Source organism: Gemmatimonas sp. UBA7669 (assembly GCF_002483225.1).
Taxonomy (GTDB): domain Bacteria; phylum Gemmatimonadota; class Gemmatimonadetes; order Gemmatimonadales; family Gemmatimonadaceae; genus Gemmatimonas.
The window spans coordinates 1-57178 of sequence record NZ_DLHL01000044.1; the positions used below are offsets into that span (position 1 = coordinate 1).

Below are 57178 nucleotides of genomic sequence, written 5' to 3' on the forward strand. Positions count from 1 at the left end.
GTGGCCGTGGTCCGGGCGGCCCGGGTGCCGGCCGTGGCCGTGGCCCCGGTGGCGAGGGCGGGCAGGGCGGCGGCCGTGATGGCCGTGGCCGTGGTCCCGACCGCAACGCGCCGCAGGAACGCGAGCAGAGCGATCTGGTAGAAAACGTCATCGCCATCAATCGCGTGGCGAAGGTTGTGAAGGGTGGTCGTCGCTTCTCGTTCNNAACGACGCCCCGACGCCGGATCCCAACGGGCTCCGCGAGTCGCGCGTCATCCACATCAACCGCGTGGCCAAGGTGGTCAAGGGTGGTCGTCGCTTCTCGTTCAACGCCCTCGTGGCGGTGGGCGATGGGCAGGGCAAGGTGGGCTTCGCCACCGGCAAGGCGAACGAAGTGTCGGAAGCGGTCCGCAAGGCCGTGGACGCGGCGCGTCGCTCGATGGTGCAGGTGCCGCTCACCGGTTCGACGATCCCGCACGAGGTGGTGGGCAAGCATGGCGCCGGCAAGGTGCTCATGAAGCCTGCGGCGCCCGGTGCCGGTGTGATTGCCGGTGGTGCCGTGCGCGCGGTGCTCGAGTGCGCCGGCATCCACGACATCCTCACCAAGTCGCTGGGTTCGACGAACCCGCACAACATGGTGCGGGCCGCGGTGAATGGGCTCCTCGAGCTCATCACGGTGGAGCAGGCGGCCAAGGAGCGCGGTCTGGACGTTTCGCAGATCGGCTACAAGTCGCGTGCGAAGTCGAAGACCGAGTCGGTGGACACACGTAAGGCGGCCGTGGTGGCCGCGGAGGTGGCATAATGCCGCGTACATTCGTGTGGCACCCGTCGAAGGGCCCGGCCACGTCGCCGAAGCTCGAGAAGCCGGGTACCGGCAAGCTCAAGATCACGCAGGTGCGCAGCGCCATCGGCCATTCGTGGCGGATGCGGGCGACGCTTGCGGCGCTCGGCCTGCGTAATCATCAGGCCAGCGTGGTGCAGCAGGATTCCGCCTCGCTGCGCGGCCAGCTCAAGAAGGTGCGTCACCTGGTTCAGGTGACGCCGGTGGAGGAGTAAGCAGATGGCCAACAACGAGTCGGTCGAGAAGATCGGCCTGCACAACCTGTCGCCGGCCCCGGGTTCGCACCGGTCGCGTCGTCGTCTGGGTCGCGGTCCGGGTTCCGGCCTGGGCAAGACGTCCGGCAAGGGTCACAAGGGTTCCATGGCGCGGTCGGGCCATGGCGGCCCCGGTGGCGGCAAGCCGCACTTCGAAGGCGGCCAGATGCCCATCACGCGCCGCATCCCGAAGCGTGGTTTCACCAATCCGTTCCGTGAGGAGGCGCAGGTGGTGCGCCTCAACGATCTGGTCAAGGTGCAGGGCGATGAAGTGTCGGTGGAATCGCTGCTCGCCGCGGGGCTCATCCGCGTCGGTCAGGGTGCCCCCAAGCTGCTCGCCAACGGCGAAGTCTCGCGCGCCCTGACGGTGAAGGGTGGTGTGCGAGTCAGCGCCGGTGCCAAGGCGAAGATCGAAGCGGCCGGCGGCCGCATCGACGCCTGATAACGGAGCTTCCAGCGCATGGCAGAACAAAACAACGCGGCGGCGCAAGCCGTCGCCAACATTTACCGGACGCCTGAGTTGTGGGCGAAGATCACCTTCACGTTCCTGTGTCTGGTGATCTATCGCGTCGGCTCGCACATCACGGCGCCCGGCATCGATGTCCAGGCGCTGACCGACTACTTCACCCGCCAGCAGGGTGGAGGCCTTCTGGGCCTCTACGACATGTTCGTGGGTGGCGGTCTGTCGCGCGCCACGGTGTTTGCGCTCGGCATCATGCCCTACATCTCGGCGAGCATTTTCGTCCAGATCGCCGGCGCGGTGATGCCGAACGTGGACAAGATGCAGAAGGATGAAGAGGGTCGGAAGAAGCTCACCCAGTACACGCGCTACCTCACGGTGGTGCTGGCGCTGGTGCAGGCCTATGGCTTTGCGCTCTTCACCACGTCGCTGCCGGCCGCGGTGTCGCGTCCGGGTCCGTGGTTCACGGTCCAGATGATGCTCTTCCTCACCACGGGTGCGATTTTCGTGATGTGGTTGGGTGAGCAGATCACCGAGCGCGGCCTGGGCAACGGCGCCTCGCTGATCATCTTCTTCTCGATCGTCGAGGCCATGTGGCCGTCCATCTTCCAGACCTTCAACTTCGTGACGACGGGCGCCATCGCGCCGCTGTCACTCGTGGTGCTGGCACTGGCGATGGTGGCCGTGGTGGCGGGTACGGTGGCCATCACGGTGGCCGCACGGCGGGTGCTCATCCAGATCCCGCAGCGCACGATGGCGCGTGGCCGGCAGCGTGAAGCCGCGCGCAACTTCATCCCGCTCCGCATCAACACCGCGGGCGTGATGCCGATCATCTTCGCGCAGTCGGTCATCGTGATTCCTGGAGCGCTGGCACAGTTCAGCGGCAATCCCAAGCTCCAGGAAATCGCCGAGTACTTCAATCCGACCGGCCCGAACCCCTGGCTGTACATCGTGCTGCTGGCGGTACTCATCCTGCTGTTCACGTACTTCTATACGTCGATCATCTTCAATCCGGTCGACCTGGCCGAGAACCTGAAGAAGCAGGGTGGGTTTGTGCCGGGCATCAAGCCGGGCGCGAAGACAGCGGAATACATCGAGCAGGTGGTGGAACGCATCACCCTGCCCGGCGCGTTGTTCCTCACGGCCATCGCGCTCATGCCGGTCATCATCGCCCGACTGGTGAACGTGCCCTTTGCCTTCGGTGGCACCTCGCTGCTGATCGTGGTGGGTGTGGCGCTCGATACGATGGCGCAGATGCAGCAGCACCTGCTGCTTCGCAAGTACGACGGCTTCATGAAGAAGGGTCGCGTGAAGTTCCGCGGCCGTCAGGCCACCCAGGGCGGCTTCTAACACATCCTGATGAATATCGTGCTCCTTGGACCGCCGGGCGCGGGCAAGGGGACTCAAGGCGAGCGGCTTGCCGCTCGCCTTGGCGTTCCCAAGATCGCGACCGGCGATGTGCTACGCGCCGCCGTCAAGAACGGAACGCCCCTTGGCCTCGAGGCCAAGGCGGCCATGGATCGTGGGGACCTTGTTCCCGACGCGGTCATCATGGGCATCATGAAGGAAGCGCTGGCCGCACCCGATGCGGCCAAGGGCGCCATCCTTGACGGTGTCGTGCGCACCACGCCGCAGGCCGACGGCCTGGCGGATACGCTGGCCCAGATCGGCAAGAAGGTCGACGCCGTCCTGCTCTTCGAGATTGACGAAGAAGAGCTGGTGCGTCGACTGAGCGGTCGCACCACCTGCGACGCCTGTCAGCGCCCGTACTTCGGTCGTCAGCCCGGTGAGACGTGCACGGAAGGTGGCGTGACGGGCACGCTCGTGCGTCGCAAGGACGATGAGCCGGAAGCCATTCGCAAGCGCATGCAGGTGTACCGCGACCAGACCTCGCCGGTGATTGACTGGTATGTGCAGCACGGGGCCAACCTCGTGCGCATCAATGCCATCGGATCGCTCGACGACGTCGAAGCTCGCATGAACGCCGCGCTCGGCATCTCGTGATGGTGTTGGGCGGCACGGCACCAAGCACGCTGCTCAAGTCCCCGCGCGAGATCGAGATCATGGCGCGGGGCGGCGCCATTCTGCACGCCACGCTCATGCACGCCAAGTCGCACGTGCGTCCTGGTGTGAGCACGATGGAGCTGGATCAGCTCGTCGAGGCCTTCATTCGCTCGCACGCGGGCGCCGAACCGGCCTTCAAGGGACTCTACGGCTTCCCGGGCAGTGCCTGCATCTCCATCAACGAGGAGATCGTGCATGGCATTCCGTCACGCAAGCGCATTCTGGCCGACGGCGACATCGTGACCGTGGATGTGGGTGTCAAGCTGGACGGCATGTTCACCGACTCGGCCATCACCATTCCGGTGGGGACAATCGACGCCGAGACGCAGAAGCTGCTCGACGTGACGCAGCGTTCGCTCGATGCCGGCATCGCAGCCGCGGTCGCCGACAACCACGTGGGCGACATTGGGGCGGCGGTACAGGCCGTGGTCGAAGCCGAAGGGTTCTCGGTGGTGCGCGAGCTCGTGGGCCATGGCGTGGGCTTTTCGCCGCACGAAGAGCTGCAGATCCCGAACTACGGCAAGCCAAAGCGCGGCAAGAAGCTGAGCGTGGGCCTGACCATTGCCATCGAGCCCATGGTCAACGTGGGCACGGCCAAGACTCGTACGTTGAGCGACAAGTGGACCGTCGTGACGGCCGACGGCAAGCGCTCGGCGCACTTCGAGCACACGGTGGCCATCACGGAAAACGGCCCGCGGATTCTCACGCTGGGTTGAGTCACGCGACGTCCACAGGATGTGCAAAGGGCGCCTGGTCCAATCGACCAGGCGCCCTTTTGCGTGTACCGCCGTGCTCAAGGAACCTTGAGGATCTCCTTCACGGAATCATCGAGGTCGCTGGTGTTGATGTAGCCGATCGCGCCCGGCGACTTCTTCACCAGATCCTTCACCGCAGCTGCGTCAGCGCCCTTCTTGGGCGCCGCGCCCTGGCCCGACAGAGCCAACTTGGTCCACTGCGAGCGGACGAGCGCCGTGGGCTTCTTGACCACCTTGGCGAAGAACTTTTGCGTGAGAATGGCGTCGCCATTCTCGACGATCTGCACCTTGGTGCCGTCGGGCCAGGTCGTGCTGGCGCCGGCGAAAATTTCGGCGATCTGCGCTTCGGTGAGCGACTTGGACTGGGACGCCGAGACGATGACGGAGATCTGAGCCGATGCGCTGGACGAAAGCATCGGGAGCATCAGGAGCGCAGCCGCAGCCACACCCGTACGGAACAGAGTACGCAGGGTCATGTGTGCTCCTGATCAGAGCCCGAAGGCGTACGAGAGATCGATGCGCAGCTCGGGATAGCTGACCGAACGGCCGAGGAAGCGGTAGCGATGCACGCTGGCGTCCACCTTGAAGGCCACCTGCGGCACGGGCCGATACACGAGACCCACCGTGCCCTTGGTGAACTTGCCATCGTCTGCCACACCGGCTTCGTCGTCACCACCAAAGCGCTTGCTGGCGATGGTCTCCGGATTGGAGTAGGCATCCCACTGCAGGTAGGGGCCGAGCTCGCCCTTGCTGGTTTCCTTGGAATAGCCCGCGCGCAGATACCAGGTCTGAATGGTGTGGTCTCCGGAGCGACGCACATTGGCGGCAGTCACCGGACCATTCGGATCGATCAGGAATCGCGCGCGCTGCGCGCCATTGATGCCGGCGCCATTCACGACCTGCACCACGGCGGCCGCATCACGCTGCGCCTTGTGGTCGGCCTGCGCCCACTCGGCCTGCAGGGTGAGCGAGTTCACACGGGCCTCGGCGTAGGCGTTCACCACCGTGAACGAGTCGCGCGCCATCCAGGGCAGCACACCGCTCTTGGGCGAACCACCACCCACCGTACGATCGCCGTTGGTGGCACCACCCGACGTGTATCCCGACACGCCGACGGTGTAGTTGCCGCGCCCGAAGTTGTAGTTCACGTCAGCGCCAAGCGGCAACGTGTTCTCCACGTCGCGTCCTTCGCCGTTGTCGGTGGACAGGCTGTAGCTCAGCTTGCCCGCACCAGCACGCACGAAGCCGTAGGCCATGGCCGTGGTCGTGCGCGAAATGAGGAGATGGTCACCGTCGAACGCTTCCGGCGCTTCGATGCCGTAGTACGTGGGCACGGCGTCGAGGATTTCATTGTAGAGCCCGAACTTGCGGTAGATCTTGCCAACCCGGAGGTTGAACGCGTTCGACGGCGTCCATTCGCCCCACAAGTTGCGCACGTCCACGTTGCCAGCGCCCGCACCGTTCAAGTTCACGAAGGCCTTGAAGCGCGGATCGAACTGATGCTGCATCATGACATTGAAGAACGGCTGCGTGAACTCACGCGGACCGGATTCCTTCACGACGTTTCCGCCTTCGGCCGTTGGGACCTGGAAGGACTTCTCGAGTCGCGTGGAGAAATAGCCGTACACTGACAGGGCGTCCTGCGCCGAGACAGTGAGGGGAAACAGCATGGCGAGAGCCAGCACGAGTCGGGTTCGACGCGCAGGCATGGAGGATCTCCTCGGAGGGAGGGTTCGTTGCACCTGGCCAGCGTCGACCTGTGGGGGAGGTATCGGGACAACCCGATCAAAGCTTGAGCTGAAGGCCCGTTCATGTCGTGATTGTAGGCCGATTCCTGGCAGGGGCAGACCGTGCGGTTCAAGTCTTGAGCCGGATGGTCGACACTCCGGCATTGGTATCGGGAATCAGGCGACGTCGCCCCCACCTCCCCGGTCGACGTTCACGGATCCCACGACATGCGTTTGCTCACCAATGTGCGTACGGCCACGAAGCTCCTGGTTTCGTCAGCCATCACGACTCTGCTCCTGGTGGCCGTCGGCTATGTCGGCGTGCGCAACAGCGCCCAGCAAGCCGAGGCGATTGCCAACCTGCAGCAGCGCGAGCTGCGCGGCATTGCCGCAGTGAAGCAGTCGAGCATTCTGCTCTCCTACATCAATGCCGAAGTGGGCCGCGCCTTGCTGGCAGTGGACACGGCAGAAGCGTCCTACCATGCGCAGAACGTGGCGGCCTTCGGTACCGAGTTCCGCAGCACGCTCTCGCGCGCTGATTCCACGGTGGTGGATTCGGCGTCGCAGTCGCGCATGGCGGAAGTGCGGAAGGGCTATCCGGAGTTCATGAGCACTACGCAGCGTGCACTTGATGAGCGACTGGCTGGCAACCTCGAATCGGCGCGTGCCACGGCCACCGAAGCATCGGCGGTGGGTCAGGCCCTCGTGGACATGATGGCCGAGGTGGCCACGGCCAAGGAGGTGCTGGGCGAGCAGGCCTTCACCACCAGCAGCGCCGCGGCAGACAGTGCACGCAAGCTGCTGCTGGCGCTCGTGGCCATCGGTGCGTTGCTGACTGTGGGCCTTGGGGTGTTTGTGTCGCGTCTCATCACGGTGCCGCTTGGCCAAACGGTGTCGGTGTTGGAGAGCGTGGCCGCGGGCGACCTGCAGCGTGAAGTGGCGGTGGTGGGGCAGGACGAAATGGCCCGCATGGGTCGTGCACTCAATGTGGCCATTGCCGCGCAGCGCGATGCGCTGCAGCGCGCGGAGGACGCGGGTGCTGTGGCGCGTGAGCGTGCGGCACAGGAAGCGGCCGCTGCCGCAGAGCTGCGCACGCGTGTGGACAGCATTCTCGAGGTCGTCGCCGCGGCAGCGGCCGGTGATCTCACGCGTCGTGTGCAGGTGTCGGGGACCGATGCCATTGGTCGCATGGGCGCAGCGCTCGATGAGTTCCTGACCGACCTGCGTGACAGCATCGCCACGATTGCCGAACAGTCGCATGGTCTGGCGCGTTCGTCCGAGTCCCTTGCTGCGGTGAGTGAAGAGATGAGTGCCACGGCCGAGGAAACGGCCGCGCAGGCGCGCACGGTGTCGGACACCTCGGATAACGTGGCGCACCGCGTACGGGAAATCGACGCCGGCGCGGCCAGCATCACCGCGCGTGTGCGCGATATCGCCAGCAGCGCGGGCGAGGCGGCGACGGTGGCGGAGCGGGCGGTGAATGCGGCGCGCAGTGCCAGCACCACAATTACCGCCCTCGATCAGTCGAGCGTGAAGATCGGCAAGGTCATCGATGTCATTCGCGCCATTGCGCAACAGACCAACATGCTGGCGCTCAACGCGGCCATTGAGGCGGCGCGTGCCGGTTCTGCCGGCGACGGCTTTGCCGTGGTGGCCAACGAGGTCAAGTCGCTGGCGGAGCGTACGGCCGGTGCCACACAGGAAGTGGCCAACGTGATCGCCGAAATTCAGCAGGATTCAGGTCGGGCCGTGCACGCCATTGCCGAGATCGGTCAGGTGGTGGATCGCATTCAGGGACTGCAGCAGGCCATCGCGCAGGCTGTCACCGAGCATACGGCCGTGGTGTCCGACATGACGGTGAGCATCGGTGGGGCCCGTGCGGCCACCGAGCAGATCGTGCAGGGGATTGCCGGTGTCGCGGAGGCGGCGCGCGGCACCAGCGATGGAGCGGAGACCACGCAGAACTCGGCCCAGGATCTCGCGTCGTATGCGTCGGCACTTGGCGAGCTGGTAGCGCGGTTCCGCTATGAAGCCGATACGCAGGATGAGTCCGGCGAGCGCCAGCACTCGAGCCTGTCGCGGCCAACTGATGCGGCCGTTGACGACAGCGAGGATGCGGACATCCTGGTCTTCGGGTAGCTTTTCCGGCATCCCCCACCCGGAGATGCCGATGCCCCGCCGTGTTCCCCGTACGCTGTTGCTGGTTGCTGCCCTCATGTTCGCGGTTCCCGTTGCGCAGCCGGTTGCGGCGCAACAGGCACCGCTCATGACAGACCTCATGCAGGATCTGGCGGGCGTGGAGAAGAAGTTCGTTGAACTGGCCAAGGCCACGCCCGAAGAGAAGCTCGCCTGGCGTCCCGCCGCGGGCGTGCGTTCCATGGGTGAGGTGCTGCTCCATGTGGCCAGCGACAACTACTTCATTCCGTCCGCATTCGGTCACGCCATCCCGTCAGCCACCGGCATCAAGTCCGATGACTACAAGACGCTCATGGCGTACGAGAAGCGCACGTTGAGCAAGGCGCAGGTGGTGGCCGAGCTGGAGCAGAGCTTTGCCTACATGAAGAACATCATGGGCAAGACGACCGCCGCGTCACTCTCGCAGCCAGTCAGTCTCTTCGGCATGAAGAGCACGGGGCAGGGCATGTGGATTCTGGCCATGACCCATGTGCATGAGCATTTGGGGCAGTCCATCGCCTACGCGCGCATGAACGGCATTGTCCCGCCGTGGAGCAAGTGAGGCGTGTGTGACGCGCACGCAGGGTGCGCGTGAACCGAATCAGCGCCCGCTGAGGCGGATATCCAGCGGCTGGTCCTTGCCGCAGATCACGCGCACGTTCTGCACCACCGTGCGATAACCGCTCACGTCGGCACGCAACCTGTAGTTGCCTTCGCGGAGTTCGAGGGTGGAGCCAGTGGCCACGTCCATGCGGACGGTGGACTCGTAGGCTTCACCCTCGATGCGTACCACGGCCTCACCACGCACGGCTCCCCGGAACGTGAGCAACACGCGACCAGTGAGCGTGGCGTTGCGATCACGCGAGTCGCAGTTGTTGGTGACCGTCGGCGCGGCACCGGCGGCTTGCGTGGGCTCCCAGCGGCGCCCGGGAGCCTGACAGGCGGCCAGCAGCAGGAGGCTGGCTGCAGCGATGTGTGGAATCGGGAATCTCATGGGCTACCGGACAAGCTACGCAGGGCCGCCGCTTCGGCCAATCGGGCGTGTAGTGCGGCGGCGTCCACGCAGTCCCGGGCCTCGCTGGCCAGCGCCGCGCCGGCCTCCGCGCCCTCGTCGTCCAGCCCTGCCACATTGAGCCGCACATTGAGCGCGAGCCCCCGGCAGGCTGCCTCGGCCACCAGCGCGGCCACTGCGGCGTCGCCGGCCGCGTTGGGGTTGCCCTGTTCGGCGAGGGTGGCGGCCAGTTGGGCCACGTCCACGGCGAGACGCGCGGTGTGGAGCGGCACCGTGGCGGCGTGCAGCCACGCGGCCCGAAGGGCATCAGCACGCCGTTTCAACGCCTCCGCCGTGTCCTTGGGCAGGCGGCGCGCGGCACGGACCCCGTCAAAGGCAGAAGCATCCGTTTCGACCAGAGTTTCGAGCTGCGCGCGGAGGGTCGCGGCCTGCGTCCGGTACTGTGCCATGGCGTCGGCCACGGCAGCAAAACGCGGGTTCTCCTGCGTGAGTCCCGCCACCATCTGCGCGAGCGCTGCGGCGAGGGCCGTGGCATGGGCGGCTGCCGAGCCGCCGCCCGGTGTGGGCGTGGCGGCGGCGATGCGATCGAGCAGTGGGTCCGATATCACCACTGTTGGACGTTCCAGTCGCGATTCGAGCGTCAGCTGTTCGGCGTTGCCACGCAACTTCACATGCTGCGCACCGGCTGCCAGCAGTACGCGGGCGGGCACCAATCCCACGATCTCACTCCAGGTCACGTCCACACCATGCTGCGCGGCTTCACGCGCGACGGTGTCAAACACCAGGTGCATGGGGGCGCGCTCGATGTCCACGAGGTTCATGGACACCTGCGCCTGGCCATCCACCTCGAGCCCAAGGGCCTTTACACCGGGCAGGCCGCCACTGCTTTCGCGCACGGCGCGCGCGACGGCCTTGGCCACGGGCAGATTGCTCGCGGGGCCCAGGTAGATGTTGTAGGCCACGAGAAAAGGGCGGGCGCCGATTGCGGTGGCGCCGGCGGTGGGATGCACGGTCGCGGCGCCAAAGTCGGGATGGCGCTCCGGATTGGTGACGATATCCTCGCGCAGTGCTTCGAAGCCGCGTCCGCGTACGTCGGCGAGGTTGCGGCGTGATGGCCGGCGCGCCGCCTGCTCGTAGAGGTACACGGGAATTCCCAGCTCGGTTGCCGCCCGTTCACCAAGCTGCTCGGCCAGTCGCACGCAGTCGGCCATGGTGGTGCCGTCGAGCGGCACAAAGGGCACGACGTCGGTGGCACCAATGCGCGGATGCACACCGCGATGCGCGTTGAGATCAATGCGATCACGCGCCACACGCATGGCAGCCAATGCCGCGGGCACTGCCGCGTCGAGCGAGGCCACAAAGGTGATGACCGTGCGATGGTGCGAGGCATCGCTCGACACGTCCAGCACCTGCGCGCCGGCCGTACCGGCGATGGCGTCACGCAGTGCAGCAATGACGTGCGCGTCGCGGCCTTCGGAGAAGTTGGGAACACATTCGACGAGGGGCATGATGCAATGTACCCGCCGTTTGTCTCGGCGTGCATGTCATATGCCGCTGACTAGGCGTTGTCAGCGTTCAGCCGCTCCAGGAACCACTCGTGCAGCACGCCGTTGGACGCCACGATGGTCCCGCCGCCCAGTGACACGTCACGACCCTCGAGATCGCTCACGCGCCCGCCGGCCTCCTGCACGAGCAACAAGCCGGCCGCATAGTCCCAGGGGTTGAGCCAGAGCTCCCAGAACGCGTCGAACCGCCCGCGTGCCACGTCGCAGAGATCGAGCGCGGCCGAACCGGCGCGCCGCATGCCCGACACCTCCGGCATGAGCCGCCGCATCATGCGCAGATATTCGTCGGCGCGTGTCACGTCCTTGAACGGAAAGCCCGTGCCGATCAGTGCGCGCGCTGGCGAGGACAACTCGGACACCCTGAGCGGTGTGTCGTCGACGTAGGCTCCACCATCACGCTGCGCGTGATACACGCCGCCGCGGGCCACGTCATGCACCACGGCCGCCTGCGGCACGCCATCGAGGGCCACGCAGATGGACACGCCGTAGGCCGGAAAACCGTGAAGGAAGTTGGTGGTGCCGTCGAGCGGATCGACGATGGCCACGAGGCCGTCGTGGGTACTCCCGCCGCCCAATTCCTCGCCGACAATGCGCACGTCGGGCGCCTGCGCGGCAAAGTGCGCCCGAATGCGCTCCTCGGCACCCAGGTCCACCCGACTCACGAAGTCGGTGGCGCTCTTTTCCTCCCACACCAGCTGTGCACGGTCGTGGCTGGCGGAGGCGATGAACTCCGCGGCAATGGCGGCAGCGGCGCGGGTCACCTGCAACCAATGCGCGCGATCAGTGGACGACATGGGAGCGTGTTGAAGACGAAGGACGGGGGCCGGCGCGTTGCTGCGCTCCCGGGCCCGGACTAGCTTTGCAAGATGGCACGCATCTTCAGTGGCATCCAGCCGTCAGGCGAACTGCACATCGGCAACTACCTCGGCGCCGTCAAGAACTGGACTCAACTCCAGGAGACGCACCCGGGCGCGATCTATTGCGTGGTGGACTACCACGCCATCACCGGCGCGTACGATCCGGCGGTATTGCGCGCGCGCCGCTGGGGTATGGCCAAGTCGCTGCTGGCCGCCGGCATCGACCCGGCCAAGTCGTCACTGTTCATGCAGAGCGACGTGCCCGAGCACACGGAGCTGTCGTGGATCTTCACGACCATTACCCCGTTGGGTGACCTTGAGCGGCAGACGCAGTTCAAGGACAAGTCGTCGAAGTTGGAGAGCATCCCGGCGGGCCTGCTCATGTATCCGGTGCTGCAGAGTGCGGACATTCTGCTGTACCGCGCCGACAGCGTGCCTGTTGGTGAGGATCAGGTGCAGCACCTTGAGCTGGCGCGCGATACGTCGCGCAAGTTCAACGCCAAGTTCGGTGTGGAGTACTTCCCCGAACCCAAGCCGTTGCTCACGCCCACACGGCGCATCATGGGCCTCGACGGCAACGCCAAGATGTCCAAGTCGCTGGGCAACACGGTGGGCCTGCTGGAGAGTGACGACGAGATCTGGCAGAAGCTGCGGCCGGCCATGACCGATCCGCAGCGCGTGCGCAAGAGTGACCCGGGTCGTCCTGAAGTTTGTAACATCTTCCAGCTGCACAAGGCGTTCAGCGCCGAGCCCACGGTGGAACACGTGCGCCAGCAGTGTGAGACGGCGGGCTGGGGTTGCATGGACTGCAAGAAGGTGCTGCACGAGGGCATGGTGCAGGAACTCACGCCCATTCGCCGGCGTGCCGAGCAACTGGACGCCGAGCCGCAGCGGGTGCTGGATGCACTGGCGTCGGGCGCCGCCGCGGCGCGCGGGTTGGCGCAGGAGACCATGCGTCAGGTGCGGGAGATTGTGGGGCTCGACGGGCTGGCCCTGCCAGCCTGAGGTTGCGGGGCACCGAGGCCGGTCGTCCTGACTCGGAGTGTTTCGGCTCCGTTTCACCCCTCTCGGTGCGTGTGACCGTGGCGATTGAAAAAATCATCAAGGCAGCCGTCGAACGCGGCGCCTCCGACGTGCACATCAAGGCCGGCGACGTGGTGCGCGCGCGCATCGACGGCCGTCTGATGGCGCTCACGAAGCAGTCCCTGTCGCCGGAGATGACGCGCGCCATTGCGCTGCATCTCATGGCCACCGATGCCGATCGCGCCACGATCGACACGCTCAAGGACCACGACTGTTCCTGGGCCACGCCGGGTGTGGGCCGTTTCCGTGTGAACATCATGCGACAGCGGCAGGCGCACTCCATTGTCATGCGTGTGATTCCCGAGCAGGTGCCCACCGTGCAGTCCCTGCGATTGCCGCCTGTGCTCACGCGCATTGCGCACACCGAGCGCGGCATGATTCTCGTCACGGGTGTGACGGGCTCCGGCAAGTCGAGCACCATGGCGGCGCTCGTGCACGAGATCAATTCGAGCTACGAGAAGCACATCCTCACGCTCGAAAATCCCATCGAGTATCTGCACAGTGACCTGCGCAGCTCGGTGACGCAGCGTGAGGTGGGGATCGATACCGACAGCTTCCGCATGGGGCTCAGGGCCGCGCTGCGTCAGGATCCCGACGTCATCCTCATTGGCGAAATGCGCGATGCGGAAACCATCGACACCGCCATGAAGGCGGCGGAAACGGGTCACCTGCTCATCTCCACACTGCACACCCCCGACGCGCAGAGCACCATCATGCGTATCGTGGCCATGTTCCCGCCCGAGGAGCAGACCGTGGTGCGCATTCGTCTGGCGGAGTCGCTGCACGCCGTGGTGTCGCAGCGTCTGCTGCCGCACAAGAGTGGGCAGGGCCGGGTAGTGGCGGCAGAGATCATGATCAACTCGTCCACCATCCGTGACCTCATTGCCGACGGCAACATTGCCGAGATCCGCGACTACATGGCCGACGGATCGCAGTACGGCATGCAGACCTTTGACCAGCATCTCACGGAACTGGTCAACACGGACGAGATCTCATTCGAGACGGCGCGTTCGGCCGCCACCAATCCAGCGGACTTCGAACTCGGCTTCCGCATGGGGCGCACGAGCGCCTCGGCGGCCACGCTGGGCAAGCAGCCGGCCGCACCAGCGCGGCCCACGGGCACCGGCCATCAGGCGCAGGCTGCGCCCGGCGGCGCCACGGGGACAGCAGCGGCCGGGCTGGCGCCGCTTGGCGCCAATCCGCTGGGTACGGGCAATGCCATGCCGCCGTTGGCCACCAGTCCCACCGGTCACGGCACCGTGACCAGTCCGAGCCCGCTCGAGGGCGAAGTGTTCGGCACCGGGTTCGAGACACTCTTCGGCGGCTGACCGATCCGCGGCTGACCGATCCGCGGCTGACCGTCCCGCTGCGCCATGCTAGCTTGCAGGCATGGCCAATCTCAGCGCAGCACAGCTCGGCGGGCTCATGGTGCCCGCCGTGTCCACGTTCACTCCGAGCGGAGATCTCGACGCTTCGGCATTCCGTCGCAATCTCGACGCGCATATCGCGCTGGGCATGGACGGCGTTCTGGTGGGAGGCAGCAGCGGCGAATCGGCCCTGCTGGATGACGCGGACCGTCAGCAGCTGCTGGGCTGGGCCCGCGACGCCGTACCGGCCGGCAAATGGCTCATTGCGGGAGTGGGCAGCGAAAGCACGCGGCTAACCATTGCCCGTGCCCGTGATGCCAAGGCGGCCGGAGCCGACGCGGTGCTGGTGATTGCGCCGCACTACTTCCTCAAGCGCATGACGGAGCCGGCGCTTCTGGCCCATTTCACGGCGGTGGCCGAAGCGAGCCCCATTCCCGTGCTGCTGTACAACATGCCGGCCTATGCGCATCTCGTGCTCAGTCCGGCTTTGGTGCACGAGATGGCCCGTCACCCCAACGTGATCGGCATGAAGGACAGTGCCGGCAACCTCCCGGTGCTGGCGCAGTATCTCGAAGCGCAGGGCGACGGCTTCAAGGTGCTCACGGGCAGTGGTGGGTCGGTGGTCCCGGCGCTGGAGCTTGGGGTGTCCGGTGCGATTCTGGCCATCGCGCTGTATGCCGGCCGTGCGGTGCGGACGATGGTGGACACCTGGCGCGCCGGTGACCGCGAGGCGGCGGCGGCCATGCAGCAGACCCTCACCCCGCTCGCGACTGATATTGCCGGGGCCATGGGGCCTGCTGGCATCAAGGCGGCCATGACCCTCGTGGGCCTCGATGGCGGGCCGCCACGTTCGCCGCTCCAGCCGGTGCACGGCGACGAGCTGGCCACCGTGCGCGCGCGGCTGCAGGCCGCTGGCCTGATCTGACCCTGGCCGGGCCGGGAAACCCGCGCGTCCCGCCACCGTAGGGTCGTCCATGCTTGCCCTGCTGCTGCTGACCTTGGGTCTCCTCGTGGGACTGGTGCTGGTGCCCCTCGGACTGCCGGGTCTCTGGATCATGCTTGGCAGCGTCCTCGCGTACTGGATGGCGGTGCCCGACGGCAGTGTGGGTCTGATCACGCTGCTGGTTGCTTCGGCCCTGGTGGTGGTGGCCGAGGTGCTGGAGTTCACCATTGCCGGTCGCTACGCCCGCAAGTACGGCGGCTCGCGCCGGGCGGGCTGGGGCGCCATGCTGGGCGGCGTGCTGGGCGCCTTTGTGGGGGTGCCCGTGCCGGTCATTGGCAGCCTCGTAGGCGCCTTTGCCGGGGCGTTTGCGGGCGCCTTTGTGGCCGAGCTTACGGTGGCGAGGGCGGCGCGTGGCGAACCGGTGCAGGTGGCCACGGGGGCGTTGATTGGCCGGGTCGTGGCGGCAGCCACCAAGGTGGCGTTTGGCGTGGCCATCGTGGCGTTGGTGCTGTTCGCTGCCCTTGTTGGGCGGCTGAACGGCATGGGCTGATCATTGGGCAGGCGAGGACCGAAATGGCCGGGCGCATTGCTTCGCGCCACGTCCGGGCTAGATTTCAACAACGCCCCGCGGACCGTCCGCGGGGCGTTTTTTTGTGTGCGGCCCTTGGGGGTCGCCGGAGACACCTCGCATGTTCGATTCGACGACGCGCACCGTGGTGGTGGTGGGGGCGCAGTGGGGCGACGAGGGCAAGGGCAAGCTGGTCGATGTCCTCGCCGAGAAAGCTGATTGGGTGGTGCGCTATCAGGGGGGCGCCAACGCCGGGCACACCGTGCACATCGGCGACAAGTCCTTCGTGCTGCACCAGATCCCGAGCGGCATCCTGCACCCCGGCGTGCGCTGCGCGATCGGCAATGGCGTGGTGATGGACCCGGAGACGCTGTTCACCGAGGTGGACGAACTCATCGCGGACGGCGTGGACGTCGAAGGGCGTCTCTATGTGAGCGAGCGCGCACACCTCGTCATGCCCTACCACAAGCTGGTGGACAAGGCGAGCGCGGCCAGCAAGGCCATTGGCACCACGGGCCGCGGTATTGGTCCGGCCTACGAAGACAAGGTGGCGCGCCGCGGCGTGCGTGTGCTCGACCTGCGCAATGCGGAACGATTGCGCGAGCTGGTGACGCTGGGCGTGGAGCGTGCCAATGCGCAGCTCGAGCGATCGGGCAGTGACCTGCGTGCCTCGGTCGACGAAACCCTTGCGACACTGAACGCGTTGGCTCCGCGCCTGCTTGGCCTGTCGGAAGACGTGGGCCTCTGTGTGCACCGCGCCATCAAGAGCGGTGCGGCGGTGCTGCTCGAAGGTGCGCAGGGCTCGCTGCTCGACGTGGACCACGGCACGTATCCGTTCGTGACCTCGAGCAACACCACTGTTGGTGGTGCCGCCATTGGCGTGGGCATTTCCCCCATGTCACTCAACGCAGCGCTTGGGGTGGTGAAGGCCTATACGACACGCGTGGGCAATGGCCCGCTGCCGACGGAGCTCGAAGAGCCGTTGCACAGTCATGTGCGAACTTTGGGGCACGAGTTTGGTGCCACCACGGGACGCCCGCGTCGCTGCGGCTGGTTTGATGGGGTCGTCGTGCGGTACGCGGCGCGTGTGAACGGACTCACCGGGCTTGCCATCACCAAGCTGGACGTGCTGGACACGCTCGAGAAGCTGGCTGTGTGCACGGGCTACCGCGTGGGCGACGAGGTGTACACGGAGTTCCCGGCGGACCTCGCGCTGCTCGAGAAGGCAGAGCCGGTGTACGAGTGGTTCCCGGGCTGGCAGCAGTCCACGCAGGACGCGCGCAAGCTCGAAGACCTGCCGGCCAACGCGCGCGCCTATCTCGACCGCCTGGAAGCGTTGTGCGAAACGCCCATTGCCTTCGTGAGCGTGGGCACGCGGCGCGATCAGATCATTTCGCTCAAGGCCTGATCGGCACGTGACGCAGGAACAGTCGCCCGGGCCGGTGTCCGCTGAGCACGCCGCGCTGGTGGATGTGGCGGTGGTGGGTGCCGGTCCCTGCGGCCTCGCCGCCGCCATTGCCGCGCGGCGTGTCGGCATGTCCGCGGTGTTGTTCGATCGCGGCTGTCTGGTGAGTGGCATTGCCGGGTACCCTACGTACATGACGTTCTTCTCCACCGCCGAGCGACTGGAGATTGGCGGCGTGCCCTTTGTCGTGGCGAGTGACAAGCCCACGCGGCGTGACGCGCTGGCGTACTACCGGGCGGTGGCCACGCTGTACGACCTGGATGTGCGGCAGTACGAAACCGTAGAATCCCTGCGTCCCGTGCGAGTCGATCCGCGTCCCGGTCAGGCAGAGCCGGCGCGCGCGGCGCGCTGGCTGATTGCCTCGCGTTCGCGTCATGGCGTTGTGCGCGAGACGGCGGCGCACGCGGTGGTCATGGCGACCGGCTACTTCGGTCGCCCGAATCGGCTCGGTGTGCCCGGCGAAGATCTGCCACATGTGCGGCATGGCTACACCGAGGGGCACGGCGCCTGGCGTCAGGATGTCGTGGTGATTGGTGGCGCCAACAGTGCAGTGGACGCGGCCCTCGAGCTGCAGCATGCCGGCGCGCGCGTCACGATCGTGCACTTCGCCGAGTCGGTGGACAGCAACGTGAAGCCCTGGGTGCGTCCGCTCATCGAGGGGCGACTGCGCGACGGCAGCATTGCTGCGCGATTCGGATCCCGTGTGCAGCGCATTGGTCCGGGTGTGGTGGAGCTGACCACGCCGGACGGGTCAGAGACGCTGTCGGCCGATCAGGTGTACGTCATGACCGGCTACCTGCCGGAGACCGGGCTGTTGGCTTCGGTCGGTGTGCCGGTGGATCCGGAGAGCGGCATTCCGGCGCACGATCCGCTCACGATGGCGACACCCGTTCCGGGTGTCTACCTTGCAGGAGTGATTGCCTCGGGCAACCAGGCGAATCGCATTTTCATCGAGAATGGCCGCGATCATGGTGACGCGATTGTCGCGCACCTGACCCGCTGACCCGCTGTTCTCTTTCCGCAGTCCGTACCCCGTTCCCGACTCCCCATGTCCGGCTTCCCCGATGTGATGGACAAGCTTGTGTCGCTGTGCAAGCGACGTGGCTTCATCTTCCAGTCGTCCGAGATTTACGGCGGCACGGGTTCGGTCTGGGACTACGGGCCGTTGGGCGTGGAACTCAAGAAGAACATCAAGGATCGCTGGTGGAACGCGATGGTGCGTTCGCGTGATGACATCGAGGGGCTCGACGCGGCCATCCTCATGCATCCGCGCACCTGGGAAGCGAGCGGGCACGTGGCCGGCTTCGTGGACCCGCTGGTGGACTGCAAGACCTGCAAGGGGCGTTTCCGCGCCGACAAGCTGGAAGACGCGCGCTGCCCGCAGAAGCCGAGCAAGCAGCCGGGCCAGCACGAGGCCTGCGCCCTGACGGAAGCGCGCCAGTTCAACCTGATGTTCAAGACGCACATGGGCGCGCTCGAGGAGAGCGCGAGCATCGTCTATCTGCGCCCGGAAACGGCGCAGGGCATCTTCGTGAACTTCCTCAACGTGCAGCAGTCGATGCGCCAGAAGGTGCCGTTCGGCATCGCGCAGATCGGCAAGGCGTTCCGCAACGAGATCACGCCCGGCAACTTCATTTTCCGCACGCGTGAGTTCGAGCAGATGGAGATGCAGTTCTTCGTCGAACCCGGCACCGACATGGAGTGGTTCGAGACCTGGAAGGCGCTGCGTATGCAGTGGCATCTCGATCTCGGGCTCTCGGCGGACCGTCTGCGCTTCCATCAGCATGGCGCGAACGAACTGGCGCACTACGCCCGCGCGGCGTTCGACGTGACCTTCGATTTCGGGGGCACGCTGGGATACCAGGAAATCGAGGGCGTGCACAACCGCAGCGATTTCGACCTCACGCAGCACCAGCAGTACTCGAACAAGAAGCTCGAGTACTTCGACCAGGTGAACAACAAGCGCTATGTGCCCTACGTCATCGAGACGTCGGTGGGCGCGGATCGTGTCACGCTGGCCGCACTGGTGAACGCGTACCGCGAAGAGGCGGTGGAGGGAGAGGCCGAGGGCCGTGTGGTGCTGGGTCTGCACCCGAGCATCGCGCCCATCAAGGCGGCGGTGTTCCCGCTCACCAAGAAGGACGGCCAGCCCGAGATGGCGCGCAAGATCGTGGACGACCTGCGTGGGGCGTTCCCGGTGGACTACGACGAGACGGGCTCGATCGGCAAGCGGTATCGTCGTCAGGACGAGGTGGGCACGCCGTTCTGCATCACCGTGGATGGGCAGAGCACGGGCGATCAGACGGTCACGGTGCGTGACCGCGACTCCCTGGCGCAGGACCGGGTGGACGTGTCGCAGCTCAAGGGGTATTTGGCGGGCAAGCTGGTCGGCTGACGGATTTCCGGCTCGGTTGGTTTGGGCCGGCCTGGGTTTTTGAACAGCTCACGCAGAGGAATGGAGGGCGCAGAGTTCGCAGANNTCTGCGAACTCTGCGCCCTCCATTTCTCTGCGTGAGCTGTTTGTCATTCATTCTTCCGGCTGATAATTGTTCACGATTCGGGTCACGCCATCCACCAGCCGATATTGCCCGAAGTTGATCAGCAGCCCGATCGGGCGGTTCATGAGACGCAGGTAGGTAAGCAGTTGTTTTTCGTAGACGGCAGAGAGACGATCGGTGCACTTGAGCTCCACTGGTAGTGCGTCCTCCACCAACAGGTCGAGTCGAAACGCTCGCTCGATCTGCAGGCCCTTGTAGTTGAGTGCAATGGGAACCTGCCGTTTGAACTCCAGCCCCCTTACTCGGAGTTCGAGGCACAGCAACTCCTCATATACCGACTCCAGTAGCCCCGGCCCGAGTGCCCGGTGAATGTCGATGGCGGCGCCAATGACCTGGCCGCTGAGGGTGTCGAGCGATTCCATGCCCGATCATGCGCCAGGTCGTCACTGGACTGTCAGCGTCACCCGGCGCTGGCGTACGGCCTGCCGTGAGCCGCGTGAATGTGATGACGAACGGACGGCGAGTTGCCGAGCAGGGCGCGGGTCTGCATCGTAGACGGGATCAGTTCCGTCCCTCCCTTTCCCTGCCTCTGATGTCCATGCGTTCTCTCACCTGGCTGGCGCTGCCGGCGTTGACGCTGCTGCAGCCACCCGCGACACGTCCTGCCGCGAGACCGGCCTCCACGGCCGCTGCGCCGCGCGCCGCGCTCGCGCCCGTCACGCTCGACAGCGCATTTCTGTCGGCATTTCGCTGGCGCAACATTGGTCCTGATCGCGGTGGACGATCCATCGCTGCGAGCGGCGTGAAGGGCCGCAAGCAGGAGGCCTACTTCGGCGCCACGGGTGGTGGGCTCTGGAAGACCACCAACGGCGGCGAGACCTGGATGCCCGTCACCGACGGTCAGATCACGAGTGCGTCGGTGGGCGCGGTGGCCGTGAGCGAGTCGAATCCGGACATCGTGTACATCGGCATGGGTGAAAGTGCCATTCGTGGCAACATCATGCCCGGTGATGGCATCTACAAGAGCAGCGACGCCGGCAAGACATGGAAGCATGTTGGCTTCCGCACGGTGGACGCGATCTCCAAGATCCGCATTCATCCCACCAATCCGGACATCGTCTACGCCGCGGTGTTCGGCAAATACAGCACCACCAGCGAAGAGCGTGGCGTGTACAAGAGCACCGACGGCGGTGCCACGTGGAAGCGCGTGCTGTTCCGTGATGCCAGGAGTGGCGCGGTAGACATCGCCCTCGATCGGACCAATCCGCAGGTGCTGTATGCGGCCTTGTGGGAAGCATACCGCAAGGAGTATCAGATGTCCTCGGGTGGTCCGGGCTCCGGTCTCTACAAGAGCACCGATGGCGGCGAGACCTGGACGGAAATCACGCGCGCCAAGGGTCTCCCTTCGGGATTGGTCGGCAAGATCGGTGTGGCGCTCACGGCAGCCAATCCGAACCGCGTGTACGCGCTGATCGAGAACGAAAACGGCGGCCTGTTCAAGAGCGACGACGCGGGTGCGTCATGGACCCTCGTCAATAGTGACCGCAACATCCGGCAGCGCGCGTTCTACTACACGCACCTGTTCGCCGATCACAAGAACGCCGATCGTGTGTACATCCAGAACGTGTCGTTCTTCCGCTCGGATGACGCCGGCAAGACACTCACGAGCATTGGTCAGGGCAGTCATGGTGACTGGCACGACCTCTGGGTGAATCCCGACGATCCGGATCATCTGGTGGCAGGCAACGACGGGGGCGGCGCCGTGACCTTCAACGGTGGCCGTGCCTACTCGGCGCAGGACTTCCCCACCGAGCAGTGGTACCACGTCATCACCACCAAGCACGTGCCGTTTCATGTGTGCGGCTCGCAGCAGGACAACAGCACGCTGTGCACGCCCATGAACTGGAACCTCGGGCGGCAGAACGCCGCGCCAGGACAGGAAGCACAGGGTGGCATGGCCGTGTCGTATCAGGTGGGCGGTGGCGAGCCCGGGTACATCGCACCCGATCCGCTGGATCTTGATGTGTTCTACGCCGGCACCAACAACGGCGGTTACGTGGACAAATTCAACAAGCGCACCGGGCTCTCGCGCGAGGTGAATCCGTATCCGTGGTTCTATTCCGGTGAGCCGTCCAAGGAAATCAAGGAGCGCTGGCAGTGGACCTTCCCCATCCTGTTCTCACAGGTGGACCCGAAGCTGCTGTTCGTCTCCTCGCAGCGCCTCTGGGCCACACGCGACGGCGGCCGCACGTGGATGAACCTGAGTGGTGACCTCACACGTCACGCACCGGAAACGCAGGAGAAGTCGGGCGGTCCCATCACGGGTGACATGAACGGTCCCGAGGTGTACGGCACGATCTTCTCGGTGGGCCCGAGCAAGAAGGACGTGAACACGATCTTCACGGGCTCCGACGACGGGTTGGTGTTCGTGACGCGCAACTTCGGCAAGACCTGGACGAACATCACGCCCAAGGACATGCCGGAGTTTGGCCGGGTATCGCAGCTTGATGCCTCGTCGCATGACGCGGGCACGGTGTACATGTCGGTGCGCCGTCCGCTGCTCGACGATCGCAAGCCGTACATCTTCAAGACCACCGACTACGGCCGCACCTGGACCAAGATCGTCAATGGCCTGGGCGCGGAGGACTATGTGCACGCGGTGCGTGAAGACCCGACGCGCCGCGGGCTGCTGTACGCGGCCACGCAGCACGGGGTGTACATCTCCTATGACGACGGCGCCAACTGGCAGAGCCTCAAGCTCAACCTGCCCGACGTCCCGGTGGCCGACCTGATTGTCGAGCGCGATGAACTGGTCATCGGCACGCACGGCCGCGGTTTCTGGGTGATGGACAACATCGCGCCGCTGCGGCAGGCCACGCCGGCGGTGCAGGCGGCGTCACGCCATCTCTTCGCGCCGGCGGTGGGTTTGCGTTCTTCGCCGGGTGTCACGCTGTCGTGGCGCTTTGCCACGCGTCCGGTGCGCGGTACGCTGGCCATTCTCGATTCGGCGGGCAGTGTGGTGCGCGAATTCACGGGCGACACGGCCATGCAGGCCACGGCGGGAGGTGGCGGACGGCGCCGTGGCACGTCCAGCACGTTCCCGCTCGCGGCCGGTCTCACCCGCTTCACGTTTGATTTGCGGTCGACGGGTATCGAGAGCTTCCCGGGCATGATTCTCTGGGGCGCCGGAACGGCGGGACCCGCGCTGCCGCCGGGGCGCTATACCGTGCGTCTCACGGCCGATGGTGAAGAGCTCAAGGCGCCGCTGCGCATTCAGCGTAGCCCGCTCATTCCCGATGTGACCGACGCCGACTTGCGGCGCCAGTATGCCTTCGGCAAGCAGGTGCGTGACAAGACCAACGAGGCGCAGCGTGCCGTCATCGAGATTCGTCGGGTGAAGGCGCAGCTTGATGATCGCTACAAGCGCGCCAACGACGAGGCTGCGCTCAAGGCAAAGGGCGAATCGCTGCGCAAGAACGCCTCGGCCGTTGAAGAAAACGTGTACCAGGTGCGGAACCAGAGTGGTCAGGACCCACTCAACTTCCCCATCAAGGTCAACAACCGCCTGGCCAACCTGCTCGCCATGTCCGAGCGTGGTGACGGGCCGCCAGGCACCTACATGCCAGAAATCCTTGGCATTCTGAGCAAGGAGCTGGCGGGGTATCAGGCCACACTGGATCGCGTCTGGAAGACCGACCTGCCGGCAGTAAACGCCGAGCTGGCGCGTCTCAAGCTGCCTCCGGTCGACCCCAAGTGCACGGTGGTGACGGGCTGCAGCGCCACGCCCTGATGCCCCTGCTGCCACGGTCGCGTTCGCGGTTGCGGTTGCGGTTGCGGTGAAAGACCCTGCGTCGGGTTGGTCGGGCCCCCTTAGATTTGGGGCATGACCAACCCGACTCGTCTTGTTGCCCTGGTGACCGGGGCCTCTCGTGGCATCGGCCAGGCCATCGCTCGGCGTCTGGCGCCCACCCACGACCTGATTCTGGCTGCGCGCGACGCGGCCCGGCTGGAAGAGGTGGCCGCAGCCTGTCGTGCGGCCGGGGCCTCGGTTGATACCGTGTCTGTCGATCTCACCAAACCGGCCTCCATTGCCAAGGCCTTTGATGGCCGCACGGTGGACGTTTTGGTGAACAACGCCGGCGTGGCACACCTCAAACCCTTCCTCGAGCTGTCGGCGGAGGAATGGCATCATCAGGTGGACGTCAACGTGAACGCGTTGTTCCACGTCACGCGGGCCGTGTTGCCGGGCATGGTGCAGCGCGGCCGCGGACATGTGTGCATCATCGGCAGTACCGCCGGTCGCAACACGTTTGTGGGTGGCACCTGCTATGTGGGTACGAAACACTTCGTGATGGGCTTTGCCGAATCGCTCATGCTCGAAGTGCGTGATGCCGGCGTCGGCGTGTCCGTCATCACGCCCGGTTCGGTGGCCACCGAGCTCTTTCCGCCGGGTACCAATACCACGTGGATGCTCGAACCCGGTGATGTGGCGGAGGCCGTGCATTTCGCGGTCACCACGCCGCCGGCGGTCCTGGTGCATCGCCTTGAGGTGCGGCCCCTCACGCCCAAGCGTCCCCGTCGTGCACCGTAACGCGGGGCGTGGTGCACATGCGTGATGCGCGTGAGCTGCTGGCGGTGCGTGAGGTGGCGCATGCGTTCCTGCTGGCCGAGCAGCCAGGTGATGTGCAGCAGTTTGCGCTGGATCGCGTCACCCCGTTGCTGGGTGCGCAGTTCTCGCTCGTCATGCAACTGAGCAGCGATGGTGACCTGTTGCGACCTGTCGCGCAGCACGAATGGCCCGCGCCATACCGGGCGTGGATCGGTGCGCTGCGTGTGCGGGTGGGTGACGGTCCCAGTGGTATTGCGGTGGCCGAGCGACGGCTGGTGGAAGTGGAGGACCTCTTCGCGCAGCCGGAGCTCGAGACCTGGCATGAGGTGGCGCGGGAGCTCGGCTTTCGATCCATTCTTGCCGCGCCACTGGAAACGGCGGACGGGCCGATTGGTGCGGTGGCGTTCTACTTTGCCGACGCCACGCAGCTGAGTGAGGAACAGCGTACGCTGGTGCGGCTCGTTTCCGATCAACTGGCGGCGGTCACCGACAAGGTGCGTCGCGTCGATGCTCTCAGACGGGCCAATGCGGCGCTGGCCGATGCCAACGCACAGTTGGAGGGGCAGGCGCACGAATGGAGTCAGCGAGCCTGGCAGCGTGCACGGCAGGAGCAGGCCATGGTGCAGGCCCTGCAGCGGCTCACCGACCCGACCGATACGCGAGACGCCGCGGACCGCCTGAGAGCGGTGCGCACGCTGACAGATCATGCGGCGCGCCTGCTGGCCCTGCCGGGGCCGTCGACGCCGGTTCGCACGGATGAGGTGGACCCGCGCACACCCATGCGTGATGCGCTGGACCGTTGGCGCGCGCGTGCGCCCATGCTCTCCATGCACCTTGTTGAACCCACGGTGCTGTTGCCCACCATGGTGACCGACGCCGCGCTACTGACGGACGCGCTCGAGCTCACCCTGGGGCTTGCCGCCTGCGGCGCCTGCACTGCGGATGGCGATGTGCGGGCATCCATCCGAGTGGAACGCGGCTGGATGGCGCTCTCGGTGGAATGGCGCGGGCAGGTGGTGCTGGAGCCGGTTCCTTCGACCGAAAACGGCCAGCTCACCTGGTCGGGCACGGACCACGCGAATCGCGCGCCATCCAGCCAACTTCCACCGGATCCTCTGCGTATACTTCAGGTGCGGCCGGAGGCGCTCGAATGGGTCGCCGGCAGCCCGTACGCTGCCGTGAAACAGGCGGTGGCGACCATTGATCTGCCACTGGTTCGCGCCATGGTGCAGCGCCTTGGCGGCGACCTGCGGCTTGATGCCGAGGCCGGGCTCGACGCCCAATCGCAGGAAATCCGCCTCGTATTTCCCATCACCGCGTGAACTGCAGCCCCCAACGCATGTCTTCGTCACATCAGCAGTCGTCCCGCCAGTTGCAGGAGAGCCTCACGACCTGGTCCGTGTCTGAGGTGTTGCAGCAGGCCGTTGAATTCTTCGCGCGCCAGAGTGGCATTTACAGCGCGTTCCCCGAGAAACAGGGACCGAGCCACGTGGTGCTGCGCGGACAGGGTGGCGAGGAACTCGTCATCGCGGCGCGTGAAACGCCGCAGGGGACGGCCGTATCGGGGTCGAGCTATCTCTTCGATCAGCAGGTGGCGCGTTTCCTCGCGTCCATGCCGCCGGTGGGCAGTCTGCCCGTCTCGGCATCCGCCGCCCTTCCCGCGAGCGTCGAGGGTGGGGCATGAGCGCGACGCCTTCTGCGGCTCAGCAGTTCGTGAATGCGCTGCGTGTGCGTCCGGGTGTGCTCGAGGCGGCGCCGGTTGCAGCGGCGCAATGGATGCTGCGCGTGCAGGCCGCCGACGTGTTCGACGCCGTGCGTGTGGCCTGTGAGCCGACCACGCGGGTTGCCGACATGAAGGCGCTGGCCATGCAGGCGCTTCTGCCTGACGTGGCGCAGCATGACACCTATCTGGTCAAGCTGCATGGCGCCGAGATCACCAACGAAACGCTGACACTGGAACAGGTGGGCGCCAGGAACGCGTCCACGTTGTTCCTCACGTCGCGTCGCCGGCGTCCGCTGCGGTGACCACGACGGCGGCGTCGGATACCGCGCGTCTCATCGAGGCCGTCCATCAACTGCGCGCGCAGATCGCGCGGCGCGTGGTGGGGCAGGATGCGGTGGTGGAAGAAATCCTCATGGCCTTGGTGGCGGGTGGTCACGCGTTGCTGGTGGGTGTGCCGGGGCTCGCCAAGACGCTGATGATCCGCTCGGTGGCGGATGCCATGCAATTGGTGTTTCGTCGCATCCAGTTCACGCCGGATCTTGTGCCCAGCGACATCACCGGCACGGAGATTCTCGAGGAGAGCACCAGTGGGCACCGCGCCTTTCGCTTCGTACAGGGGCCGGTGTTTGCCAACATTGTGCTGGCGGACGAGATCAATCGCGCACCGCCGCGCACGCAGGCCGCGCTGCTCGAGGCCATGCAGGAGCACAGCGTGACGGCGGCCGGCCAGACCATGCGTTTGCCGGAGCCGTTCTTCGTGTTGGCCACGCAGAACCCCATCGAGCAGGAAGGCACGTATCCGCTGCCTGAAGCGCAGCTCGATCGCTTTCTGTTCGACATTCGCGTGGGCTATCCGAGTGAAGCGGATGAGGTATCGATTCTCCGCGCCACCACGGGAACGGCCACTGGTGCCATCACGCCGGTCTTCACGGGCGAGGATGCGCTGGCGCTGCAGCGCGCCGTGCGCGCACTGCCCTGCAGTGAGTTGCTGCTGCAGTACGCCGCGCGCCTGGTGCGCGCTTCGCGTCCGCAGGAAGGCCAGGGGCCGGCCCTGGTGCGGCAATATGTGCGCTGGGGGGCCGGGCCACGCGCGGGGCAGGCGCTCATCCTCGGTGCGAAGGCGTCGGCGCTGCTCGCGGGTCGCGCTGCCGTGTCGCCTGCGGACATCCGGCGTGTGGCCATGCCGGTGCTGCGGCATCGTATTCTCACCAACTTTGCGGCCGAGGCCGACGGGGTGTCTTCTGAGCCCGTCGTGGAGGCCTTGCTGGCCCATGTGGCGCCGCCCAGCAGCGCCCTTGGCGACTGACACGCAAGCGCGCGTGCGGTCGGCATGGTGCTCGCATGACCCCTGAGCTCTCCGCCTACGGTCCACTGCTCGACGCGCTGCGCGGCGTGCGCTGGCCGGCGCGTCGCGCGGTGGGTGCCGCGCCGCCAGGAGGCCATCGCTCCACGCAGCGCGGGACGGCAGGTGAGTTCACGGAGTATCGTGGCTATCGCCAGGGCGATGATCCGCGAACACTGGACTGGAAGCTGCTGGCGCGCAGCGACCGGGCCTTCGTGAAGGTGAGCGAGGATCGCGCGCTGCTCACCACCTGGGTGTTGCTCGACGCCGGCGCCCGCATGGCGTATCCCGCCGATGGGCGCACGCGCAGCAAGTGGGACATGGCCTGTCAGCTCGCCATGGGCCTTGTGGCGGTTGCGCATGCGGCGGCTGATCCGGTGGGCGTGCTGGTGGCCACGGCATCGGGGCCCCTACGACTTTCCCCGCGCACACGTCGTGGTACGGTGGCCGATGCGGCACGTACCCTGTCCGGTGTTCGTGCTGGTGGCGGTGCTGGTGTCGGTGCGAACAATGGCGACTCGCGTCTTGCGCCGCTGCTGGCCACCGTGGCGCCGCGCTCCCGGGTCGTGGTGCTGAGCGACGCATTGAGTGATCTCGACGCGCTGCTCAAGACTGCGGCCTCCCAGGTGATTGGTGGGACGATGCTGGACTTCGTGCATGTCGTGGCGCGCGAAGAGCTCGATCCACCGGCCGGAGTGCATCTGGCCCGTGATCCGGTGGATCGTGCGCGTGAAGCGGTGTTGCCGGCGCGCGGGCGTTCGAGCTACACACAGAACTTCGCGGCGTTTCGTGCTGACGTCGCCGCGCGCTGGCGGGCCATCGGTGCCGGCTATCGCGAAGTCTGCACCGACGACGATGCCGCGCGTGCGGTGCGCGCGGTGATTGCGGGGGTACCGGCGTCATGATCTCGATGCTGCTGCCGTGGGTACTCGGCGTGGCCGTTGCCGGCAGCGTGGTGGTGTTCGTCTGGCACCTGCTTTCTGTCAGACAACCGCCGGAGTTGCTGCTGCCCACTGCACGCTTTGTGCCCGGTGCGGACGCCCGTGCCGTGGCGCGTCGTCCGAAGCCCAGTGACCTGCTGCTTCTGCTGTCGCGTGTCGTGGCCGTGCTGGCCATTGGCGCGGCCTTCTCGGGCCTGCGCTGCGCAAGCGGCGGTGCGCAGTACGCTCGCCTTGTGTATGTGGACCGCCAGCACACAATGGATGCGTTGCCCGCAGCATCGCGCGTGCTGGACAGCGCCTCCGTGACCGATGTGGCCGGCGACACGGTTGGGCGTTGGCAGCGGCTCGACCTGCAGGTGGACCCCGGCGCGGCCCTGGCGCGCGCATGGTCGGATGTCGCATCGCTGCTCAGAGCATATCCATCGATTGAGCAGGTAGAGCTGGCCGTGCTCTTGCCGGCATCGGTGCAAAGTCGGCGCGGATGGGACGTGTGGCGCGCACAGTGGCCGGGCCCCGTGCGGGTCGTCGCGCGAGACTCAGTCGTTCGCGATGCTGAGCGCACGGTGGTGCTGCGCGGCGCGAAAGCGGACGACGTGGTGTCGTCCGCGCTGACGGTGCATGTGCCACAGGCTGCGCCACTCCGCGACGCCGTGGCAGCGTCCAGTGAAGCGCGTACCCTGGTTACGATTGCCCGGTCGGACAGCGTGCGCATGCCCCGTGACTATGCGGGAGTGTGGGTACAATGGGTCGATGGACGCGGACCTGTACGCGATACGATGGCCGCGATGTCTGCTGCAGGTCGCACGGTCGTGGGCCCCTTTGTACGGCGTGGCGACTCACCGCGCGCTGAGGGCGGGCGCATCATCGCCTGGTGGAGCGACGGCGAACCCGCTGCCACGTCAAGAGTGCAGGGCTCAGCCTGCGTGGTTGATGTGCAAGTGGAGGTGCCACCGGGAAGTGACGTGCTGCTGTCACCGGAAGCCGGTGGACTGACGAGTGCCATTGTGAACGCCTGCGCGCCGGAGGGCCTGGCGGGCGCTTCATTGGCAGAGGACCCGGCTGCGGACACGTCGCAGTCGAGCACGGTCGCAGCAGTTCCGGCCGATCTGCTGCGCGCCCGGGTCACTGTGCCGCCACCCGATGCTGACAGGCGTTGGACCTTCGCGTTTCTGGTGTTGGCCGGTGTCGCGTTGCTGTTGGAATGGCGGATGCGCCAGTGACCGATGTGTCCGCTCGGGCGGCTCGCGCATGGCCGCAGGACATGCTGAAGGCAACGCTGCAAGACGTGCAACGGGCGCTTACGCACGCGCGGCGTGGACGTGTGCTCTTGCTGGTGATGGCTTCCGCGCTTGGGACTGCCGTGCTGGCGCGCCTGATGCTACGTGTGCCGCAGGCAGCCGCAACGCCGGGGACGACCGTTGCCGTAGTCGTGCTGTTTGGCGTGCTCGTGGTGGCTCTGGTTGTCCGCGCACGTCGAGCTGAGTGGACTGAACCCTCACTGCCTCGCGTTGCGCTATGGATTGAGGAACAGACCGAGGAAACACCGACGCACGCGCTGGTGACCTGGGCTGAGCTTGCTGCTGCACCATTGTCACCGCCCTCGTCGTGGGATTCGCCGAGTGAGGGGCTGCAGCAGTCGGCCAACGAAGTCGTGACGCGGAGTGCAAACAGCGGGGCGCTGGCGCGTGCGCTCTCGCGCCGACGCTGGGCGCTGTGGCGTGGCCCCTTGCTCTTTGTCGCCGGCGCCGTGTTGCTCTTGCTGGTTGGCGGGAAACGGCAGCCGGCCTTCAATTCGGCCACGGTCGGCAACACGCGCAGCGAAGGGCCCGCCGCCCCCGGTGCGACAGGCAGCAGTGCTGGTGGTTTGGGGCGATTGCGCATGCGGGTTGAGCCACCGCGTTACGCGGGCATTCCCGACAGCGTGTTTGACGATGCGAGCTCTGTGCGTGCACTCAGCGGCAGCCGCATTGTCGTGGAGGGCGTCGGCGTTGCACCGCATGCCACGCTGGCGGTGGTGGGCACAGACAGCGCAGGGCGCGCTGCCCCACGTGTGCTCCGTACCGCCAGCGACTCGCTGGGGGGATGGCTTCTGCGCTTTGCTGCGCAGGACGTTCCGCTGGCACTCGGCCTCCGCCGGGGGGAGGCATCGAGACTGCTGGTCGTGGAGGGTGTGCGGGACTCACTTCCCCGAGTGAGCCTCGAAGCGCCTGCACGGGACAGTGTGTTTCGCGAAGCCCGAGGTAGCCTCGTACTCGAGGCGCGGGCCAGTGACGACCTGGGCGTGGCGTCGGCTTCGTTCGAATTGGTGGTGAGTTCCGGCGAGGGTGAGCGATTCACGGTGCGCACCGTGCTGGTCGGTGCGCAACGCTACGCGCCACCGGCAAAGCGGGCCAGCTGGCGTGGCACGCTGGACCTCGCTGCGCTTGGACTCGGACCCGGGGATGTCGTACATGTGCGTGCGGTCGCCCGTGATGCGCATCCGCTGGCGAGTCGCGAAGCTGGAAGCAGTGAAACACGCGCCTTCCGCATTGCACGTCCCGCCGAGTACGACTCGGTGGCGGTGGAGCCTGCGCCACCGCCGGCGGTGGATTCGTCGCTGCTGAGTCAACGCATGCTGCTCATGCTGACCGAACGACTCGATGCACGGCAGAAGCGTATGGCGCGCGCTGAGGTGCTGCGTGAATCGCTGCGCATCGCACGGGACCAGCAGAAGCTGCGGCTGGCGGTCGGCGATGTGGTGTTTCAGCGCCTGAGCGGCGAGTCCAGTGTCGAGCATGCGCACTATGCCGGTGACGGGCATGATCATGGCGTGGATCAGCAGGGTGGCAAGCTGGCCATGAGCACCAATAGCACAACGGGCATGCTCGAAGAAGGCAACGACTCACCCATCGTGGCCATCAACAAGCCCCTGCTCGAAGCCTACAACGCCATGTGGGACGCGGGACGCGCCCTGGAGCAGGGCGATCCGCGTGGCGCCATTCCGGCGATGCGCCGCGCGCTCGAGGCCATTGAGCGCTCGCGCGCGGCCACGCGACTCTATCTGCGTGGTCGTCCGCCGCAGGTCATCGTGGACCTGGCCAAGGTGCGCCTGACCGGAAAGGACACGGGCCAAACCTTGCCGCGCAGCACACGACTGGCCGTGCCGACCTTGTCTGCACAGCGTGATGCCCGACTGGTGGCCGTGGCGGTGGAGATGGCGCGGGAGTCGGCTACCCCAAACGCAGAACGGCGCCCGGTGCGCGATTCGCTGCTGTTGCTGCGTGCGGAAGCGCTGGCCGACGATCCGGCGTTTGCGGCGGCGCTGGGCCGCCTGCTGGACGCCATGGGCAAAGGTGGTGATGTAACCAACGAGTTCGTGGCCGCGCGGCGTGTGCTCGGCAATGTGCGGCGAGCAGCGGTGCAGCCGTGGAGCAGCGGTACGCCATGACCCCTCACGATCAGCTGGCGAATCACGAGGTTCCGGCGCCCTTCGTGTTTGCCACGGCGCAGTACGAGTCCGGCGACTGGGACTCGGCTCCGTTGGTGCCGGCCAACGTGATCGACTCGGTGGCGCGCTACACGGCGCTTCCGGTACGGCCACAGGGGGTCACGGTACCGCTGTCATCGACGGCCATCATGCAGTACCCGCTTCTGTATCTCACCGGGCATCTGCCGGTGCGTTTCACCGAGCGGGAGGCGGAGACGCTGCGGCGCTATCTCGCGCGTGGCGGGCTGCTGTTCGTGGATGACCACAACCACGACGTGGACGGTGCGTTCAACAAGACCGCACGCGAAGAGATTCGTCGGGTGGCGGGCCCTCTGATGCCGCTGCCCAACACCCACGAACTGTATCGCTGTTTCTTCGTGTTCGAGAATGGTCCGCCCACTACATCGCATGAAATGAACGGGTGGGGTGACAACCTCGTGCACGAGCATCTCGACGCCGTGCTGCACGAGGGACGGATTCGTGTGCTGTTCTCCAACAAGGACTATAGTTCCGAATGGAGCTTTCACCCCGACAACAAGCGCTTCCTCTCGGTGGACAACACCAAGTTCGGCGTCAATCTGGTGGTGTATGCCCTCACCCGCTGAACGCGCGTCGGCCAGACCACGTGCCGCCTTCGAGGGCCTGTGCCGGCTCGCTGCCGTCCTCGCCTTGGCGGCCGCGCTCTGGCGCACGTCGGCCGAGCATGCGAATGCTGCGGACTATGCACCGGAAACGCTTCATCTGTCCGTCGGCCAGACGGATTCATCGCTGGCGGCGCATCTCATACAGCGCATCGGTGCACCAAACGGTGCGTCAGTTGACACGATTCCGCTCCGTCTTTCGGTGCTGCCTTCGCCATCGCAACGGGCGATGCTCGGCGTGTTGTCGCAATCGGGGACGGTGCTTCCGTGGCGCGACGGCAGCGGGAGCCGGGGCTTCGCGGCGCAGGTCGTGCGCGAGGCCGGCCCAACGGAGCCTCTTCATGTGCGGGCAGCGGTTCCGCGTGGTGCCGTGAGCCTGCGAGATGCTGGAGGGCTCATGGACTCACTGGTTGCGGGGCGGGACAGTCTCGTTGCGTGGCAATTGCGTACGGCCGCGGCGCCACTTCGTCTTGAGACCGCGCGGGCCGCGTTGAGCCTGCCCATGCCGGCGCCGACGGCCCCCAAGATGCTGCGCGTGATGGGTGAGCCCGGGTGGGAGTTCAAGTTCACGGTGGCCGCACTGGAAGAAGCGGGATGGCGTGTGGACGGCGCCGTGCGTGTTTCACCCACCGCGCGTGTGACCCTTGGCCCGGTGGCGCTGCTCGATACGGCGAAACATGCGGCGGTTGTCATTACCGACAGTACCGAGGTGGACGCGGCAAGTCTGCAGCGATTTGTGCAGCGTGGCGGTGGCTTGGTGCTCCTGGGTGATGCGCTGCGCATTCCGGCACTTGCGGCGTTGCGGCCGGCCCAGGCCACGCTGCGCCATGGCGCACTCGCTGGTGGCCTGGAGACCGATCAGCCGCTCACGGGACTTGAGCGATGGGAACTGACCCCGCGTGCCGGGGCTCAGGTTCTGCAGGCCGCCTCGGGTGATGCCGATGAGGGGCATGCGCATGAGGAGGCGCTGCTGGTGGCCCATCGGGTTGGTGCCGGCCGCGTGGTAGCCTCGGCCCATCGCGAACTCTGGCGCTGGCGCATGGAAGGTCCGGACGGTGGTCTTGAAGCGCACCGGCGCTGGTGGCAGGACGTGGTGGCGGCGGCCGGGGCGCCTTCGCCGGGCGCTACGTTCACCGCATCAGAACGTACGCCGTTTGCCGGGGACGCTGCGCCGTACGCCGACCTCGTTGGCTGGATCGGTGCTCCCATCGCCACGGACAGTGCGCCGAGTCCCCCCTCTGGTCAGACGGCGGCGCAAGTCACACGTTCCACACCATCCCGCACGCCATGGGCGGCGTGGCTCGGGGTGCTGGCCATGGCGCTGTTGTGTGCCGAGTGGGGATCGCGTCGTCTGCGCGGTCTGCGCTAGTGCGCACGTCGCGACGGCGGCTTGCCTGACGTCTTCTTCAAGGTCTGACATGAGCACTCGCGTGGCGCTGTTGTCCCACTCTGATTGCGGTGAACACGACACGGGGTGGGAGCACCCGGAACACGTGGGCCGTCTGGTCGCCATTCCGCGCGCACTCAAGCATCGGCTTGATCTCTTCGATGCGCTGCAACACATCGAAGGGCGTCACGCCAACGAAGACGAACTCGCCCTGGCGCATGATCGCGCCTACATCGCCCGGGTGCGCGACACGGTGGCGCAGGGCGGCGGACGCATGGATCCGGACACCGTACTGAGTCCGGGGTCGTGGGGGGCCATCACCGCCGGCGCCGGCTGTGTGTTGGATGGCGTGGACCTCGCGTTCTCCGGGGCGGCGTTGCGCAGCTTCAGTGCGGTACGCCCGCCCGGCCATCACGCGGTGCGCGACCGCGCCATGGGGTTCTGTCTTTTCGGCAACGTGGCCATTGCGGCGCACTATGCCGTTGCCAGACATGGTTGCGAACGGGTGCTGGTGGTGGATTGGGACGTGCATCACGGCAATGGCACGCAGGCGCTCGTGGAACATGATCCGCGCATTCGCTTCGTAAGCATGCATCAGTGGCCGTGGTATCCCGGTACGGGCGCCGCAGATGACCGCGGTCCGCATCAGAGTGTGTGGAACGTGCCCATGCCGCCCTCGCTGGCGCCGTTGCGATATACCGATGCACTGTTTTCCGCCATCGACGCGGCCACGCGGGATTTCACGCCGGATCTGGTGCTGATCAGCGCCGGATTCGATTGTCTGGCCGGCGACCCGCTTGGCGCATTCACCCTCACCATGGACGAGGTGCGGAGTATGACGCGCTTTATTGTCGCCCGTGCCGAGTCGTGGTGTGGGGGGCGTGTGGTGAGTGCGCTGGAGGGAGGCTACGCACCTGAACAGGTGGCGCAGGCCGTGCTGGTGCATCTCGAAGCGCTGGCCTGACGATGGCCCGCTCGCGAGGGGGACGCGGCGGCCGTGGCCGGCGCCATGGTGTGGGAGTTGAGCGGCCAGTCACCGAACGGGTGGTGCCTACGTCTGTCCCGGGGAAACCCGATCCGCTGCCGCGCGCGATGTATCACCCGCCGGGGGCGGCCGACGATGGCGTGGAGCTGGCCTGTCATCCGCGGGACTTCCCGCAGCGTGTAGCGTCGGGTGGCCCCCTGTGGGTGGACATCGACTCCACCGTGCGCTCGCAGCATGCGCTGTTGGAGAAGGTCTTTCATTTACACCCGCTGGCCATCGAAGACACGCTCAATCCGTCATCGCGCGTCAAGCTGGAAGAGTACCCGGACTTTGTGTACGTGGTGATGCGTGTCGTGAGCCTCGCGGCCGACACCGAGGATCCCTACGATCTCAGCAGCACCGACCTGCACTGCTTCCTCGGGCCGAGCTGGCTGGTGACGGTTCATGCGGGGCCGGTGGCGCCCGTAGAGCACGTGTGGGCCATGCTGCAGCGGACACCGGAACTGCTGGCGCGTGGGCCGGAGCGCACCTTGCACGCCATTCTCGACACCACCATCGACGCCTACTTCCCCATCCTCGATCAGGTGGACGAGTTCATCGACGGTCTCGAGGAGCGGGTGTTTGTGCGCTTCGACGAGCATGCCCTGCGCGATGTCTTTCACGTGAAGCGGCTCGTGCTCACGCTGCGGCGCTATCTGCAGCCCTCGCGTGAGGTGCTGAACGTGCTCACCAACCGGCCCTCGCCGCTGGTGGCTCCGGAGGTGCAGGTGTATTTCCGCGACATCTACGACCACGTGCTGCGCATCAACGACGCATTGGACACGTATCGGGATCTGCTGAGCAGCACCATGGACTCGTATCTCACGCAGGTGTCGAATCGGCTGGGGGCGGCCACCAAGCGTCTGTCGGTGGTGGCCACGCTGTCGCTTCCGTTCGTGACGGTGAGCGGCATGTGGGGCATGAACTTCGTCAACATGCCGCTGGCCAACTGGCCGCACGGGTTCTGGGTGCTGCTGGGCGTGCAGGTGGCATTGGCCGCGGTGCTATTTTTCGTGCTGCGACGTCGCGCGATCGCCTGACCATCTCCCACCGCCCGAGTTCCGATGTTCTGTCCAGACTGTGGCACCTGGAACCGCGCTGCCGCGGCCACCTGCACGCGCTGTGGCACGCGCCTGCCTGATGTGGCAGCGCCGCCGCTTGACGTGCCGGATGAGGAGCTGCGCGAGCTGCGGGCGGCGACAGGCAATCGCTACACGATCGTCAAGCGCCTGGGCAGCGGCGGCATGGCGCACGTGTACCTTGCGCGTCACGCCGTGCTGGGCCGGCCGCTGGTCATCAAGGTGCTGCATCGCAGCCTGTCGCAAGAGCCGGAGATGCGCGAGCGGTTCCGCCGTGAGGCGGAGGCGGCGTCACGGCTGGTGCATCCGTACATCTGCGCGATTGCCGACATGGGGACCAGCGGCAACATGGAGTATCTGGTCATGCCCTACTATGCAGGGGGATCGCTGGCCGACCTTCTGTCGCGGCGCAAGACGGTGGGCGCCACGACGGCGGCAGCGGTGGCGGCGCAGGTGGCCAGTGGGCTCGACTATGCGCATCGCCGCGGTGTCATTCATCGCGACATCAAGCCCGACAACATTCTCTTCGACGAGGATGGCAACGTGGCGCTCACGGATTTCGGCATCGCGACGGCACGCTTTCACGGCCGGTTGACGGCCAGCGGTCGCGCGATGGGCACTCCCCACTACATGTCGCCCGAGCAGGCCATGGGGCGGCTGGTGGATGGACGCAGCGATCTCTATGCGGTGGGGCTGTTGCTCTACGAGATGCTGCTGGGACATCCGCCATTCGACGGTGAGGACAGTTATGCCGTGGGCTACAAGCATGTGCATGAGGCGCCGGTGGCGCCCGATCAGGTGGATGCCCGGGTGCCGAGCGCACTCAGTGCCATCGTGATGAAGTGCCTGGCCAAGCAGCCCGCTGAACGCTACGATCGCGGATTCGAACTGGGGGACGCCCTGGTGCAGTTTCTGGCCAGTGTCGGCGGCGATGACTACCGCAACGCCCGAACCGCCCGCGTATCCGGCCTGACACCGTTCTGATCCCCTCCAATACTCCACTCCCCATGCAGCTGCACGCCGAGATTCTCACCGTTACCACGCGGCATCCCTTCATCATCGCCCGTGGTGGACAGAGCAGCTACCGCACGGTGTTCGTTCGCCTCGTGGACAACGATGGCGCGGAAGGCTGGGGAGAAGCGGCGCCAAGCCGCTACTACGGGGAGACGGCCGACTCCGCCTTGCTGGCGGTGCAGCAGTTTGCGCCGGTTCTGGCCAACGCGGATGCGTGGTCGCTCGACGCCATTGAGCGCGAACTCGAAAAGACCCTGCGTGGCAATGCGGCCGCGCGCTGTGCCGTGAGCGCGGCGCTGCATGATCTGGCGGCGCGCCGGCTGGCGGTGCCGCTCTGGAAGTACTGGGGGCTCGATCGATCGGCCGCGCCGCGCTCGAGCTTTACCATCGGCATCGCGCCTGACGAGGCGACTTTGCGCGCCCGTGTCCGAGAGGCGGCGCACTATCCCATTCTCAAGATCAAGCTGGGCTCGCACTGGGATCGCGAGGTCTTGCGCATCGTGCGGGAAGAAGCGCCGCGGGCTCAGCTTCGTGTTGATGCCAACGCGGCGTGGACCGCCAAGCAGGCGCTTTCCATGCTCGACGCCTTGCACGACGTGGGCGTGGACATGCTGGAGCAGCCACTGCCTCCCCAGGATCTCGCCGGACTGCGCTTCGTTCGTGATCGGGCAGCCATTGCCGTGGTGGCCGACGAGTCCTGTCTCGTGGCCAGCGACATCCCCAAGTTGGCCGGCGTGGTGGATGGCGTGAACATCAAACTGGCCAAGTGCGGTTCGCTGCGTGAGGCGCTGCGCATGATTGCAGTGGCGCGCGCGCACGACATGCGCGTGATGTGTGGCTGCATGATCGAAACGACCCTGGGCATTGCGGCAGCCGCACACTTCTCGCCGCTGCTCGACGACGCCGACCTCGATGGCGCGGCGCTCCTGTCTGACGATCCTTTCGATGGGCCGGGCATCCCCAACGGGCAGGTCACGCTCGGCGACGCACCGGGGCTTGGTGTCACCCGGCGCTGATCAGACCGGCGTTGATCTTACCGGCGTTCACCAGACCGGCCTTGACGTGACCGGTGGCGATCGCTGTATAGACGTCGCCCTGCCGGTCCCGCTGTTTCGGAGTTTCACGTATCGGGTGCCGGCACACCTGGCGTGGCCCGTGGAGCCTGGTACGCGGGTGGTGGTCCCGTTTCGGAATCGTTCGGAGGTTGGCATCTGCCTCGGCCCGTCCGCTCCACCACCGGGCGTGACGATCAAGGCGGTGCTGTCCGTGCCCGATGACGTGGTGTCGCTGCCGGCTCCGCTGCTCGAGACCGGACGATGGATTGCCGACTGGTATGCGGCGCCCATCGGTCTCACGCTGCGCGCCATGCTGCCGGTGGCGCTCGCGCAGGCCGCAACACCGCAACCCAAGTCACGTACCCAGCGGGTGGTGCGACTGGTATTGGAGCTCCCATCGCTCATGCAACGCGAGCAACTCTTTGCGCGCGCGCGGCAGCAGCGGGTGGTGTACGATCTGCTCGAGTCGCAGGGTGGCGAGGTGCCCTTCGACGCCCTGTGTGCGCAAGCGCAATGTTCACCCGGTGTGATTGCCGCGATGGTCAAGCGCGGCATCGTGGAGCTGCGCCAGGTGACCCAGTCGCGCGATCCGTTTGCTTCACGTACCGGCGTGGCGCCTCCGCCCGAACCGTCTGCGGCGCAATGTGCGGCCATCGATGCCATTTTGCGCGGCGATCCGGGGCAGGTGTTTCTGCTGCATGGCATTACGGGCAGCGGCAAGACGCTGGTGTATATCGAGGTGCTGCGGGCCGTGCTGCAGCAGCCACAGCGCACGGCCATTGTGCTGGTGCCCGAAATCGCACTCACGCCCCAGACCGTTGATCGCTTTCGCGGCGCGTTTGGTGATGATGTGGCCGTGCTGCATTCGGGGTTGTCAGACGGTGAGCGTCTCGACGCCTGGCAGGCCTTGCGGCGCGGCGAGCGGCGCATTGCCGTGGGCGCCCGCTCGGCGCTCTTTGCCCCACTCGAGCGCGTCGGCGTGGTCATTGTCGACGAAGAACACGAGGGCAGCTACAAGCAGTCGGAAGCGCCGCGCTATCATGCGCGCGAAGCCGCCATCGTGCGCGCACGGGCAGAGGGCGCGTTGGTGGTGCTGGGCAGTGCCACGCCGTCGCTCGAGAGTTGGGAGCGCAGCGAGCGCGGGCAGATCGTTCGCCTGACGCTGCCCGATCGTGCTGCTGGCGCGCAGTTGCCGCCGGTGCAGGTGGTGGATCTGCGTGCGTCCACACGGGACGCCCTGGCGAAACGCGCGCCCAACCTGCCGTTCGACGAGTCACTGGGGGTGCTCAGTGCACCGCTGGCCACGGCCATCGGTGCACGACTCGAACGCGGCGAGCAGACCCTGCTGCTGCTCAACCGGCGCGGCTACTCGGCGTTTGTGCAGTGTCATGCCTGCGGGGACGTGAGCGCCTGTCCCCATTGCAGTATCTCCCTCACCTATCATCGCACGCCCGAAGCGCTGGTGTGTCACTATTGCCAGTATCGTACGGGCGTGCCGACGGCATGTGGTGTGTGTGGCGAGAGCACGCTGCGCCGGCGTGGATTGGGCACCCAGCAGGTGGAGCGTGTCGTGAGCGAACGCTTCCCCACAGCGCGCGTAGCGCGCATGGATGTGGATACCACCAGCGGCAAGTGGGCCCACTCCCGCATTCTCGATCAGGTGGGCCGGGGCGAGGTGGACATTCTGCTGGGAACGCAGATGATCGCCAAGGGACTCGACTTCCCGAATGTGACGCTCGTGGGAGTGGTCGATGCCGACACCGGCCTCAACCTGCCGGACTTCCGCGCCTCGGAGCGCACGTTTCAACTACTCAGCCAGGTTGCGGGGCGTGCCGGTCGTGGTCCCAAGGGCGGCGAGGTACTGGTGCAGACTCGTCTCCCCGATGCCCATGCCGTGCGTCACGCGCTGCGTCATGACTATCGGGGATTCGTGCACGAAGAGCTGGGACATCGCCGTCAGCCCATCTATCCGCCGTTTGTGTCGCTCACCAACGTGGTGGTGAGTGGCAGCGAGCAGCGCGCCACCGCCAGCGCCACCCAGGCTGCGGCCGAATGGGTAAGGGAGCTCGTGCAGCGTCGTGCCTTGCGGGACATCACACTCGTGGGGCCGGCGCCCTGTCCCATCGATCGCATCAAGGACCGCTGGCGCTGGCACTTTCTGCTCAAATCGTCGAGTCCCAAACTCATGTCGCGGGTTGCACGCTACGTGGCCGAACGCTGTCCGGTGCCAGCCGAGGCGTCAATCCGACTGGTGGTGGACCGTGATCCGGTGAGCCTGTTGTAGGCGCGCATTACATTGCAGGGCATGACTCCGCACCCGCTTGATCGCATTCCGCCCTACGTGTTTTACGAGCTCGACGCCCGGCGTGCCGCCATGCGCGCAAAGGGCCGCGCGCTCGTTGATGTTGGCATCGGGAGCCCTGATGGGCCCGTGCCCGAGGTTGTGGTGCAGGCCATGCGTGAGGCGGCTGGTGAACGCAGTGTGGCCGGCTATCCGCACTTTCAGGCGCATCCGCAGTATGCGGAGGCCGTCGCGCGGTATCTCGAGGCGCGCTTTGGTATCTCGGTCAATCCGGCACGGGAGATGCTGGCGCTGGCAGGCTCCAAGGAAGGCATTGCCGAGCTGCTGCTGTCGCACTGTGGCCCGGGCGACGCGGTGCTGATTCCCGAGGTGTACTACCCGGTGTATGCGCGGGCCACACAACTGGCCGGCGCCGAGCCCGTCTTCGTGCCGTTTACGCGTGACGGTGGACTGGAGCTCGAGGCCATTCCTGCGGATGTACTGGCACGAGCGCGCGTGCTGCTCATCAACTACCCGGGCAACCCCACCACGCAGGCCGTGTCACTCGACGAATTGGCGCGCTATGTGGCCTTTGCGGAGGCGCACGACCTGCTGCTGCTCAGTGACCTAGCCTACAGCGAGTTGTCGTTCGACGGCTACGTGGTGCCCAGCGTGCTCCAGGTGCCAGGTGCGTCGCGGGTGGCGGTGGAAACGCACACCTGCAGCAAGAGCTTCAGCATGGCCGGCGTGCGCATCGCGTTTGTGGCGGGCAAGGCCGAGGCCATCGCGCGTCTTGATGCCTATCGCTCCAACATCGGCTACGGTGTGTCGACGGTGGCGCAGTTGGCGGGAGCCGCAGCGTTTCGTCATCACGCGACGCTCGTGCCGGAAACGGTGGCGCGCTATCGCACACGGCGCGATGTGGTGGCCGCGGCATTCAATCGCGGCGGATGGGCGGTGGAAGCGCCACGTGCCACGATGTACTTCTGGCTCGACGTACCCTCCGGCGTGGATGACTGGGCCTGGGTGGATGCGCTGATGGAGGGCCCAGGTGTGGTGGTGACGCCGGGCATTGCATTTGGCGCCGCGGGACGCGGCAAGTTCCGAATCAGTCTGGTGCAGCCGGAGGCGTTGCTGGAAGAGACGGTGGCAGGGATTGTGGCGGTGCGGCGGGCTTTCGCGTAGCCCTCTGGATTGGTTGGAACAGAAGGGGTGAGGATCGGAGGATCGGAGGATAAGAGAGGCGGGCGTCGGGGGACTCTGATGCTGTGAGTCCCCCGACGCCCGCCCCTCCAATTCTCGGATCCACCGATCCTCACCCCTTCAGTTCAACCCATCCGGCGGGAGGCGCGAACTCGGAGCCCCGTCTCGAGATCAGTTGGCCGGCTTCGGCGCGTTGAGCGCGATATCCCACTGCACCTGCACGTCCTTCTGAATGGGGTTGAGCTTCGAATCGTAGGACACGCCATAGGCCATGCGGTCGATCACGAAGCTGCCCTTGAAGCGACCCGCGCCCTCCTCGTAGAACACCATCGTCGCCGGCACCGTGATGCGCTTGGTCGTGCCGCGCACGGTGAGGTCGCCCGTGATTTCCAGCGCGTTGGCCGCGGCCTGCTTCACGCTCACCGACTTGAAGGTGATGACCGGGTGCTTCTCGACGTCGAAGAAGTCCGCGCTCTTGAGGTGTCCATCGCGGCGTTCGTTGCGCGTGTTGATGGACGCGGCATCAATGCTGATGCTGACGGAAGACGCGGACCAGTTGGCCGGATCCAGCTTCACGTCGGCGTCCCACTTGCCGAAGAAGCCGTGCGCGGAAAGCAGACGCGAGTCGGCGACGAAGTTGATTTCACTGTGCGCCTTGTCGACGACGTGCGGCTTGGCGTCAGGCAGCGGACGGGCGGCGGCCAGCATGGGCAGCGCGAGCGCAAGCGCCGCGAGGCGGATGGAGCGAGTCTTGGTGATCATGGCAACTCCGGAGGCGGTGTGTTTGTGGGACTGATAAAAGGCACAGCAACTGTTCATAACTGAGATTTAGTGAAACCAAGAGAGGTCCGCAAGGGGCAGGCCTGTTGGGGGGGGCCGCAGTCGGCGATTTTACAAGAATGTTGAGGGAGCGAGCCCCGTTCCCCCGCAGTTCCTCGACCTTGGTATAGATGAGCGTTCCGGTTCCTGACGTGTCCGAAGACCAGGTGGCGCCGCCGGCGCCCCATGTCCCCGACCGGGCCGATGCGCCGGTGTCTGAGGTGACGGAGCGGTTTCTGCGGGCAGTGATTGCGGAAGTGCCACTCGAGCTGATCGAGGAGCTGCACCTGTTCTCGCCACTCCGTCAGGGAACGGTCGAGACGGGGATCGCGGTGCTGGCGGCACGGAAGGCGGCGCCCATGGCGGAAGAGCAGCTGGAGTTGGCGGAGGAACAGCAAACGGCGATAGCCGTAGAAGCAGAAGCCGTTGCGCCGGAAGCCGAGGGGGCTGAACAGCAAACGGCGATAGCCGAAGCAGCAGAAGCCGTTGCGCCGGAAGCCGAAATAGCAGAAGCCGAAGGGGCAGAACCTGCCGTTGAGGCTACTGCCGTTGAGGCTACTGATGTCGAGGCTGCTGAAGTCCCGGCTGCCGCAGTTTCACCCCGACTGCCTTCGACCCAACGCCACACCGTGTTCACCGCCCGCTACCGCTACGTCATCAAGGGGCCCGAGCGCGGCAAGTGGGAGGCCAGTCTCAAGGCGGAAGCCGACGCGCCCCTCATCACCGTGGAAACCGTGGTGCGTGGCGTGCAGCGCCGTGCCGGCGAGGAGTCAGAGATCGTTCGCTACTCGGCCGCGCAAATCGCGCGCGCTTTGCGTCTGCCGCTCAACGCCTGACCTCATGAGTCACGAGAGTGATGCGGCCGCGATTGATGCTGATCGCGAGGCGTTCCGCAACTATCTGCGTGATCACAACCTGCCGGCCACGGCACAGCGGCTGGTCATCGCCGACGTGGTCCTCGGCACCGATCGGCATCTCTCGGCAGAAGAGGTGGCCAGCGAAGTGAAAGCTCGTGGTGCGAGCGCGGGCACGGCCACGGTCTATCGCACGCTCGAGGTGCTCGTGCGAAGCGGTCTCGTGGTGGAACGGGATTTTGGTGAGGGCTTCAAGCGATACGAGGCGTCCCGTGGTGTGCCCAATCACGAACATCTCATCTGCACCGTGTGTGGGCGGGTCACCGAGTTCCGCGACGAGCGCCTCGAGCGCATGACCACGTTGCTCGCCGAGGCCCACGATTTCTCGCGGCAGCGGCACCGCCTGGTGATCTACGGACTGTGCGGCGACTGCCGCCGCGGTCCGGCGCGTTGATCACCAAGCGCGGATCACCAGGCGCTGATCGCTGATCAACTCCGATACACGCGTTCCCCACTCTGCTCCGCACTCTCATGGCTCCTGAGTCCCTGTCACTCTTTGTCGCGTTCACCGCCGGTCTGCTCAGCTTCCTGAGCCCCTGCGTGCTGCCGCTGGTGCCGAGCTACGTCACGTTCATCACGGGCATGGGGCTCGACGATGTCTCGCGTGCGCGACGCACCGCACTGGTGCATGCCCTGCTGTTCGTACTGGGCTTCACGTTCATCTTCGTGGCGCTTGGCGCCGGCGCGAGTGCGTTCGGGCAGTTGCTGCGCGAGTATCGCGTCTGGATTGCCCGCGTGGGCGGTGTGCTCATGGTGCTGATGGGCCTGTGGATGCTGGATGTCATCCGCATCGGCGCCCTGCAGCAGGAACGCCGCATGCACCTGAGCGACAAGCCGCTGGGCTACCTCGGCACCGTCGTGGTGGGCATCGCGTTTGGTGCCGGCTGGACACCCTGTCTTGGCCCGACGCTTGGCGCCATTCTGCTGCTCGCCGCCAACGAATCGGAGTTGGCGAAGGGCATCACGCTGCTCATTGCGTACTCGCTCGGACTTGCGGTGCCGTTTCTCCTCAGCGCGCTGTTGCTCGATCGCTTCCTCGGCTTCTTCCAGAAGTTCAAGCACAACATCGGACGCGTAAATCGCATCGCGGGCATTCTGCTGGTGCTGGTGGGCATTCTGATGTTCACCGGCTGGTTCGAGCGCCTGGCGGCGTGGTTGCAGCCTCTCACGCCGGCCTTCCTCGTCGAACGCATCTGATCCGCCGCACACCACCGCACAGACAAACAGGGCAGACCACCGCGAGGTGATCTGCCCTGTGTTTTTCGTGTGACCGCCGCGGCGTGTTCTGCCGCGCGTTGATGCGATCAGGTCAGGAACGGCATGACGATCGCCGTTACCTGCTCCTTGGTCAGCGGCTCATCAAACGCCTCCGTGGCCGCCATCACACCGCCGTTCGCCGAGAAGCCCGGCAGGGAGGACAGCGCCACTCCGCCCTGCGACGCCAGCTCTTCACCGTCGTAGATGCCCTGCGTGAAAGCCGGCAGATCCTCGCGGCTGTTGCCCACGATCCAGCCCTTCTTGCCACGCAAGCGTCGCACCTGCGCCGCATGACGCGCTTCCACCGAGTGAATGGACAGGGCGGCGCTCAACACTGCCTTGTCGCTGATCAGGCGCGCCGCCTGACCCTTGTAGGCTCGCACGCCAGTGTCCTCAAAGGCCATGGCCAGCGCCTTGAACGTTTCGTACTGACCACTGGCAAACGCAAACCCCTGCAACGCGCCCTTGGCCGTGTAGTCGAACGTCGGCTTGGCGATGGGGGTGGCGCCCTTGCCGCTGATCACGGCCTGCAGGGCTTGCACGTGCACGGCCTCATGCTCGGCGATGGTGCCAAACACCACACGGTCAGCGGTGGGAATGAGGTTGGAGGCCGCCATGCCGCGCTGATAGAAGTCGGCTTCGAGGTATTCCAGGAGCAGGGCGAACTGCAGCACGTCGAGCACATCCGACGGATTGCTGGCGCTGTCGAGTACCGATGTAAGTGAAGGAGCCATGGTCGTCGTCACCCGTTGTTGTTGGGTCCCTGCACAAACGTGCTGGGCGCGTTGGCAAAGCCGAGACGGTCGACGACGAAGCCCTGCGCCGCGCCGGCCACCTTGCCGGGCGAGAACACGTCGTCAAAGGCGGTAGGAGAGAACGCTGCGCTGCCAGGCGCCAGCAAGTCACGAATGACGGCGGCGTGGCGCGCCTCCACACTCACGATCTTGCCGGCGAGTGTGAGGAAGGTGCCTGAGGCGAGATACTGGCCGGCGCCATTGTACGCCGCCACGCCGAGGTCTTCGAACGTGCGCGCGGCAGTGAGCACCGACACACGATCGCGGAAGTTCACGCCCGGATACGTGGGAGAGAGCGTGAAGTCATTGCTGCTGCCGAGGGCTGCCTTGAACAGTTCGCGGTGCTGTACTTCGTGATACTTGATGTCGAGCAGAATGGCCTTCTCGGCCGCCGTCAGATTGGATTGATCGAAGGCGGCGACGGCCTGCGTGTAGAAGTCCGCCTCGAGCTGCTCGAGGGCATACGCGAACTGCAGGACCGCCACATCGCCCTTGGCAAAGTCGATTGTGAGCGGGGAGCCGCTGTTGGGTGTGGCTGGCGCCATGGGCGCCATGGGATTGTCATCGCTGCAACCGATGAGTGCCGTGGGCAGGAGCACCAGGCTGCCGCCCATGGCCATGAGCTTGAGCACTTCGCGGCGCGAACGCAGGCTGCCGAGGCTGGCAGCGTCGCCGACAGTGAGAGAAGGTCGCGTGGACATGCACACTCCGGGTAGCAAGTCGCGTCAACACAGGCGCCGTGCCTGCTGGACGGATGGGCTACGCCGGAATGCGGCAGCCGGATGTATGCAATCTTCAGACGCCCCGGGTCAGGCGGCTTCGATGTCCTCGAGCCACTGCTGGCGCTGCAGCAAGTCTGCATATCGCCCGCCGAGGCGGGTCAGGGCGTCGTGTGTGCCCGACTCCACAACACGCCCGTGCTCGAGGACGACAATGTGCTCGGCGTCACGCACGGCACTCAGACGATGCGACGCCACCAGCGCGGTGCGACTCGCCAGCGCGTCGCGCAGACCGTGCAGGATGGCGGCTTCGGTTTGGGTATCCACCGCCGACAGCGCGTCGTCGAGCAGTACTACCGAGGGATTGCGTGCGAGGGCGCGGGCCAGCGCCGTGCGCTGCTTCTGTCCGCCGGAGAGATTGATGCCGCGTTCGCCGAGCCGCGTGGCGAAGCCGTCTGGCAGACTGTTGATGGTCTCCAGCAGCTGCGCGGTGCGTGCCGCCCGTTCGATACCCGGCAGTACCTCGTCACGCTGCGGGTCTCCACTGTGTTGCGTGAGGCCGTAGGCCACGTTCTCTCCAATGGTCTCACTGAACAGCAGGGCCTCCTGCGGCACCGCACCAAGCTCCTGGCGCCATGGACCGAGGGCCAGCTCGGTGAGCGGTACGTCATCCACGAGAATCTCACCCTCCTGCGGATCGTAAGCGCGCGTGACCAGATCGAGCAGTGCGCTTTTGCCCGAGCCCGTTGCACCGACAATGGCCAGCGTGCTGCCAGCAGGTACGTCAAAGGTCAGGTCACGCAGCACCCAGCGCGGCGTGGCGCCATCGGCCGCGGGGTAATGAAAGCCGACACCGCGAAAGCTGAGGCGTCGTCCCACGCTGGTAGGTGGCAGCACCTTCGTGCCGCGATCGTGCACGAGCACCGGCTCGGCATCGAGCAATTCGAGTACACGCGCGAGACTGGCCGATCCGCGCTGGAAGAGATTGGTGGTCCAACCCAGAGCAATCAGTGGCCAGGTGAGCATCGCGAGGTAAATGCCGAAGGCCACAAACTCGCCAACGGTTATGCGGCCCTGCAGCAGCTGCGTTCCACCCACACCCACCGTAATGGCGCCGCCCAGGCCGGCCAGCAGCGCGAAGCCGGGACTCATGAGCCCATTGAGTCGGGCGAGGCGCATGTTGCTGGCGAGGTAGGTCTCACCCATGTGACGAAAACGCTCGACCTCGGCCTCTTCCTGCCGAAAGGCACGCACCACCCGCACACCGGACAGGTTCTCCTGCGCGCGTGTGGTGAGCTGCGAGAACTCCTGCTGCACGGCCTCAAAGCGTGCGTGTACGAGGCGACCGAGGCGCAGCATGAGCAGCGGCAGGCCGATCATGGGCAGCAGTGCCCACAGCGTGAGCGAAGGGCTCAGGCGCAGCATCATGCCGAGGGCAAAGAGCCCGCCGGCCACTGTGTTGACGAAGTACATGAGGGCCGGGCCGGCCGCCATGCGCACGGCGCTCAGGTCGTTCGTGAGGCGCGCCATGAGGTCGCCGGTGCGCCAGCGGGCGTACCAGGCAGCGTCGAGCCTCGTGAGGCGGGCAAAGAGGTCACGCCGGAGATCGGTCTCAATGCGTCGACTGAGGCCGTTCAGCAGCTCCCGCATGACGAAGCGCAGAAAACCGGCGGCCAGCGCCGTGGCCAGCATGAGCAACGCCGGTCGCATCACATCGCGAGTGTGAGCTCCGTCACGAATGGCGTCGATCCCGCGCTGTAGGAACCCCGGGACGAGGGTAGATAAGGCAGCCGCGATAACAACTGAGGCGAGGCCGACCGCAACTTGCCCCCGGTACGGGTGGTAATACGGGAGGAGACGCCGAAGGACCCGCGGCGACCGCACTGTTGGCATCCGGGCCCGTGTCCCCTTAATTCGAGGGAGTGGTGCGAACGGCCTCTGCCAACAGCCCCTCTACTGCGACCCTTTTCAAACGGAGTGCGCTCATGCGTCAATATACCCGACCGATCCGAACCGCGGCGCTGTTGTCCACGGTGACCCTGCTCACGTTGGCGGCCTGCGGTGGCAAGGCCGACGAAGGCGACGGTCTGGCCAGCGACACGGCCCTTGGCCGCGACCTGGCCCTGGCGCAGCAGGATTCGGTGCAGCCGCAGTTGCAGGATGTGCCGCCGGCCGCCGAGCCCACCACACCGCCTCCGGCAGCCACGACGCCGCGCCCCAGTGCGCCGCGTCCTGCCACGCCGCGTCCCAGCACGCCAGCCCCTTCGCGCCCGACGACTGGCGGGACGACGCCCGCGCCCGCACCCGCGGCTGAGGTCACCGGCACGGTGGCAAGCGGTACGGCCATGCGCTTTGCGTCCAACGCCAAGGTGTGCACCAACGGCACCAGCGTCGGTGAGAAGTTCACGGCTTCGTTGAGCGAAGCCGTGCCGGCCAGCAACGGGATTTCCATCCCGGAAGGCGCGACCGGTACCTTCGAGGTGGTCGAGGCGAAGAACGCCAAGAACTCCAACGACAACACCTACCTGCGTGTGCGACTGGTGTCGGTGACGTTTGGTGGCAAGACGTATCCGGTGGAAGCCACGGTGCAGACGGCCAGCACGGAGCGTGTGCGCGCGGCCACCAAGGGTGATGATGCGAAGAAGGTGGCCGGTGGTGCCATTCTCGGCGCCATTGCCGGTCAGGTGATCGGCAAGAACACCAAGGGCACGGTCATCGGTGCGGCGGCGGGTGCGGCGGCCGGCACGGCGGCGGCTGCTGCCACGGCCGACTACGCCACCTGCCTGAACAGCGGCGCGACGGTGGCCGTGACGCTCGACGGTCCCATCACGGTGCGCCCCGCGGCGACGCCGTAACTCTTCGCGGGATCATGCGGCAAGGCGGAGAAACAGCAACAGCCTTGTCGCGGATTTCGCTGAAACAGCACGGAAACAACACGGATCCTGGCCCTTTTGTGGCGCAGGATCCGTGTTGTTTCTGCTTCATCCGTGTCATCCGCGACAAGGCTGTTTCGATCTTGCCGTTTTGAGAAGCCTTGGAGTCAGTACCCCACCGCGCCGCCACTTCGTCGCGGTTCGGGAACGCCTTCCCATCCGCCCTTCACGCGCATGATGGCGTTGACGTTCACGAGCGCGCGCAGCTGACGCATGGCGTGTCCCATGCCGCGCAGCGAGTCGAGCACGGGCGGTGCAATGCCACCGGCCTCGAAGGTGAGCGAGTCGGGCAGGGCCTGATGATGAATACGCGGAGCGCGCATGGCATCCATGAGCGTCATGCGATGCTGAATGACGTTGAGAATGACCTGGCTGGTGCCCGTGATGATGGTGGGCCCACCGGCCGCGCCCACCACCAGCAACACCTGGTTGTCACGGTCGAGCACGATGGTTGGCGACATGGCGCTCAACATGCGCTTGCCGGGCTGGATGGCATTGGCCTCGCCCTGTACAAGTCCGAACATGTTGGGCGTGCCGGGCTGCGCGGCAAAATCATCCATCTCGTCGTTGAGCATGAAACCGGCACCGCGCACCCACACCCCACTGCCCCAGGAGTTGTTGAGTGTCGTGGTGGTGGCCACGGCATTGCCCGCTGCGTCCACCACGGAGTAGTGCGTGGTGTGCTCGGGTTCGCGCGGCAGCGCCTGCATGCGCGGTTCGAGCTCACGCGTGGGCGTGGCGCGCGTGTCGCTGATGGTGCCCTGCAATTGCCGCGCATAGGTCTTGCTGGTGAGTTGCGCGAGCGGCACCGGCACAAAAGCCGGATCGGCCAGCTTGGCGTTGCGGTCAATGAAGGCGCGCTGATAGGCGCTCCCCACGAGGTGGAACCAGCGCGTGCTGCCGTACGCCGGCAGCGTGGGATACTGCTCGAGAATGTTGAGTGACTCGGCCGTCGTCACACCGCCCGAGGATGACGGCGGCATGGACAGCAGCGTGTATTCGCGGAAGTTCGTGCGAATGGGCGCGCGCCACACCGGCGTGTAGCGGGACAAATCTTCACGCGTGATGATGCCCTGACCGCGCTGCATTTCGGCCACCAGCGAGTCGGCCACCCAACCCTTGTAGAAACCGGCCGCACCGTATTGCGCGATGGCTTCGAGCGTCCGCGCGAGATCGGGCTGCACGAGGCGCGCGCCGGCGGCGAGCGGCTCGCCATTCGGGAAGTAGGGCGTGTTGCGCTGGTAGCGCGTCACCATGCTGCGGGCGCGCGCAATCGAACCGGCCAGGGCCGTGTCCACCACGAAGCCTTCGCGCGCCAGCCGAATGGCCGGCTGCATGACACGGGACAGCGGCATGGTGCCGTAGCGTTCGAGCAGCGCGCTCAGGCCCGCCACCGCGCCCGGTACCCCCGACGCGAGATGCCCATACACACTCTTGTCGGTGAGCTTGCCGTTGGCGTCGAGATACATGTCGCGTGTGGCGGCGAGCGGCGCAATCTCGCGATAGTCGATGGCCGCCACGCGTCCGTCCGCGAGACGCAGCACCGTGTATCCGCCGCCACCAATGTTGCCGGCCTCCGGCCAGGTCACGGCCAGGGCAAAACCCAGGGCCACCGCGGCGTCCACGGCATTGCCACCGGCGCGCATGATTTCCGTGGCGGCTGCCGACGCCGCGGGGCTGTTGCTCACCGCCATCACCTGCGGCGCAAACGTGGCCGGCTGTCCCGCGGGCAGTCGCCAGCCTGCGGGGAACGTCGGCGTCATCCGCGCGGGAATGGCCGGATCTCCCGGCGGTCCGGCGGGTGGGAGTCGCACATCGGTGGCACCGCCACCCGAGCCGCGCGAACAGGCCACCAGCAGCAGCGAAGCCAACATGCACGGCGCGACCTGCCGCGTCACGAGCAAAAACGACGAAAACATCATGGGGAGTGTCGTTGCGTGAAGAATCAGAGGAGGAGTCAGAACGCGAAACGCAGCGACGCGCGCGTGTTGCGCATGCGCCAGGTGCGTTCGAGCGAAGACGGCAGATCGGTCTTGCTGTGCCAACCCATGCCGAAGTCCTGGACGATGGCCACATCGAAGCCGTTGGACAGTCCATAGCCCACACCGAAGCCGAGGGCGCCGGACAAATCGATCTGCTGCGTCTTGTTGCCGATGGGCAGTGCATCACTGCGCGTGCGCAGGTTGCGGAACACGGTCACGCCGCCCTGCGCTTCGAACACCGAATGAAATCCCGGGCCACCACCAGAGCGGAACTGCCCCATGGCCGTCCACAGCTCCACCTGTGCCTCACAGCCGTTGAGGCAGGGCGCATCCGGGAGTTCCGGCACCGCGGCGTCGGCAAACGGCGTGAGTGCCACATCCACCAGGCCATATCCGGCGGTTACGCCGAGGGTGGAGCGCCCCTCGAGCACCTTCTCGAGCGAGGCGCGCACCTGCCACAGCGGGTCGTTGCCAAAGCTCCACGTGGACTGCGTCGCGCCATCGTTGATGTTGCCCAGGACCACGCCCGACGCCCCACCGCTGAACCACCAGCCCGGCGCGCCGCTCTGCCGCGGTGGCATGCTGGTGGGGGAGCGACCACGGATCTGGGCGAGCGCGGGCGCTGCGGTCAGGCTGCTGGCCAGCGCGAGGCCACCTGAGAGCAGTGCGGCCAGTCCGAACGGGCGAAAGACGCGCAACAGGGAGCGTTGGGGCATGGCAGGAAGGAGGGACGAGGGGCAGGGCACACACGACGTCAGAGCGGGTTGCTTCCGGCTCACGACGGATCCTAGCTTTGGGGATACCGCGCACCGATGCCTGCACGACACGCGCTGAATACTCGCCGCGCGCGTGGCATTCCGCGACCCCGGCTCCCCCTTTCCTCGCACTGTCGTGTCCGCACCGCCGCTTGATCCCCGCATTACCGAACGTCGCAATCCGCGCACCGTCGACATCGATCTCGCGACGCCGCTTGGCATCGTCGATCTCATATCGGCCGAAGACCGCAGCGTGGCCGATGCCGTGGCCAGCCAGCGCGAGGCCATTGCCGAGGCCATTGCGGCCATCGAAGCCAGCTTCCGCCACGGCGGTCGTCTGTTCTACGTCGGCGCCGGCACCTCGGGACGACTCGGCGTGCTCGACGCGAGTGAGTGTCCGCCGACCTTCGGCACACCACCCGGCATGGTCATTGGCATCATTGCCGGTGGTGATCATGCGCTGCGCAATCCCATCGAAGGCGCCGAAGACGATCCGTCGGCCGGCGCTGCCGTGATGGACCAGCACGACGTGCAGGCGGTCGACGTGGTCATCGGCATTGCTGCATCGGGCACCACACCCTACGTGCGCGGCGCACTGGGCCGCGCCCGCGCACGCGGCGCCACGACGGGGCTCATTGCCTGCAGCCCACCGCCTGATGCCATGCGGGAAGTGGCGGACCATGCCATCGTGCCGGTCGTCGGGCCCGAGGTGCTGACCGGCTCCACGCGACTCAAGGCGGGCACCGCCACCAAGATGGTGTGCAACATGCTCACCACCGGCGCCATGATTCGCATCGGGAAGAGCTACGGCAATCTCATGGTGGACCTGCGTGCCACCAACGTGAAGCTGCAGGACCGCGCCGAACGCATCGTGTGCGAGGTCACTGGTCTCGATCGCGAACACGCGCGACAGCTGCTTGAAAAGGCCGAAGGACGCGTCAAGCGCGCGCTGGTCATGCATCATCTCGCGGTGGATGCACACACCGCCGACGAAAAGCTCGAGGCGGCCGGCGGCGTCGTGCGTCGCGTGGTGCCGCATGCGCCGCCGCCGGTACTGGGCGCGTGACCGTGCACCGCCCGCAGGCTGCGCCCTCCGCCAAGGGTATGGTGCTGGTGGGGCTCATGTCCGGCACCTCGCTCGATGGCATCAGTGCGGCGGCCGTGCAGTTTCACGAGCCGCCCGGCGCACGGGTGCAGGCCCGTCTCCTCAGTTTTGTACACACTCCCTACGAGGCCTCGCAGCGCGAGCGACTCGAACGTGCCATGCACGAGGGCTCGGCGCGCGAGTATTGCCGGCTGCATGCCGACCTTGGTGCCTGGTTGGGTGACGCAGCGGCGGCGGCCATGCAGGAAGCGGGCTTGTCTCCCGACGACGTGAGCGCGGTGGCCTCACATGGTCAGACGCTCTGGCACGAGCCCGGACACAGTACCTGGCAGCTTGGGGATGCCGCGCAGATTGCCGAGCACAGTGGCTGTGCGGTGGTGCACGACTTCCGCGTGCGCGACATGGCGGTCGGGGGACAGGGCGCGCCGCTCGTGCCCATGGCCGATCGTCTGCTGTTTGCGCACGAGACCAAGTGGCGCGCGCTGCAGAACATCGGTGGCATTGGCAATGTGTCGCTCGTGCCGCCGGTGAGCGCGACCGACCAGGCCGTGCTGGCATTCGACACGGGCCCCGGCGTGGTGGTGCTCGACGCGGTGGTGCGGCGCCTGTTTGCGCAGCCCTTCGACACCGACGGCCACATCGCCCGGCGCGGTCGTGTGCTCGAGTCGGTGGTGCGTGAATTGCTCGATCTCCCGTATCTGCAGGATGCGCCGCCCAAGAGCACGGGGCGGGAGTTGTTCTCGCCAGCCTTCGTGGATGCGTTCATCGCGCGTGGTCGTGCTGCAGGCGGACGGGATGAGGATCTGGTGGCGACCGCGGCGGCGTTCACCGCCGCCACCATTGCCGACCAGTACACGCGCTGGTTGCCCACGCCGCCGGCCGAGGTGGTGGTCTCGGGCGGGGGAGCGCGTCATCCCCTGCTCATGGCGGCGCTCGAGGGGGCTTTTGCCTGGCATCATGAGCGATTTGCGCGTCCAATGCCCGCTGTTCTGCCCTTCGATGCGTTATTCTTCAACGCTGAGGCCAAGGAGGCCGTGGCTTTTGCCCTCCTGGGTTATCTCCATCTGACCGGTCGGCCGGGCAACGTGCCCAGTGCCACCGGTGCGCGGGCGCCCCGCACACTGGGTGCGTACACGCCTGTCCGTTGACCCGTACGTCGAGTTGAAGTCATGAGCGAACCGTCGCGCAGCGACCTCGCGCAGTTGCTGCTGCCGATCATCCGGTGGACCCCTGAACGCGGGTTCGCTGACGCCCGTCCGCTCATCGACGAAGCCCTCGAGCTCGGTGTCGGCGGTTTTCAGCTCGTGGGTGGTGAGCAGGATGGCGTGCGTGCTCTCGCCAAAGAACTGCAGCTCAAGAGTCGTCATCCGCTGCTCATTGCGGCGGAACTCGAGCGTGGGGCAGGGCAGCAGTTTGCCGGTGCCACCGGATTGCCGCCGCTGGCCGCCATCACGGCCATGGGTGACATCGAAGCGCTGCGTCGCGCCGCGCGATTGACCGCGCGTGAGGCTCGCACGATGGGCGTGAACTGGAATCTTGCGCCGGTGTGTGATCTCGACTTGCTGGGCGAGAACCCGCTCATCGGCGCGCGCGCGCTTGGCAGCGATGCGCGCAAGGTGGCGCAGCTGGTGACGGCATGGATTGAAGCCTGTCAGGCCGAGGGCGTGTTGGCCTGCGCCAAGCATTTCCCCGGCATCGCCCGCGTCCTGCGCGATGTGCATCTCGATGCGACCACGGTTGACACACCGGCCGATCAGCTCAAGGAGCTCGATCTGCATCCCTTCCGCGCGGCCATCAGTGGCGGCGTGGCCAGCGTGATGACGTCGCATGTGGCCTATCCCGCGCTCGACAGCGCGCGCGTGCCCGCCACGCTCTCGCGCGAAATTCTGCAGTGGCTGCTGCGTCAGCAGCTCAAGTTCGACAATCTCATCGTCAGCGATGCGATGACGCTGCCCGGTGTCAGCGAAGGACGCACGGTGGCCGAGGCCTGTGTGCTGGCGCTGCGCGCGGGCTGTGATGTGCTGCTTTCGCCCGGTGAGCTGAGCCCGACACTCGATGCCTTGCAGGCGGCGGTGCAGGACGGCACGCTCGATCCCGAGCGAGTGCGGCAGTCGGTGCGTCGTCGTCTCAAGTGGGCGCAGTGGGCCTCACCGCCAAACGACTGGCGCCGGCCCAGTGGTGCGGACACGGCGTGGGGGGCGCTGCTCGCGGACAAGGTGCTGCAGATTGAGCATGGCCCCGTGCCCGCCATGGGGACCGTCACGGAAGTGGCGATTGTCGACGATGACGAATCGGTGGATGTGCGGCGACCCGATCGCACCGGCATCGTGGACGCCATGCGTCTGGCCGGCAACGATGCGCGCATTGTGTCGGCGCCGACAACGGCCAGTGGCGGACCGTTCATCATCGCGCTGTTTGCCGACTATCTGCCGGGCAAGGGCCGGCATCTGCTGCGCGAGGAGACCGTCGCCCAGGTGCAGGCGCTGGCGTCAAAGGCCGAGGCGCTGCAGCGGAGTGTGGTGCTGGTCGGGCTTGGCGATCCGCGCTGGGTGCGGCAGCTCGCCATGCCTTGTCCCACCATTCTCGCGTGGAGCGGCGACCGGGTCATGCAGCAGGCTGCGGGTCGCGGGCTGTTGCGGAAGCGCTAGGACGCTTCGTCGCGTCAGCCCCGATACAACTGCCAGGCGGTCCACACGAGGGCCGCCACCGCCGCGACACCGAGTGTGAGATACACCGGCATGAGCGCACGCTTGCGCTCCTCGAGAACCGGCGGCGTTGCACCCACGAGCGGTACGTCGACCGGTGTGGGGCGCTTGGCGTAGGCGTCGCGCAGCTCTTCGCGGGTCGGCGGCTTGGTGCCGTAACGCGGCGTCGGATCGCTGCGAATGGAGCGTACCGGATCGACCGGTGTCATGACCACGGCTTCGCGCGTGTGGTCATTGAGTGTGCCCGCGAGCGGGAAGGCGTGATAGCCCACACGATCGGTGATGAGCGAATGCTCGAGGCCCTCACCTTCGAACTGCACCGCAATGACGGTGATGTTGTCCGGTCCGCCGCGGCTGTTGGCCAACGCCACCAACTCCCGGCAGAGTGCGCGCACATCGGGATATCGCGTGGCCAGCACCGCCATTTCATCGCCCTTGACGAGGCCCGACAGGCCGTCGCTGCAGAGCAGCAGCAGGTCACCGCGTCGGAGCTGCTGATGCGTGATGTCCACGGTCACATGGGCTTCGGGGCCGAGCGCCTGCAGAATGATGTTGCGGCGATCGCTGACCTCGGCTTCTTCCGGCGTCAACTCGCCGGCTTCGACCAGACGCTGCATGAGCGACTGGTCCTTGGTGAGTTGCCGGGCCTGTCCTTCGCGAATCAGATAGGCACGGCTATCCCCCACCTGCACGACGAACAGTGTGTCGCGCAGCAAGCCGGCGACGGTGGCGGTGGTGCCCATGCCCCGATGCTCGGGGTTCTCGCGGGCGTGCTGGTGGATGCGCGTATTGGCATGCACCGTGGCGTCCCGCAGCGCCTCCGCGAACCGCTGCCCGCTGGGTGGCGCCTCACTCCATTGCTGACGCAATTCCTCGAGCACCAGCGCCCCCGCCATGGAACTCGCCAGTTCGCCTGAGGCGGCGCCGCCCATGCCGTCGGCCACCAGGAACAGCAGGCCATGCGCGTCGGCCGTGATCTCGTGGTACCCAAGATCGAAGTCGAGCGCCGACCCCGTTTCGAGCTCGGCCACGAGGTAGGTGTCCTCGTTGTGCTCGCGGGAGCGGCCAACGTCGGTAAGGGCAAACACACGGGCGACGACCCGGCCGGCAAGCATGTCGCTGGCCGGCGGTTCGCCCGGTGGCGTCTCGTTGTGGGAATCGGGAACGGTCACAGCAACATGGTACGGGCCTGAGCGCTCGCGGGTGACCATGGTCACCCACTGGTCTCCCTACGGACGGGATCGCCGGAGGTTGCACCGACGGCGCCTCGAGCGGAAGGGTGGACGCCCGGCCTCGGATGTCATCCCCGTGTCCCGCAAGACGGCTACAAGATGGCCCACGTTTCAGCCATGGGTCAAATTGCGGGGATATGGCAAACATTCGCTCCCCGCTCCTGTCGGTCCACCGCGGACTGGCTCTCGCCACGATGGCCCTGGGCTGGACGGCCTGTGCCCCGGCTGGCCCTCCGGCGCCCGACGCACGGCCGCAGCCCTCCGAGGCCCGCACCGGGCGCCGAGCGTCAGCGGCACCGCTCGAGGTGGGCCTGCCGCCGGTCCCCAGCGTGCGCGGGGCGCCGCTGGCCCTCTCGGTGCGGTATCCAAGCGACAATCAGCTGCTTACGAGCCGAGACTCCAATTTCGTGCTCGGGGCTGTGGGCAGTGGTGAGGCCACGCTGCGCATCAACGGGCAGACGGTGCCGGTGGCGCCCAACGGGGCCTTCCTGGCCTGGCTGCCCAATCCGTCTGCCGACGCGCCGCGGTATGACATCGAAGTGACTCGCGGCGCCGATACGGTGAAGCGAACGCTGCGGGTGCGCT

The 57178-nt window shown here is 66.4% G+C and carries 53 protein-coding genes (1 of these 53 cut by a window edge); 40 read left to right on the plus strand and 13 right to left on the minus strand.

Annotated features, from left to right (window positions below):
- The first annotated feature begins 253 nt into the window (after nt 1-253).
- The 6 genes from rpsE to map all read left to right on the plus strand — a co-directional run bounded on the left by rpsE (nt 254) and on the right by map (nt 4314).
- Nucleotides 254-781: a 30S ribosomal protein S5 gene (gene rpsE, locus B2747_RS12075; RefSeq protein ID WP_343125901.1), complete on the plus strand. Its 528-nt coding sequence runs from the start codon at nt 254-256 to the stop codon at nt 779-781.
- Nucleotides 782-864: 83 nt separating this feature from the next.
- The gene (gene rpmD / locus B2747_RS12080; protein ID WP_291161243.1) at nt 865-1035 is read left to right on the plus strand and encodes a 50S ribosomal protein L30; all 171 of its coding nucleotides are present in this window, start codon (nt 865-867) and stop codon (nt 1033-1035) included.
- 31 nt (nt 1036-1066) lie between these two features.
- Entirely contained in the window at nt 1067-1516 is a 450-nt protein-coding gene (gene rplO / locus B2747_RS12085) for a 50S ribosomal protein L15 (protein ID WP_291161246.1), read from the plus strand.
- Nucleotides 1517-1534: 18 nt separating this feature from the next.
- Nucleotides 1535-2884 (plus strand): preprotein translocase subunit SecY, encoded by a 1350-nt coding sequence (gene secY, locus B2747_RS12090; protein WP_291161079.1) that lies wholly within the window; start codon nt 1535-1537, stop codon nt 2882-2884.
- A 9-nt stretch (nt 2885-2893) separates the two neighbouring features.
- Nucleotides 2894-3538: an adenylate kinase gene (locus B2747_RS12095; RefSeq protein WP_291161082.1), complete on the plus strand. Its 645-nt coding sequence runs from the start codon at nt 2894-2896 to the stop codon at nt 3536-3538.
- Nucleotides 3538-4314 (plus strand): type I methionyl aminopeptidase, encoded by a 777-nt coding sequence (map, locus tag B2747_RS12100; RefSeq protein ID WP_291161249.1) that lies wholly within the window; start codon nt 3538-3540, stop codon nt 4312-4314. Before B2747_RS12095 ends, map begins: the two co-directional genes overlap by 1 nt.
- Nucleotides 4315-4391: 77 nt before the next feature.
- On the opposite strand, the gene B2747_RS12105 is transcribed toward map, so the two are convergent.
- Both B2747_RS12105 and B2747_RS12110 read right to left on the minus strand, forming a co-directional pair.
- Nucleotides 4392-4829 (minus strand): substrate-binding domain-containing protein, encoded by a 438-nt coding sequence (locus B2747_RS12105; protein ID WP_291161084.1) that lies wholly within the window; start codon nt 4827-4829, stop codon nt 4392-4394.
- A 12-nt stretch (nt 4830-4841) separates the two neighbouring features.
- Complete coding sequence (locus B2747_RS12110; protein ID WP_291161086.1) at nt 4842-6062, minus strand: hypothetical protein; 1221 nt, start codon at nt 6060-6062, stop codon at nt 4842-4844.
- A 246-nt stretch (nt 6063-6308) separates the two neighbouring features.
- Here B2747_RS12110 and B2747_RS12115 point away from each other — a divergent pair, with 246 nt between their 5' ends.
- Together B2747_RS12115 and B2747_RS12120 are read left to right on the plus strand one after the other, a co-directional pair.
- Nucleotides 6309-8219: a methyl-accepting chemotaxis protein gene (locus B2747_RS12115; protein ID WP_291161089.1), complete on the plus strand. Its 1911-nt coding sequence runs from the start codon at nt 6309-6311 to the stop codon at nt 8217-8219.
- 31 nt (nt 8220-8250) lie between these two features.
- Entirely contained in the window at nt 8251-8817 is a 567-nt protein-coding gene (locus B2747_RS12120; RefSeq protein WP_291161092.1) for a DinB family protein, read from the plus strand.
- Nucleotides 8818-8856: 39 nt separating this feature from the next.
- On the opposite strand, the gene B2747_RS12125 is transcribed toward B2747_RS12120, so the two are convergent.
- The 3 genes from B2747_RS12125 to B2747_RS12135 are packed head-to-tail and all read right to left on the minus strand — an operon-like array spanning nt 8857 to nt 11626.
- A complete protein-coding gene (locus B2747_RS12125; protein ID WP_291161095.1) occupies nt 8857-9249 on the minus strand; it encodes a hypothetical protein in 393 nt (130 codons plus the stop codon).
- The gene (ftcD, locus tag B2747_RS12130) at nt 9246-10775 is read right to left on the minus strand and encodes a glutamate formimidoyltransferase (protein WP_291161098.1); all 1530 of its coding nucleotides are present in this window, start codon (nt 10773-10775) and stop codon (nt 9246-9248) included. Before ftcD ends, B2747_RS12125 begins: the two co-directional genes overlap by 4 nt.
- Nucleotides 10776-10825: 50 nt before the next feature.
- Entirely contained in the window at nt 10826-11626 is an 801-nt protein-coding gene (locus tag B2747_RS12135; RefSeq protein WP_291161101.1) for an inositol monophosphatase family protein, read from the minus strand.
- Nucleotides 11627-11698: 72 nt separating this feature from the next.
- Here B2747_RS12135 and trpS point away from each other — a divergent pair, with 72 nt between their 5' ends.
- From trpS to B2747_RS12170, 7 genes are all read left to right on the plus strand, one after another.
- Nucleotides 11699-12694: a tryptophan--tRNA ligase gene (gene trpS / locus B2747_RS12140; protein ID WP_291161103.1), complete on the plus strand. Its 996-nt coding sequence runs from the start codon at nt 11699-11701 to the stop codon at nt 12692-12694.
- A gap of 77 nt (nt 12695-12771) precedes the next feature.
- Nucleotides 12772-14100: a PilT/PilU family type 4a pilus ATPase gene (locus tag B2747_RS12145; RefSeq protein ID WP_291161105.1), complete on the plus strand. Its 1329-nt coding sequence runs from the start codon at nt 12772-12774 to the stop codon at nt 14098-14100.
- 61 nt (nt 14101-14161) lie between these two features.
- Nucleotides 14162-15064 (plus strand): dihydrodipicolinate synthase family protein, encoded by a 903-nt coding sequence (locus B2747_RS12150; protein WP_291161107.1) that lies wholly within the window; start codon nt 14162-14164, stop codon nt 15062-15064.
- 49 nt (nt 15065-15113) lie between these two features.
- Nucleotides 15114-15632: a DUF456 domain-containing protein gene (locus B2747_RS12155; protein ID WP_291161108.1), complete on the plus strand. Its 519-nt coding sequence runs from the start codon at nt 15114-15116 to the stop codon at nt 15630-15632.
- 139 nt (nt 15633-15771) lie between these two features.
- Nucleotides 15772-17058 carry an adenylosuccinate synthase gene (locus B2747_RS12160; RefSeq protein ID WP_291161110.1) on the plus strand — a complete coding sequence of 429 codons (1287 nt, stop codon included), beginning with the start codon at nt 15772-15774 and terminating at the stop codon, nt 17056-17058.
- Between the two features lie 7 nt (nt 17059-17065).
- Nucleotides 17066-18118 carry a YpdA family putative bacillithiol disulfide reductase gene (locus tag B2747_RS12165; RefSeq protein WP_291161115.1) on the plus strand — a complete coding sequence of 351 codons (1053 nt, stop codon included), beginning with the start codon at nt 17066-17068 and terminating at the stop codon, nt 18116-18118.
- 45 nt (nt 18119-18163) lie between these two features.
- On the plus strand, nt 18164-19510 hold the full coding sequence (locus B2747_RS12170; RefSeq protein WP_291161117.1) for a glycine--tRNA ligase: 1347 nt from the start codon (nt 18164-18166) through the stop codon (nt 19508-19510).
- A 132-nt stretch (nt 19511-19642) separates the two neighbouring features.
- On the opposite strand, the gene B2747_RS12175 is transcribed toward B2747_RS12170, so the two are convergent.
- Nucleotides 19643-20035, minus strand: a complete 393-nt coding sequence (locus B2747_RS12175; protein WP_291161120.1) for a GxxExxY protein — start codon at nt 20033-20035, stop codon at nt 19643-19645.
- Nucleotides 20036-20205: 170 nt separating this feature from the next.
- Between B2747_RS12175 and B2747_RS12180 the strand changes: the two genes are divergently transcribed.
- The 17 genes from B2747_RS12180 (at nt 20206) to B2747_RS12260 (ending at nt 41360) form a co-directional block, all read left to right on the plus strand.
- The gene (locus B2747_RS12180; RefSeq protein WP_291161122.1) at nt 20206-23403 is read left to right on the plus strand and encodes a VPS10 domain-containing protein; all 3198 of its coding nucleotides are present in this window, start codon (nt 20206-20208) and stop codon (nt 23401-23403) included.
- A 93-nt stretch (nt 23404-23496) separates the two neighbouring features.
- Complete coding sequence (locus B2747_RS12185; RefSeq protein ID WP_291161124.1) at nt 23497-24204, plus strand: SDR family oxidoreductase; 708 nt, start codon at nt 23497-23499, stop codon at nt 24202-24204.
- 17 nt (nt 24205-24221) lie between these two features.
- Nucleotides 24222-25544 (plus strand): GAF domain-containing protein, encoded by a 1323-nt coding sequence (locus B2747_RS12190; protein ID WP_291161252.1) that lies wholly within the window; start codon nt 24222-24224, stop codon nt 25542-25544.
- Nucleotides 25545-25561: 17 nt separating this feature from the next.
- Nucleotides 25562-25906 carry a hypothetical protein gene (locus B2747_RS12195; protein WP_291161126.1) on the plus strand — a complete coding sequence of 115 codons (345 nt, stop codon included), beginning with the start codon at nt 25562-25564 and terminating at the stop codon, nt 25904-25906.
- The gene (locus B2747_RS12200) at nt 25903-26247 is read left to right on the plus strand and encodes a hypothetical protein (RefSeq protein WP_291161129.1); all 345 of its coding nucleotides are present in this window, start codon (nt 25903-25905) and stop codon (nt 26245-26247) included. Before B2747_RS12195 ends, B2747_RS12200 begins: the two co-directional genes overlap by 4 nt.
- On the plus strand, nt 26244-27251 hold the full coding sequence (locus B2747_RS12205) for a MoxR family ATPase (RefSeq protein WP_291161132.1): 1008 nt from the start codon (nt 26244-26246) through the stop codon (nt 27249-27251). The genes B2747_RS12200 and B2747_RS12205 overlap by 4 nt, the downstream gene beginning before the upstream one ends.
- Before the next feature lie 35 nt (nt 27252-27286).
- A complete protein-coding gene (locus B2747_RS12210; RefSeq protein WP_291161134.1) occupies nt 27287-28192 on the plus strand; it encodes a DUF58 domain-containing protein in 906 nt (301 codons plus the stop codon).
- A complete protein-coding gene (locus B2747_RS12215; RefSeq protein WP_291161137.1) occupies nt 28189-29448 on the plus strand; it encodes a hypothetical protein in 1260 nt (419 codons plus the stop codon). Before B2747_RS12210 ends, B2747_RS12215 begins: the two co-directional genes overlap by 4 nt.
- Nucleotides 29449-29489: 41 nt before the next feature.
- Nucleotides 29490-31655: a DUF4175 family protein gene (locus B2747_RS12220; RefSeq protein WP_291161140.1), complete on the plus strand. Its 2166-nt coding sequence runs from the start codon at nt 29490-29492 to the stop codon at nt 31653-31655.
- Complete coding sequence (locus B2747_RS12225) at nt 31652-32299, plus strand: DUF4159 domain-containing protein (protein WP_291161143.1); 648 nt, start codon at nt 31652-31654, stop codon at nt 32297-32299. Before B2747_RS12220 ends, B2747_RS12225 begins: the two co-directional genes overlap by 4 nt.
- Complete coding sequence (locus tag B2747_RS12230) at nt 32283-33704, plus strand: hypothetical protein (protein ID WP_291161146.1); 1422 nt, start codon at nt 32283-32285, stop codon at nt 33702-33704. The genes B2747_RS12225 and B2747_RS12230 overlap by 17 nt, the downstream gene beginning before the upstream one ends.
- Nucleotides 33705-33753: 49 nt before the next feature.
- Complete coding sequence (locus B2747_RS12235) at nt 33754-34686, plus strand: histone deacetylase family protein (RefSeq protein ID WP_291161149.1); 933 nt, start codon at nt 33754-33756, stop codon at nt 34684-34686.
- A gap of 83 nt (nt 34687-34769) precedes the next feature.
- A complete protein-coding gene (locus B2747_RS12240) occupies nt 34770-35786 on the plus strand; it encodes a magnesium transporter CorA family protein (protein ID WP_291161152.1) in 1017 nt (338 codons plus the stop codon).
- A 24-nt stretch (nt 35787-35810) separates the two neighbouring features.
- Nucleotides 35811-36809 carry a serine/threonine-protein kinase gene (locus B2747_RS12245; RefSeq protein ID WP_291161155.1) on the plus strand — a complete coding sequence of 333 codons (999 nt, stop codon included), beginning with the start codon at nt 35811-35813 and terminating at the stop codon, nt 36807-36809.
- 23 nt (nt 36810-36832) lie between these two features.
- Nucleotides 36833-37855: a dipeptide epimerase gene (locus B2747_RS12250; protein WP_291161158.1), complete on the plus strand. Its 1023-nt coding sequence runs from the start codon at nt 36833-36835 to the stop codon at nt 37853-37855.
- Entirely contained in the window at nt 37785-40178 is a 2394-nt protein-coding gene (priA, locus tag B2747_RS12255; protein ID WP_291161161.1) for a replication restart helicase PriA, read from the plus strand. Before B2747_RS12250 ends, priA begins: the two co-directional genes overlap by 71 nt.
- A gap of 21 nt (nt 40179-40199) precedes the next feature.
- On the plus strand, nt 40200-41360 hold the full coding sequence (locus B2747_RS12260; protein WP_291161164.1) for an aminotransferase class I/II-fold pyridoxal phosphate-dependent enzyme: 1161 nt from the start codon (nt 40200-40202) through the stop codon (nt 41358-41360).
- A gap of 189 nt (nt 41361-41549) precedes the next feature.
- Here B2747_RS12260 and B2747_RS12265 read toward each other — a convergent pair whose 3' ends face one another.
- Complete coding sequence (locus B2747_RS12265; RefSeq protein WP_291161167.1) at nt 41550-42140, minus strand: YceI family protein; 591 nt, start codon at nt 42138-42140, stop codon at nt 41550-41552.
- A gap of 209 nt (nt 42141-42349) precedes the next feature.
- Between B2747_RS12265 and B2747_RS12270 the strand changes: the two genes are divergently transcribed.
- The 3 genes from B2747_RS12270 to B2747_RS12280 all read left to right on the plus strand — a co-directional run bounded on the left by B2747_RS12270 (nt 42350) and on the right by B2747_RS12280 (nt 44308).
- Nucleotides 42350-43033 (plus strand): hypothetical protein, encoded by a 684-nt coding sequence (locus B2747_RS12270; RefSeq protein WP_291161172.1) that lies wholly within the window; start codon nt 42350-42352, stop codon nt 43031-43033.
- Between the two features lie 4 nt (nt 43034-43037).
- Nucleotides 43038-43505 carry a Fur family transcriptional regulator gene (locus B2747_RS12275; RefSeq protein ID WP_291161174.1) on the plus strand — a complete coding sequence of 156 codons (468 nt, stop codon included), beginning with the start codon at nt 43038-43040 and terminating at the stop codon, nt 43503-43505.
- 77 nt (nt 43506-43582) lie between these two features.
- Nucleotides 43583-44308 (plus strand): cytochrome c biogenesis CcdA family protein, encoded by a 726-nt coding sequence (locus tag B2747_RS12280; protein WP_291161177.1) that lies wholly within the window; start codon nt 43583-43585, stop codon nt 44306-44308.
- Between the two features lie 107 nt (nt 44309-44415).
- Here the strand turns inward: B2747_RS12280 and B2747_RS12285 are convergent, their stop codons facing one another.
- From B2747_RS12285 to B2747_RS12295, 3 genes are all read right to left on the minus strand, one after another.
- The gene (locus B2747_RS12285) at nt 44416-45102 is read right to left on the minus strand and encodes a ferritin-like domain-containing protein (protein ID WP_291161180.1); all 687 of its coding nucleotides are present in this window, start codon (nt 45100-45102) and stop codon (nt 44416-44418) included.
- A gap of 8 nt (nt 45103-45110) precedes the next feature.
- Nucleotides 45111-45863 (minus strand): ferritin-like domain-containing protein, encoded by a 753-nt coding sequence (locus tag B2747_RS12290; protein ID WP_291161183.1) that lies wholly within the window; start codon nt 45861-45863, stop codon nt 45111-45113.
- 108 nt (nt 45864-45971) lie between these two features.
- Nucleotides 45972-47774: an ABC transporter ATP-binding protein gene (locus tag B2747_RS12295; protein WP_291161186.1), complete on the minus strand. Its 1803-nt coding sequence runs from the start codon at nt 47772-47774 to the stop codon at nt 45972-45974.
- A gap of 92 nt (nt 47775-47866) precedes the next feature.
- On the opposite strand from B2747_RS12295, the gene B2747_RS12300 reads away from it, so the two are divergent.
- Nucleotides 47867-48736 (plus strand): hypothetical protein, encoded by an 870-nt coding sequence (locus tag B2747_RS12300; protein WP_291161189.1) that lies wholly within the window; start codon nt 47867-47869, stop codon nt 48734-48736.
- Between the two features lie 185 nt (nt 48737-48921).
- Here B2747_RS12300 and ggt read toward each other — a convergent pair whose 3' ends face one another.
- A complete protein-coding gene (gene ggt / locus B2747_RS12305) occupies nt 48922-50736 on the minus strand; it encodes a gamma-glutamyltransferase (RefSeq protein WP_291161191.1) in 1815 nt (604 codons plus the stop codon).
- A 35-nt stretch (nt 50737-50771) separates the two neighbouring features.
- Nucleotides 50772-51512, minus strand: a complete 741-nt coding sequence (locus B2747_RS12310; protein ID WP_291161193.1) for a hypothetical protein — start codon at nt 51510-51512, stop codon at nt 50772-50774.
- 175 nt (nt 51513-51687) lie between these two features.
- Here B2747_RS12310 and murQ point away from each other — a divergent pair, with 175 nt between their 5' ends.
- Genes murQ through B2747_RS12325 form a run of 3 tightly spaced genes read left to right on the plus strand, consistent with a single transcriptional unit; the run spans nt 51688 to nt 55304 of the window.
- The gene (gene murQ, locus B2747_RS12315; protein ID WP_291161196.1) at nt 51688-52617 is read left to right on the plus strand and encodes an N-acetylmuramic acid 6-phosphate etherase; all 930 of its coding nucleotides are present in this window, start codon (nt 51688-51690) and stop codon (nt 52615-52617) included.
- The gene (locus B2747_RS12320) at nt 52614-53804 is read left to right on the plus strand and encodes an anhydro-N-acetylmuramic acid kinase (protein WP_291161199.1); all 1191 of its coding nucleotides are present in this window, start codon (nt 52614-52616) and stop codon (nt 53802-53804) included. Before murQ ends, B2747_RS12320 begins: the two co-directional genes overlap by 4 nt.
- A 21-nt stretch (nt 53805-53825) precedes the next feature.
- Nucleotides 53826-55304, plus strand: a complete 1479-nt coding sequence (locus B2747_RS12325; RefSeq protein WP_291161202.1) for a glycoside hydrolase family 3 protein — start codon at nt 53826-53828, stop codon at nt 55302-55304.
- A 14-nt stretch (nt 55305-55318) separates the two neighbouring features.
- Here B2747_RS12325 and B2747_RS12330 read toward each other — a convergent pair whose 3' ends face one another.
- Nucleotides 55319-56533, minus strand: a complete 1215-nt coding sequence (locus B2747_RS12330) for a PP2C family protein-serine/threonine phosphatase (protein ID WP_291161205.1) — start codon at nt 56531-56533, stop codon at nt 55319-55321.
- Between the two features lie 197 nt (nt 56534-56730).
- On the opposite strand from B2747_RS12330, the gene B2747_RS12335 reads away from it, so the two are divergent.
- A protein-coding gene (locus B2747_RS12335; protein ID WP_291161208.1) for an N-acetylmuramoyl-L-alanine amidase family protein crosses the window boundary here: on the plus strand, nt 56731-57178 show its 5' portion. Its footprint extends 1541 nt past the window's final position; only the first 448 of its 1989 coding nucleotides appear in the window; it begins with the start codon at nt 56731-56733; the stop codon falls past the right edge of the window.

Bases quoted from the DNA above. Each gene is read 5' to 3' on its own strand.
- secY (WP_291161079.1), top strand. From the start codon at position 1,535: ATGGCAGAACAAAACAACGCGGCGGCGCAAGCCGTCGCCAACATTTAC.
- B2747_RS12095 (WP_291161082.1), top strand. From the start codon at position 2,894: ATGAATATCGTGCTCCTTGGACCGCCGGGCGCGGGCAAGGGGACTCAA.
- map (WP_291161249.1), top strand. From the start codon at position 3,538: ATGGTGTTGGGCGGCACGGCACCAAGCACGCTGCTCAAGTCCCCGCGC.
- B2747_RS12105 (WP_291161084.1), bottom strand. From the start codon at position 4,829: ATGACCCTGCGTACTCTGTTCCGTACGGGTGTGGCTGCGGCTGCGCTC.
- B2747_RS12110 (WP_291161086.1), bottom strand. From the start codon at position 6,062: ATGCCTGCGCGTCGAACCCGACTCGTGCTGGCTCTCGCCATGCTGTTT.
- B2747_RS12115 (WP_291161089.1), top strand. From the start codon at position 6,309: ATGCGTTTGCTCACCAATGTGCGTACGGCCACGAAGCTCCTGGTTTCG.
- B2747_RS12120 (WP_291161092.1), top strand. From the start codon at position 8,251: ATGCCCCGCCGTGTTCCCCGTACGCTGTTGCTGGTTGCTGCCCTCATG.
- B2747_RS12125 (WP_291161095.1), bottom strand. From the start codon at position 9,249: ATGAGATTCCCGATTCCACACATCGCTGCAGCCAGCCTCCTGCTGCTG.
- ftcD (WP_291161098.1), bottom strand. From the start codon at position 10,775: ATGCCCCTCGTCGAATGTGTTCCCAACTTCTCCGAAGGCCGCGACGCG.
- B2747_RS12135 (WP_291161101.1), bottom strand. From the start codon at position 11,626: ATGTCGTCCACTGATCGCGCGCATTGGTTGCAGGTGACCCGCGCCGCT.
- trpS (WP_291161103.1), top strand. From the start codon at position 11,699: ATGGCACGCATCTTCAGTGGCATCCAGCCGTCAGGCGAACTGCACATC.
- B2747_RS12150 (WP_291161107.1), top strand. From the start codon at position 14,162: ATGGCCAATCTCAGCGCAGCACAGCTCGGCGGGCTCATGGTGCCCGCC.
- B2747_RS12155 (WP_291161108.1), top strand. From the start codon at position 15,114: ATGCTTGCCCTGCTGCTGCTGACCTTGGGTCTCCTCGTGGGACTGGTG.
- B2747_RS12160 (WP_291161110.1), top strand. From the start codon at position 15,772: ATGTTCGATTCGACGACGCGCACCGTGGTGGTGGTGGGGGCGCAGTGG.
- B2747_RS12170 (WP_291161117.1), top strand. From the start codon at position 18,164: ATGTCCGGCTTCCCCGATGTGATGGACAAGCTTGTGTCGCTGTGCAAG.
- B2747_RS12175 (WP_291161120.1), bottom strand. From the start codon at position 20,035: ATGGAATCGCTCGACACCCTCAGCGGCCAGGTCATTGGCGCCGCCATC.
- B2747_RS12180 (WP_291161122.1), top strand. From the start codon at position 20,206: ATGTCCATGCGTTCTCTCACCTGGCTGGCGCTGCCGGCGTTGACGCTG.
- B2747_RS12185 (WP_291161124.1), top strand. From the start codon at position 23,497: ATGACCAACCCGACTCGTCTTGTTGCCCTGGTGACCGGGGCCTCTCGT.
- B2747_RS12190 (WP_291161252.1), top strand. From the start codon at position 24,222: ATGCGTGATGCGCGTGAGCTGCTGGCGGTGCGTGAGGTGGCGCATGCG.
- B2747_RS12195 (WP_291161126.1), top strand. From the start codon at position 25,562: ATGTCTTCGTCACATCAGCAGTCGTCCCGCCAGTTGCAGGAGAGCCTC.
- B2747_RS12200 (WP_291161129.1), top strand. From the start codon at position 25,903: ATGAGCGCGACGCCTTCTGCGGCTCAGCAGTTCGTGAATGCGCTGCGT.
- B2747_RS12210 (WP_291161134.1), top strand. From the start codon at position 27,287: ATGACCCCTGAGCTCTCCGCCTACGGTCCACTGCTCGACGCGCTGCGC.
- B2747_RS12215 (WP_291161137.1), top strand. From the start codon at position 28,189: ATGATCTCGATGCTGCTGCCGTGGGTACTCGGCGTGGCCGTTGCCGGC.
- B2747_RS12220 (WP_291161140.1), top strand. From the start codon at position 29,490: ATGCTGAAGGCAACGCTGCAAGACGTGCAACGGGCGCTTACGCACGCG.
- B2747_RS12225 (WP_291161143.1), top strand. From the start codon at position 31,652: ATGACCCCTCACGATCAGCTGGCGAATCACGAGGTTCCGGCGCCCTTC.
- B2747_RS12230 (WP_291161146.1), top strand. From the start codon at position 32,283: ATGCCCTCACCCGCTGAACGCGCGTCGGCCAGACCACGTGCCGCCTTC.
- B2747_RS12235 (WP_291161149.1), top strand. From the start codon at position 33,754: ATGAGCACTCGCGTGGCGCTGTTGTCCCACTCTGATTGCGGTGAACAC.
- B2747_RS12245 (WP_291161155.1), top strand. From the start codon at position 35,811: ATGTTCTGTCCAGACTGTGGCACCTGGAACCGCGCTGCCGCGGCCACC.
- B2747_RS12250 (WP_291161158.1), top strand. From the start codon at position 36,833: ATGCAGCTGCACGCCGAGATTCTCACCGTTACCACGCGGCATCCCTTC.
- priA (WP_291161161.1), top strand. From the start codon at position 37,785: ATGGGCCGGGCATCCCCAACGGGCAGGTCACGCTCGGCGACGCACCGG.
- B2747_RS12260 (WP_291161164.1), top strand. From the start codon at position 40,200: ATGACTCCGCACCCGCTTGATCGCATTCCGCCCTACGTGTTTTACGAG.
- B2747_RS12265 (WP_291161167.1), bottom strand. From the start codon at position 42,140: ATGATCACCAAGACTCGCTCCATCCGCCTCGCGGCGCTTGCGCTCGCG.
- B2747_RS12275 (WP_291161174.1), top strand. From the start codon at position 43,038: ATGAGTCACGAGAGTGATGCGGCCGCGATTGATGCTGATCGCGAGGCG.
- B2747_RS12280 (WP_291161177.1), top strand. From the start codon at position 43,583: ATGGCTCCTGAGTCCCTGTCACTCTTTGTCGCGTTCACCGCCGGTCTG.
- B2747_RS12285 (WP_291161180.1), bottom strand. From the start codon at position 45,102: ATGGCTCCTTCACTTACATCGGTACTCGACAGCGCCAGCAATCCGTCG.
- B2747_RS12290 (WP_291161183.1), bottom strand. From the start codon at position 45,863: ATGTCCACGCGACCTTCTCTCACTGTCGGCGACGCTGCCAGCCTCGGC.
- B2747_RS12295 (WP_291161186.1), bottom strand. From the start codon at position 47,774: ATGCCAACAGTGCGGTCGCCGCGGGTCCTTCGGCGTCTCCTCCCGTAT.
- B2747_RS12300 (WP_291161189.1), top strand. From the start codon at position 47,867: ATGCGTCAATATACCCGACCGATCCGAACCGCGGCGCTGTTGTCCACG.
- ggt (WP_291161191.1), bottom strand. From the start codon at position 50,736: ATGATGTTTTCGTCGTTTTTGCTCGTGACGCGGCAGGTCGCGCCGTGC.
- B2747_RS12310 (WP_291161193.1), bottom strand. From the start codon at position 51,512: ATGCCCCAACGCTCCCTGTTGCGCGTCTTTCGCCCGTTCGGACTGGCC.
- B2747_RS12325 (WP_291161202.1), top strand. From the start codon at position 53,826: ATGAGCGAACCGTCGCGCAGCGACCTCGCGCAGTTGCTGCTGCCGATC.